General features: G+C 71.8%; 42 protein-coding genes (1 of these 42 cut by a window edge). 29 read left to right on the top strand and 13 right to left on the bottom strand.

Going from position 1 to position 57,671, the window contains the following annotated elements:
* The 4 genes from MANAM107_RS02770 to MANAM107_RS02755 form a co-directional block, all read right to left on the bottom strand.
* A protein-coding gene (locus MANAM107_RS02770) for a DUF368 domain-containing protein (RefSeq protein WP_223910824.1) crosses the window boundary here: on the bottom strand, nt 1-479 show its start. Its footprint begins 505 nt before the window's first position; only the first 479 of its 984 coding nucleotides appear in the window; the start codon lies at nt 477-479; its stop codon lies beyond the left edge, outside the window.
* Between the two features lie 123 nt (nt 480-602).
* Nucleotides 603-1,415 (bottom strand): VTT domain-containing protein, encoded by an 813-nt coding sequence (locus tag MANAM107_RS02765; protein WP_223910821.1) that lies wholly within the window; start codon nt 1,413-1,415, stop codon nt 603-605.
* Nucleotides 1,416-1,588: 173 nt separating this feature from the next.
* Nucleotides 1,589-2,062: a GtrA family protein gene (locus MANAM107_RS02760; RefSeq protein WP_223910818.1), complete on the bottom strand. Its 474-nt coding sequence runs from the start codon at nt 2,060-2,062 to the stop codon at nt 1,589-1,591.
* A gap of 54 nt (nt 2,063-2,116) precedes the next feature.
* Nucleotides 2,117-3,448, bottom strand: coding sequence for a hypothetical protein (locus tag MANAM107_RS02755; RefSeq protein WP_223910815.1), 1,332 nt, complete (start codon nt 3,446-3,448; stop codon nt 2,117-2,119).
* Nucleotides 3,449-3,802: 354 nt separating this feature from the next.
* Here MANAM107_RS02755 and MANAM107_RS02750 point away from each other — a divergent pair, with 354 nt between their 5' ends.
* The 4 genes from MANAM107_RS02750 to MANAM107_RS02735 all read left to right on the top strand — a co-directional run bounded on the left by MANAM107_RS02750 (nt 3,803) and on the right by MANAM107_RS02735 (nt 8,304).
* Nucleotides 3,803-5,149 carry a 5-(carboxyamino)imidazole ribonucleotide synthase gene (locus MANAM107_RS02750; RefSeq protein ID WP_223910812.1) on the top strand — a complete coding sequence of 449 codons (1,347 nt, stop codon included), beginning with the start codon at nt 3,803-3,805 and terminating at the stop codon, nt 5,147-5,149.
* 56 nt (nt 5,150-5,205) lie between these two features.
* Entirely contained in the window at nt 5,206-5,736 is a 531-nt protein-coding gene (gene purE / locus MANAM107_RS02745) for a 5-(carboxyamino)imidazole ribonucleotide mutase (RefSeq protein ID WP_223912792.1), read from the top strand.
* A gap of 280 nt (nt 5,737-6,016) precedes the next feature.
* The gene (gene galE, locus MANAM107_RS02740; RefSeq protein ID WP_223910809.1) at nt 6,017-7,006 is read left to right on the top strand and encodes a UDP-glucose 4-epimerase GalE; all 990 of its coding nucleotides are present in this window, start codon (nt 6,017-6,019) and stop codon (nt 7,004-7,006) included.
* Nucleotides 7,007-7,191: 185 nt separating this feature from the next.
* The gene (locus MANAM107_RS02735; RefSeq protein WP_223910805.1) at nt 7,192-8,304 is read left to right on the top strand and encodes a putative endonuclease domain-containing protein; all 1,113 of its coding nucleotides are present in this window, start codon (nt 7,192-7,194) and stop codon (nt 8,302-8,304) included.
* A 60-nt stretch (nt 8,305-8,364) separates the two neighbouring features.
* Here the strand turns inward: MANAM107_RS02735 and MANAM107_RS13035 are convergent, their stop codons facing one another.
* Nucleotides 8,365-10,323 carry an LCP family protein gene (locus MANAM107_RS13035; protein ID WP_263421917.1) on the bottom strand — a complete coding sequence of 653 codons (1,959 nt, stop codon included), beginning with the start codon at nt 10,321-10,323 and terminating at the stop codon, nt 8,365-8,367.
* A gap of 89 nt (nt 10,324-10,412) precedes the next feature.
* The gene (locus tag MANAM107_RS02725) at nt 10,413-11,687 is read right to left on the bottom strand and encodes an LCP family protein (protein ID WP_223910801.1); all 1,275 of its coding nucleotides are present in this window, start codon (nt 11,685-11,687) and stop codon (nt 10,413-10,415) included.
* Nucleotides 11,688-11,805: 118 nt separating this feature from the next.
* Between MANAM107_RS02725 and MANAM107_RS02720 the strand changes: the two genes are divergently transcribed.
* Nucleotides 11,806-12,720 (top strand): glycosyltransferase family 2 protein, encoded by a 915-nt coding sequence (locus tag MANAM107_RS02720; RefSeq protein ID WP_223910797.1) that lies wholly within the window; start codon nt 11,806-11,808, stop codon nt 12,718-12,720.
* 70 nt (nt 12,721-12,790) lie between these two features.
* Here MANAM107_RS02720 and MANAM107_RS02715 read toward each other — a convergent pair whose 3' ends face one another.
* Nucleotides 12,791-13,192, bottom strand: a complete 402-nt coding sequence (locus MANAM107_RS02715; protein ID WP_223910795.1) for a DUF2304 domain-containing protein — start codon at nt 13,190-13,192, stop codon at nt 12,791-12,793.
* Between the two features lie 28 nt (nt 13,193-13,220).
* Complete coding sequence (locus tag MANAM107_RS02710) at nt 13,221-13,871, bottom strand: glycosyltransferase family 2 protein (protein ID WP_223912786.1); 651 nt, start codon at nt 13,869-13,871, stop codon at nt 13,221-13,223.
* A 263-nt stretch (nt 13,872-14,134) separates the two neighbouring features.
* Here MANAM107_RS02710 and MANAM107_RS02705 point away from each other — a divergent pair, with 263 nt between their 5' ends.
* From MANAM107_RS02705 to MANAM107_RS02685, 5 genes are all read left to right on the top strand, one after another.
* Nucleotides 14,135-14,746: an acyltransferase gene (locus tag MANAM107_RS02705; protein ID WP_223910793.1), complete on the top strand. Its 612-nt coding sequence runs from the start codon at nt 14,135-14,137 to the stop codon at nt 14,744-14,746.
* Nucleotides 14,746-15,867, top strand: a complete 1,122-nt coding sequence (locus MANAM107_RS02700; protein WP_223910791.1) for a DegT/DnrJ/EryC1/StrS family aminotransferase — start codon at nt 14,746-14,748, stop codon at nt 15,865-15,867. Before MANAM107_RS02705 ends, MANAM107_RS02700 begins: the two co-directional genes overlap by 1 nt.
* Before the next feature lies 1 nt (nt 15,868).
* Complete coding sequence (locus MANAM107_RS02695; RefSeq protein WP_223910789.1) at nt 15,869-16,966, top strand: Gfo/Idh/MocA family protein; 1,098 nt, start codon at nt 15,869-15,871, stop codon at nt 16,964-16,966.
* Nucleotides 16,967-17,129: 163 nt separating this feature from the next.
* Nucleotides 17,130-18,422: a lipopolysaccharide biosynthesis protein gene (locus MANAM107_RS02690; protein WP_223912781.1), complete on the top strand. Its 1,293-nt coding sequence runs from the start codon at nt 17,130-17,132 to the stop codon at nt 18,420-18,422.
* 207 nt (nt 18,423-18,629) lie between these two features.
* A complete protein-coding gene (locus MANAM107_RS02685; protein ID WP_223910787.1) occupies nt 18,630-19,964 on the top strand; it encodes a glycosyltransferase in 1,335 nt (444 codons plus the stop codon).
* A 261-nt stretch (nt 19,965-20,225) separates the two neighbouring features.
* Here the strand turns inward: MANAM107_RS02685 and wecB are convergent, their stop codons facing one another.
* Nucleotides 20,226-21,320, bottom strand: a complete 1,095-nt coding sequence (gene wecB, locus MANAM107_RS02680; RefSeq protein ID WP_223910785.1) for a non-hydrolyzing UDP-N-acetylglucosamine 2-epimerase — start codon at nt 21,318-21,320, stop codon at nt 20,226-20,228.
* Nucleotides 21,321-21,385: 65 nt separating this feature from the next.
* On the opposite strand from wecB, the gene MANAM107_RS02675 reads away from it, so the two are divergent.
* On the top strand, nt 21,386-22,507 hold the full coding sequence (locus MANAM107_RS02675) for a glycosyltransferase family 4 protein (RefSeq protein ID WP_223910782.1): 1,122 nt from the start codon (nt 21,386-21,388) through the stop codon (nt 22,505-22,507).
* A gap of 53 nt (nt 22,508-22,560) precedes the next feature.
* On the opposite strand, the gene MANAM107_RS02670 is transcribed toward MANAM107_RS02675, so the two are convergent.
* Nucleotides 22,561-24,249: an asparagine synthetase B family protein gene (locus MANAM107_RS02670; RefSeq protein ID WP_223910779.1), complete on the bottom strand. Its 1,689-nt coding sequence runs from the start codon at nt 24,247-24,249 to the stop codon at nt 22,561-22,563.
* A 475-nt stretch (nt 24,250-24,724) separates the two neighbouring features.
* Here MANAM107_RS02670 and MANAM107_RS02665 point away from each other — a divergent pair, with 475 nt between their 5' ends.
* The 6 genes from MANAM107_RS02665 to MANAM107_RS02640 all read left to right on the top strand — a co-directional run bounded on the left by MANAM107_RS02665 (nt 24,725) and on the right by MANAM107_RS02640 (nt 35,031).
* Entirely contained in the window at nt 24,725-25,900 is a 1,176-nt protein-coding gene (locus MANAM107_RS02665; RefSeq protein WP_223910776.1) for a glycosyltransferase, read from the top strand.
* Nucleotides 25,897-27,141, top strand: a complete 1,245-nt coding sequence (locus tag MANAM107_RS02660; protein WP_223910773.1) for a glycosyltransferase — start codon at nt 25,897-25,899, stop codon at nt 27,139-27,141. The genes MANAM107_RS02665 and MANAM107_RS02660 overlap by 4 nt, the downstream gene beginning before the upstream one ends.
* Nucleotides 27,138-29,342 (top strand): DUF6541 family protein, encoded by a 2,205-nt coding sequence (locus MANAM107_RS02655; protein WP_223910770.1) that lies wholly within the window; start codon nt 27,138-27,140, stop codon nt 29,340-29,342. Before MANAM107_RS02660 ends, MANAM107_RS02655 begins: the two co-directional genes overlap by 4 nt.
* Before the next feature lie 134 nt (nt 29,343-29,476).
* Nucleotides 29,477-30,781 carry a nucleotide sugar dehydrogenase gene (locus MANAM107_RS02650; protein WP_179900340.1) on the top strand — a complete coding sequence of 435 codons (1,305 nt, stop codon included), beginning with the start codon at nt 29,477-29,479 and terminating at the stop codon, nt 30,779-30,781.
* The gene (locus tag MANAM107_RS02645) at nt 30,778-32,799 is read left to right on the top strand and encodes a DUF6541 family protein (protein WP_223910766.1); all 2,022 of its coding nucleotides are present in this window, start codon (nt 30,778-30,780) and stop codon (nt 32,797-32,799) included. Before MANAM107_RS02650 ends, MANAM107_RS02645 begins: the two co-directional genes overlap by 4 nt.
* Before the next feature lie 204 nt (nt 32,800-33,003).
* Nucleotides 33,004-35,031: a DUF6541 family protein gene (locus MANAM107_RS02640; protein WP_223910762.1), complete on the top strand. Its 2,028-nt coding sequence runs from the start codon at nt 33,004-33,006 to the stop codon at nt 35,029-35,031.
* Between the two features lie 36 nt (nt 35,032-35,067).
* Here MANAM107_RS02640 and rfbB read toward each other — a convergent pair whose 3' ends face one another.
* Nucleotides 35,068-36,063: a dTDP-glucose 4,6-dehydratase gene (gene rfbB / locus MANAM107_RS02635; RefSeq protein WP_223910759.1), complete on the bottom strand. Its 996-nt coding sequence runs from the start codon at nt 36,061-36,063 to the stop codon at nt 35,068-35,070.
* 410 nt (nt 36,064-36,473) lie between these two features.
* On the opposite strand from rfbB, the gene MANAM107_RS13155 reads away from it, so the two are divergent.
* The 8 genes from MANAM107_RS13155 (at nt 36,474) to MANAM107_RS02585 (ending at nt 47,441) form a co-directional block, all read left to right on the top strand.
* On the top strand, nt 36,474-39,308 hold the full coding sequence (locus MANAM107_RS13155) for an N-acetylmuramoyl-L-alanine amidase (protein WP_308443635.1): 2,835 nt from the start codon (nt 36,474-36,476) through the stop codon (nt 39,306-39,308).
* Nucleotides 39,309-39,520: 212 nt separating this feature from the next.
* The gene (locus MANAM107_RS02615) at nt 39,521-39,853 is read left to right on the top strand and encodes a hypothetical protein (RefSeq protein ID WP_179900335.1); all 333 of its coding nucleotides are present in this window, start codon (nt 39,521-39,523) and stop codon (nt 39,851-39,853) included.
* Between the two features lie 50 nt (nt 39,854-39,903).
* Nucleotides 39,904-42,009 (top strand): DUF6571 family protein, encoded by a 2,106-nt coding sequence (locus MANAM107_RS02610; protein WP_223910756.1) that lies wholly within the window; start codon nt 39,904-39,906, stop codon nt 42,007-42,009.
* A gap of 154 nt (nt 42,010-42,163) precedes the next feature.
* Nucleotides 42,164-42,628, top strand: coding sequence for a hypothetical protein (locus MANAM107_RS02605; RefSeq protein ID WP_223910753.1), 465 nt, complete (start codon nt 42,164-42,166; stop codon nt 42,626-42,628).
* Nucleotides 42,629-42,971: 343 nt separating this feature from the next.
* Nucleotides 42,972-43,802: an ABC transporter permease gene (locus MANAM107_RS02600; RefSeq protein WP_223910750.1), complete on the top strand. Its 831-nt coding sequence runs from the start codon at nt 42,972-42,974 to the stop codon at nt 43,800-43,802.
* Nucleotides 43,802-45,052 carry an ABC transporter ATP-binding protein gene (locus tag MANAM107_RS02595; protein ID WP_223910747.1) on the top strand — a complete coding sequence of 417 codons (1,251 nt, stop codon included), beginning with the start codon at nt 43,802-43,804 and terminating at the stop codon, nt 45,050-45,052. The genes MANAM107_RS02600 and MANAM107_RS02595 overlap by 1 nt, the downstream gene beginning before the upstream one ends.
* Nucleotides 45,049-46,488: a glycosyltransferase family 4 protein gene (locus tag MANAM107_RS02590; RefSeq protein ID WP_223910744.1), complete on the top strand. Its 1,440-nt coding sequence runs from the start codon at nt 45,049-45,051 to the stop codon at nt 46,486-46,488. The genes MANAM107_RS02595 and MANAM107_RS02590 overlap by 4 nt, the downstream gene beginning before the upstream one ends.
* The gene (locus MANAM107_RS02585) at nt 46,485-47,441 is read left to right on the top strand and encodes a glycosyltransferase family 2 protein (protein WP_223910740.1); all 957 of its coding nucleotides are present in this window, start codon (nt 46,485-46,487) and stop codon (nt 47,439-47,441) included. Before MANAM107_RS02590 ends, MANAM107_RS02585 begins: the two co-directional genes overlap by 4 nt.
* Before the next feature lie 112 nt (nt 47,442-47,553).
* Here the strand turns inward: MANAM107_RS02585 and MANAM107_RS02580 are convergent, their stop codons facing one another.
* Nucleotides 47,554-50,241: a glycosyltransferase gene (locus tag MANAM107_RS02580; protein ID WP_223910737.1), complete on the bottom strand. Its 2,688-nt coding sequence runs from the start codon at nt 50,239-50,241 to the stop codon at nt 47,554-47,556.
* Between the two features lie 56 nt (nt 50,242-50,297).
* Here MANAM107_RS02580 and MANAM107_RS02575 point away from each other — a divergent pair, with 56 nt between their 5' ends.
* The 4 genes from MANAM107_RS02575 (at nt 50,298) to MANAM107_RS02560 (ending at nt 56,144) form a co-directional block, all read left to right on the top strand.
* The gene (locus MANAM107_RS02575; RefSeq protein WP_223910735.1) at nt 50,298-50,774 is read left to right on the top strand and encodes a hypothetical protein; all 477 of its coding nucleotides are present in this window, start codon (nt 50,298-50,300) and stop codon (nt 50,772-50,774) included.
* Complete coding sequence (locus tag MANAM107_RS13030) at nt 50,771-52,393, top strand: glycosyltransferase family 2 protein (protein ID WP_263421916.1); 1,623 nt, start codon at nt 50,771-50,773, stop codon at nt 52,391-52,393. Before MANAM107_RS02575 ends, MANAM107_RS13030 begins: the two co-directional genes overlap by 4 nt.
* 138 nt (nt 52,394-52,531) lie before the next feature.
* The gene (locus tag MANAM107_RS02565; protein ID WP_223910732.1) at nt 52,532-54,013 is read left to right on the top strand and encodes a sugar nucleotide-binding protein; all 1,482 of its coding nucleotides are present in this window, start codon (nt 52,532-52,534) and stop codon (nt 54,011-54,013) included.
* Complete coding sequence (locus MANAM107_RS02560) at nt 54,006-56,144, top strand: DUF2142 domain-containing protein (RefSeq protein WP_223910729.1); 2,139 nt, start codon at nt 54,006-54,008, stop codon at nt 56,142-56,144. The genes MANAM107_RS02565 and MANAM107_RS02560 overlap by 8 nt, the downstream gene beginning before the upstream one ends.
* Before the next feature lie 164 nt (nt 56,145-56,308).
* Here MANAM107_RS02560 and MANAM107_RS02555 read toward each other — a convergent pair whose 3' ends face one another.
* Nucleotides 56,309-57,421: a glycosyltransferase family 4 protein gene (locus MANAM107_RS02555; RefSeq protein ID WP_223910727.1), complete on the bottom strand. Its 1,113-nt coding sequence runs from the start codon at nt 57,419-57,421 to the stop codon at nt 56,309-56,311.
* Between the last annotated feature and the right edge of the window lie 250 nt (nt 57,422-57,671).

Genomic DNA, 57,671 nt, shown 5'->3' with positions numbered 1-57,671 from the left:
CCGATGCCCAGCAGTCGGGCCGCCAGCCACCGGGGGCGCGCCCCGGAGCCCAGGGGCCGGCTGTTGAGGGAGTCGCGCACCATGCGCACCGGCACACTGATCGAGGCCAGCACCATGCCGAAGAACAGCCCGCGCATCTGCACCGGGTAGTGCTCGACGGCGTCGGCCATGGGGCCGGCCACCGCAAGCACCACCGTCGCCATCCCCACCGCCACGGGGATGAGCAGGCGCCAGCGGGTGGCGCGCAGGTGCGCCCTGGCCGAGGCCAGGCGGTCGGGGCCGGTGACCAGGGCCTTGATGGCCGAGACCAGGTGGGAGGCCGAGCCGATGAGCTCGTCATAGATGCCCACCACCAGGGCCACGGTCCCCCCGGAGACACCCGGGACCGTCTCGGCCAGGCCGATGAGGCCACCGCGCAGGAGATTGCCCGGGATGGAGGTGCGCCGCCCGGGCGCGGTCGGGGGCGTGTGGGGGCTCATGGCTGGGTCTCCTTCACCAGGGGCACGGGTAGGGCGCACCGGCGCCCGCCGGCCGGGCGCGCCTGAGGACTGGCGTCACCGTCGTGGAGCCCCGCCGGACTCGGTCCCGTCGTCCTCATGGCCTCACCGGGTCTCCGCGCGCTCCGATGAGCGGGTCAGCGCGGGCTCGTTGGTCAGCGGGGCGGCCTGGGTGTCGTCGGAGGGCCCGGTGCGGCGCGCAACCAGGCGGGAGCGCAGCCAGGCGTAGAGCATTGGCGCCACGGAGACGAAGACGATGCCCAGGATCACGTAGTCGATGTTGTGCCGGATCCACTCGATGCCGCCCAGGAAGTAGCCCAGCCACACCAGGGCGAAGGCCCAGACGGTGGCGCCCAGGACGTTGTAGAACACGAAGTGCCGGTAGCCCATCTGGCCCACGCCGGCCATCACCGGGGTGAAGGTGCGCACGATGGGCACGAAGCGGGCCAGGGTCACGGCCTTGCCGCCGTGGCGCTCGAAGAAGACCCTGGTCTCATCGACGTACTTCTGCTTGAACAGGCGGGAGTCGGGCTTGTTGAAGATGGCCGGGCCGGCCTTCTTGCCGATGACATAGCCGGTCTGGTCGCCGACGATGGCGGCCACCCACATGAGGATCGAGACGATCCAGATATTGACCGGCACGCCGTCGGCGGGGCTCTTCTCCCCGATGTGGACGAACATCCCCAGGGTGAACAGGAGGGAGTCGCCGGGCAGGAAGAAGCCGACGAGCAGCCCGGTCTCGGCGAAGATGACCAGCATGACGGCCAGGACCGACCAGGGTCCCACCCATCCGACGAAGGTCATGATCATGGTGGCCGGGTCGAGCCACTCCGGCCCCAGGGCCGGTGCCGGACCGGGGCCGAGAGCGGGTAGCGTGGCGGGGAGGGCAGTGGTCAGCGCGGTCGATAGGGCGGTCACCCGGCTAGGCTAAAGGGCAGGCATGGGAGGGGGCCGTGAGAGTGGTCCCCTCCGGTGTGTGGGATCGGGCACCACCGGCCCCGGTGAGTCCTCTATCCGTGCCGAGGCGCGGTGCCCGGCGTGGGGCGGGCCGCGTCCGCGCCGTCGTCGAGCGGCGGAGCCGGCGGGCAGCCTCAGCGGTGACCGGTGAAGACGACGTAGTGGTAGAACAGGAAGCGGAAGGCGGTGCCCAGGCCGAATCCCACGACGTAGGCGGCGATGTTGTCCGCCAGGGGCGAGGCCATCCCCAGGATGTGGTGGGTGAACAGCAGGCAGAACTGGGTGATGAGGATGCCCCCGAGGTTGGCGAAGGCGAAGAGGAAGGCCTCACGGGCGGCGTTCTCCTGGGTGCGGCCGCGGTAGGTCCACGTCCGGTTGGCCACCCAGGAGAAGAAGGTGGCCGTGACCGCTGCCACCGCATTGGCGGTGTTGGGGTGGCCCGCGAGGATGCCCGTCGGACCGTGCTGGAGCAGGTTGAACAGGCTGATATCGATGACGAAGGCCGCCGCCCCCACCGCTCCGAACTGCATGAACTCCTTGATGATGGCCACCAGTCGAGCCGACAGGGAGCGGGGCTGGGCGCCGGGAGAATCGGTCATGTCCGGCATCCTAGGGAAGCCCCCACCAGGGGAGCCGCATTGAGGTGCGCGGCGGTCGCGTGTTCAGGGCACCCACTGGATGTGGACCGTGCCCAGGTCCCACACCCAGGCCACCCACCACAGCTGGCCCCCCAGGCAGGCCACGAGCAGTGCCGCGCGCCCGCGCATGCCCAGCGCCGAGGCGGCCCCCCAGGCCAGGGGCGCCAGGGGGAGCAGGAGGCGGATGAGGGAGGTCGTGGGGTCGAAGAAGGCCAGCAGGTAGACGACGTAGCCCAGGCACCAGAACCAGGCCGGCGCCCCCAGCCGGCGCGCCGCCCGGGCCGAGAGGACCAGCGCGGCGGCCAGGAGGACCACCAGCACCAGCATCCAACCCAGGTGGTCGCCCACCCACCATCCCGCGCGGATGAGCCAGGGCGTGAAGGGCACCAGATGATCGCCCCGCCAGGAGGTCTCGGTGGCCGTGTAGGCATCCGCCCTGCCCGTGAGCGCCCAGGCGATCGCCGGCCAGGCCAGGGCCGCCGCGCAGGTGGTCAGCGCCGCCATCAGCAGGCGGAGCCGGGAGCGGGCGGTCAGCGGCTCCTGGGTGGGCAGGAGCCGCCGGTACCAGTCGCGGGGCACCAGCCCCCGGGCGTGCGCCACCTCCCAGGCCCACCACAGGCCCAGGGCCGCCCCCAGGGGCACCCCCACCGGGCGCGCGAAGGAGGCCAGCACCGCGAAGGGGATGGCACTCAGGGCGTGCCCGCGCGCCAGGCGCAGCAGGGTCAGGCCCACCAGGAGCAGGCCCAGGGACTCGGCATAGGGGACCTGGAGGATCGCCGCGCAGGGGGAGGACCACACCAGGCCCACCGCCCACAGTGACGCCGTCGGCCCGGTGCGTGGCGCCAGCCACCTGTCGGCCACGACGGCGGCGCCCGCCGAGGCCGCCACCGAGACCACCGCTGCGCAGGCGTAGAAGGACCAGCCGGTCCATCCCAGCAGCCCCGCCAGGAGGGGCAGGAGCGGCATGAAGGCCCAGGAGTTCTGGGTGACCCGGCCATTGCCGTCCACGGGGAGGGTGTCGGGGTAGCCCTCGCGCGAGATGCGCTCGTACCAGCCCGCATCCCAGAAGGCCATGTGCTCCACCCAGCTGGGGGCGGCCCCGCCCCAGGGCGTGGCAGGTGTGTCCTGGGCCCCCAGGCGCAGGATGATGAAGGTCGTCAGGCTCGCCGCCGCCCAGACCGCCAGGACCTGGAGGGCACGCGGCAGGCGGGTGAGGGCCTGGTCCCGGCTCGGCGTGGCCCCGGGGCCGGAGGTGTCGGGGGGAGCGGCGCCGTTGGGGGCAGTCCGTGCCTCGGGGGCGGGAGGGGCGCCGGCCTGCGACGGGGAGGCCGCGGGCGCCGTGGCTGGAGTCGTCACGGGCTCACCCTACGGGCAGGGCGGATCGGTGCCGATGATCCCGGGCGCCCGCCGCGTCCCCGCTGCACATCTTCGGCGCCCCGGGCCCCATGCGCGGATCGCGGAACCGCATGATGGCGCGGGCCGGGCCGGGCCGGCGGCGCGGCGCTGAAGATGTGCCACAGGACCGGCGCTGCACATCTTCGGGGGATGACAGGCGGATTCTGGATCCGGGATCCGCGGGATTCCAAGGCCCGGGCCTGAGGAGGCGCGCTGAAGATGTGCAGCGGGCGTGGGGGCGGCACTGGGCGGCGCAGGATGCGGCAGGCGCCGAGGTGCCCGGCCCGGGCCGGCGGGGCCGGGTAGCCTGGGCGCGTGAATGCACCGATCGTGGCCGTCATCGGGGGCGGGCAGCTGGCCCGCATGATGCAGGAGGAGGCCAGCGCCCTGGGCATCGACCTGCGGGTCCTGGTGGAGAGCCCACGGGGTTCGGCCGGCCAGGTCGTCGTCGACGCCCCCGTGGGCACCGCCGATGATGAGACCGCGGTGCGCGCCCTGGTGGCCGGGAGCGGCCGGTCAGCAGGGGCCGATGCGGCCGGCACGACCGGCGCGGCCGAGGGGGGCGGTGCCCTCGGCCCGGACGGGGGGAGCGGCGGCCCGAGGGCCGCAGTCCTCACCTTCGAGCACGAGCACCAGGACTCCGCCCTCCTGGAGGCGCTCCAGGCCGAGGGCCTCAGCGTCCAGCCCGCGCCCCGGGCCCTGGAGCTCGCCCGTGACAAGCTCGCCATGCGCCGGGCCATGGACGAGGCCGGCCTGCCCCAGCCCGCCTGGGCCGAGGCCGCGGGCAGCGCCGAGGAGATGATCAGCGCCGTCGAGGACTTCGCCTCCGAGCACGGCTGGCCCGTGGTCCTCAAGACCCCCCGAGGCGGCTACGACGGGCACGGCGTCCTGCTCGTGCGCGACGCCGAGGAGCTGCGCGACGGCCGGGCCGCCCAGTGGATCGACTCGGCCGCCCGTACCCGGGCCGGCGAGTCCGGGCAGGGCGCGGGCGGCGGCGGGAGTCTGGGGGGCAGCGCCGTCGCCAGCCTCCTGGTGGAGCAGGCCATCGCCTTCACACGTGAGCTGGCCGTGCTGCTGGCCCGCAGCCCCAGCGGCGAGATCGCCGTGTGGCCCGTGGCCCACACCCTCCAGGAGGGTGGGATGTGCGCCGAGGTCATCGCCCCCGCCCCCGGGCTGGACTCCGCCGCCGCCCAGGAGGCCGAGGGGATCGGGCGGGCGGTGGCCGAGCGCTTCGGCGTCACCGGGGTGCTCGCCGTCGAGCTCTTCGCCATCGAGGTCTTCGGGGAGCCGACCCGCCTGTATGTCAACGAGCTGGCCATGCGCCCCCACAACTCCGGGCACTGGACCCAGGACGGGGCCGTGACCAGCCAGTTCGCCCAGCACCTGCGCGCCGTGCTCGACCTGCCGCTGGGCGCGGCCCAGGCGGTGGCGCCCGTGACCGTCATGGTCAACCTCATCGGGGGCCAGGACCTGCCGGGGCCCGGTGCGCTGGCCCGTGCCATGGCCGCCGAGCCCGAGGCGCGCATCCACCTCTACGGCAAGCAGTGGCGCCCGGGGCGCAAACTGGGGCACGTGAACATGACCGTGGGGCCGGACCAGGAGGTCGCCGATGCCCTGTCCCGGGCGCGCGACGTCGTGGCCATCCTGCGCGGCGACCGGTAAGAATAGTGACGGCGCGGTACGGGCACGACAGGAGGAAAGACACGATGGGGGCAGGGATGAACCAGGAGCAGCCGGTGGTCGGGATCGTCATGGGCTCGGACTCCGATTGGCCGGTGATGCGCGCCGCCGCCGGGGCGCTGGAGGAGTTCGGCGTGCCCTATGAGGCCGACGTCGTCTCGGCCCACCGCATGCCCACCGAGATGATCGACTACGGCCGCACCGCCGCCTCCCGGGGCCTGAGGGCCATCATCGCCGGCGCCGGGGGAGCCGCGCACCTGCCGGGTATGCTGGCCGCGGTCACCGAGCTGCCGGTCATCGGCGTGCCGGTGCCGCTCAAGCACCTCGACGGCATGGACTCCCTGCTGTCCATCGTGCAGATGCCCGCGGGCGTGCCCGTGGCCACGGTCTCCATCGGCGGGGCCCGCAACGCCGGGCTGCTGGCGGTGCGCATCCTGGCCGCCGGCGAGGGGCGGGAGGCGGCGCGGCTGCGCGAGGCCATGCGCGCCTTCCAGGCCGACCTGGCCCAGCTCGCCCACGCCAAGGGCGCCGCCCTGCGCGAGCAGGTCGGGGCAGCGGCGTCGGACTGATAGGAAAGACCCCCCGATTTGGGCGTGATCCAGAGGCCTGGGGGTGTGGTGGCTCGAGTGTAGCCCGCCGGAGGGCTGTTGCGTGCCCGATCGGGGCGGGAGTCGGGAGGCCTGTGGCACATGGGCGCATGTCGGGTGGCTTGCCTTCGGGGCAGGGGAGGGCGTGGTGGCTCGTGATGGCCGGCGTCGCGCGACCGTCCGCAGAGCCTTCCGCGAGGACGGAGCCCCAGTGTGATTCTGTGCTCTTCTGGTCGCTAATGTTCGGTGTTACGATTCCGACATGAGTATTCTCGTTGCTGGAGGCGCCGGCTACATCGGCGCCCACGTGGTCAGGCTCCTTCTTCAGCGCGGGGAGGAGGTCGTCGTCGTCGATGACCTCTCCTACGGCACCCTGGACCGGGTCGAGGGCGCCACGCTCGTCGAGCTCGACGTCGCCTCCGGGCAGGCCGTTGAGGTGCTCACCGGGCTCATGCGCCAGCGCGAGGTCACCGCCGTCATCCACTTCGCCGCCCGCAAGCAGGTGGGGGAGTCCGTCGAGCGCCCCGCCTGGTACTACCAGCAGAACGTCGGGGGCCTGGCCAACATGCTCCTGGCCATGGAGGACGCCGGGGTCGACCAGATGATCTTCTCCTCCTCCGCCGCCGTCTACGGGATGCCGCCCGTCGAGGTCGTCCAGGAGGACATCGAGTGCCGCCCCATCAACCCCTACGGCGAGACCAAGCTCATCGGGGAGTGGATGATGGCCGACGCCGAGCGCGCCTGGGGCCTGCGCTGGGCCGGCCTGCGCTACTTCAACGTCGCCGGCGCCGGATGGGATGACCTGGGGGACATGGCCACCCTCAACCTCATCCCCATGGTCCTGGACCGCCTCTCGCGCGGCGAGAGCCCCAAGATCTTCGGCACCGACTACCCCACCCCCGACGGCACCTGCGTGCGCGACTACATCCACGTGCGCGACCTGGCCACCGCTCACATCGCCGCCCTGGACTACCTGGCCGGCGGCGGGCAGATGAGCGAGCACATCTTCAATGTGGGCACCGGCGAGGGGTCCTCGGTGCGCGAGGTCGTTGACCGCGTCATCGCCGCCACGGGCCTGGACCTGCGCCCCGAGGAGCTCGAGCGCCGTGCCGGAGACCCGCCCCAGCTCATCGGGGACGCCACCCGGATCGGGCAGGTGCTGGGCTGGAGGGCCGAGCATGATCTCGACGATATCGTCACCTCCTCCTACACCTCCTGGCAGGCCGACCCCGCCCGCCCCCACTTCTCCTAACCTCCCCTTCCTTTCGACAATTTGCATGAGATCGTCCTTTTCCGGGCCCGGAAAAGGACGATCTCATGCAAATTGTCGAAAAGACGGGAGGGGCCGGGCTCCACAGGCGGGTTTCGTGCAGGTGCTCTCCACAGGGCCGATCACTCCCGTGGCGCGAGGCGAGCCCGGTGCCGCACAGTGCCGGCATGGACACCACACCAGTCTCCTTCTCCTCGGCCTACCTCGGCTCCCACCAGCCCACCCCCTCGGCCAAGCTCAAGATCCGCGACGGCGCCTACATCGAGCCCCTCGACCTCTCCGAGCCCCCATGGCGGCTCAAGGCCCAGGTTACCCGCGCCCGCTGCCAGGCCGCCCTGCACTGCTCGCGCACCGACGCCGTCCTGGCCCACGAGTCGGCCGCCTTCGTCCACGGTCTGCCACTGTGGGAGGCCGAGCCCGACATCACCACGATCCAGCGCACTGCTCCTCGCCGGGTCATCTACCGCTACCCCGTCGTCGACTACCCCCACCCCAGCGGGCCGGCTGACGGAGGCAGCACGCACCCCGGCCCGACGCACCCCGGCTCAACCCGCCCGCGCCCCACACGCCCCGGCCGGCGCACCGTCCACCGGCGCCGGGTGCAGGTCCTGCCCGAGGAGGACGTCGTCTACGTCGAGGGCCTGCGAGTCACCAGCCTGGAGCGCACGGTCCTGGACTGCGCCCGCGAGCTCCACCCGCGCGATGCTCTGGTGGTCGTGGACGGCCACCTACGCGGCTGCGCCCTGGCCAGCGGGAGCGACGACGTCGACGATCCCGGCTACAAGGGCGCCGAGCAGGAGGCGCGAGCCTCGCTCCTGGCGCGCCTGGAAGGGCTCAAGCGCGGCGGGGCCCGCCGCGGGATCAAGCGCGCCCGGGCGATTGTGGAGCAGGCCTCGGCCCGTGCCGAGAGCCCCCTGGAGTCCGCGCTGCGCTGGGTGATCCTGCAAGCCGGTTTCCCGGAGCCGGTGCTGCAGATGCCCGTGAGCGGCCCTCATGGCCGCTACCGGGTTGACCTGGCCTGGCCGAGGCACCGGATCCTCGTGGAGGCCGACGGGCTGCTGAAGTACACCGGGCAGGACGGGCGGGCCCTGGCCCAGGAGAAGATCCGGGAGGACGACCTGCGCCGGCTCGGTACCGTCCTGCGCTTCATCTGGGTCGACGTCGCCTCCCTGACCCCGGTGGTCGAGGAGCTCGTGCGGGCCTTCCCCGATGACGTCGTCGCCAATCTCCATCCCGTCCCGGGCCTCCAACCCCCGCCCAACCTTCGACAATTTGCATGAGATCGTACTTTTCCAGGCCCGGAGAAGTACGATCTCATGCAAATTGTCGAAAAGAAGGGGTTAGGTGGGCTGGTTGAAGTCGGCGGGGGTCAGCTCGCCGTCGCGCAGCCTGGTGAAGAAGCCCGGCGCGGTGGTGTCCTGGAGGAGCACCGACTGGCCGATGCCCCCCGGCTCGTAGGCCAGGTCCTCGATCGGCGGCGCCCCGGTCATCTGCGCCCCGGAGGCCGCGCGGAAGGCCAGCACCATCTGGGCCAGGTCGATCACGCCGGCGCTCTCATCGACGGTGAGCACCTGGGTGCCGGCATCCACCAGCGCGTCCTGCTGGGAGAAATTGGTGATCGTCGAGGGCGAGGCGGCCTTGCTCACCACCGCCGAGATGACGGCGCGCTGGCGCAGCCCCCGACCGATGTCCCCGGTGGGGTCGGCCTTGCGCATGCGCGCGTAGGCCAGGGCCTTGGTCCCGTCCACGCTCTGGCAGGTCCCCTGCGAGGTGTCCCACACCAGCCCCGAGTCGGGGTCGTCGACGTCGTAGTCCAGGCAGACCTCCACGCCCCCCACCGCATCGACCATCTGGGAGACCCCGCCCATGCCGACCTCCACATAATGGTCCACGGTCAGCCCGGAGAGGGACTCCACCGTCCGCACCAGCAGCTGGGGCCCGCCCAGGGAGTAGGCGGCATTGATCTTCTCGCCCCCGTAGTCGGGGATCTCCGCGTAGGTGTCGCGCGGCAGCGTGGTCAGGCTCGCCTGGCCGTTGTCCGCCCGGTGCAGGAGCATGACGGAATCGGCGCGCGCGCCCTCGGTGCCGTCCTGGATCGGCCCATCGGCCCGCGCGTCTGAGCCCACGATGAGCCAGGTCTCCCCGGGGGTGTCCTGCGCCCCCGAGAGCGCCTCGACGCGCTGGAGCTGGGAGGACACCGAGTGCCACAGCCAGGCCACCCGCGCCCCCACCAGCACCAGGAGGACCACCAGGGTGATGGCCACCCAGCGCAGCACCTTCCGCCCGCGCCGCCCGCCGTCCCGGGAGGCGGGGGCCTCGGGCTGGTCCGGTGAGGACCCCGCGGGCACGACGGCGGGGCGCGGGTCGGGTCGGGAGGCTCGGGCGCCCGCGGGCATCACTCGGGTGCCCTCGTAGGCCCGGGGGCGGGTCGGGAAGGTGCCGCGGCGGGCCGAGGCCGGCGCCCCACCGCGAGGGGCCTGCGAACCCGAGGAGGCGGGGGTGCCCGGGGCGGCGTCGGCATCCAGGGGCACGGCCGAGGAGCCTGCCCGGGCCCGGCTCTGCCCCGAGGGCACCCGGGGACGGCGGGGGCCGGCGAAGCCGTTCCCACCGGCGCCGTTCCCACCGGCCTCGTCACGGCCGGAGGCGGCGCCTGCTGCGGCGCGGCCGGGCTGGGCCTGCCCGGACCTCGTGGAACCGGCGGTGGGGCGCGAGGCGGGGGAGTGGGCCTCCTCCCGCCCCGCCCCGCGCGAGGCGGCCGGTGGCTGGGGGCGCCGGGGGCGTGCCCCGGAGGTCCCGGAGGCCCCGGTCCCTACCGCGGGCCCGTGCGGACCGGGCCCACCCGGACGCGGGGGATCCCCCGCACGCCCGGAGCCCGCGGCGGCGGCCGACCGGGCGGTCCCGGACGCGCCGGGTCCCTGGGGGCCGCCGGCTCCCCTGGTCCCACCGGGCCCGACGGCGCTCCCGGCGCGCCGGGCGGAGGGCGGGATCGATCGTGGGGGCTGGGCCGGGCCCGACTGGCCGGACGCTCCGGCCGAGGAGCGCGGCGCCCGGGCGGGCGGCACCGCCGGGGGCATCGTGGGACTGCCTGCGGGGCCACGGGAGGACCCCCGGGAGCCGGAGGCCGAGCCGGCGGACACCGGGCGGCCGGGGCCGTCCCCCGACTGCCCGGGGCCCGGGACCGCCCCCCGGCCGCCCCGGCCCGCGCCGGCCGGATCACCGTTGGCGCTGCGACGACGACGCCAGTCCGCCCCTCCGGATCCCGGAGAGATGGAGGGGGGAAGCTGATCGTCAGAGCTCACGCTATGGGGTCCTTCCTCGCCGGCGTCACCGGCATTCCATGGTACGGGCCGGCCCGGCGCCGGTACGCGGGTGATGTGTCATCGCTGGCTCACCGGCACTGCTGGATGGCGGCTGCCTTGGCTGCCGCCGCGCTCGCGTCCTCGCTGGGGGTGGCGCTGCCGTCCTGGCTCTCCTCGGCGGTGGGCTCCTCCGGCGTGGGCTCGGCGGACTCGGTCTGCTCGCCGTCGGTGGGCTCCTGGCTGGGGACGCTGCCGTCGGCCTGGGAGGTCACGGAGGCCTCGGCCACCGGCTTGTCTGCCCGCAGCGCCTTCCACACCGCATCGGCCTCCGCGGTGGGCTCGACCCGATCCGGGTCCCACTCGGCCTCCTGGTGGGGCATGGTGATGAAGCTGATGTTCTCCATCCCCACGCTCTGGACGCTGGAGGCCAGGCCCATGAGGGTCTGGAGCTTGCCGATGCGCTCGGAGGTGGTCAGGGTCTCCAGGGCGGAGGCGGAGAAGGTGTAGAGCTGGTCGGCGTTGGTCAGCAGGTTCTTGGACTGGGCGGTGCGCATCATGGCGCCCACGAGGTTCTGCTGGCGGGGGATGCGGGAGATGTCCGATCCGTTGCCCACCCCGTGGCGCACGCGGGAGTACTGCAGGGCGGTGGCGCCGTTCATGGTGTGGCAGCCCTCGTCCAGGACCAGGCCGGTGTACTCGGGGTCGTCGATCGGCTCATCGACGTAGACCTTGACCCCGCCCAGGGAGTCGACCATCGTGGACAGGCCGTTGAAGTCCACCACGACGAAGTCGTCGATGCGGATGCCCGTCATCTGCTCCACGGTGCGCTGGGTGCAGGCCGCCCCGGAGGCCACGTCCTTGGTCTCGTTGCCGCCGTTGGAGCCGTTGGAGAAGGCGAAGTTGAACTGCGTGTCGGTGGAGGACTCGGTGGTCTCGCCGTCCAGGGTGGTGCACTCCGGGATGTCCACCAGGGTGTCGCGGGGCACGGAGACGACCTCGATGCGCTTGCGGTCGGCCGAGATGTGCATGATCATCGCCGTGTCCGAGCGGGCCCCGGCCCCCTCCTCGGTGCCCTCGGAGTTGTCGACGTTGTTGGCGCCGCTGCGCGAGTCCGTGCCCAGGACCAGGAGGTTGACGGCGCGGCCCTCGTAGCTGTCGGGGAGGTCCTCGCCGGGGCGGTCCCCGCCCAGGATGTCGCCGACGTCCACGGAGTTGATGCGGGACTGCAGGTCGTGCCAGGCGAAGCCGACGCCGGAGGCCGCGAAGAGCGCCACCGCCAGGACGCACAGCATGACGCGCCGCCCGGCGTGGCGGCCCAGATCCTTCACGGAGTGCCGCGCGTGCGGCAAGGCTGTCTTTGGCACGTTGGTGATCATAGGGAACTCTGCGGAGAATCCCCATGGGTTCTTCTCCTCCCCCCGGATGAGATTCGCCTATAAGCGGTGAAGCCCCTCACGTTGGTCACGGCGCTAGGCTCCCCCCGTGACCAGAACTGTGGATCCGGCGGCCCCCGACCGCCCCGTGGACGACGAGCGTGTGCGCGTCGTCACTGTCGCCTACAACCCCGGTGCCGAGCTCGACCGCTTCCTGGGAACCCTGGCCGGGGCGACCCGGCGCCCGCTGAGCGTCGTCATCGCCGACAACGGCACGCAGCACGACGTCGTCGAGGCCGCCGCCCAGGCCCACGGCGCCCGCGTGGTGGGCGACGGGCGCAACCGGGGGTATGGGGCCGGAGCCAACCTGGCGGCCGCGGACCTGGAGGAGGAGTGGCTGGTGGTGGCCAACCCCGACCTGGTGTGGGAGCCCGGCAGCCTGGACCGTCTCCTGGACGCGGCCCTGGCCGCCCCCCGCGCCGGGGCCCTGGGGCCGCGCCTGCTCAACACCGACGGCAGCATCTACCCCTCGGGGCGCGCCCTGCCCTCCCTGTTCAAGGGGGGCGGCCACGCGCTGCTGGGCCGCATCTGGCCATCCAACCCCTTCTCCAGCGCCTACCACACGGCGGTGGACTCCCAGGAGGGCGTGCGCGAGGTGGGCTGGCTCTCGGGGGCCTGCCTGCTGCTGCCGGCCGCCGTGTGGCGCCGCCTGGGTGGCTTCGATGAGAACTACTTCATGTTCTTCGAGGATGTGGACCTGGGGGAGCGCGTGGGCCGGGCCGGGTGGCTCAACGTCCAGGTGCTCGACGCCGTCGTCGTCCACGAGCAGGGGGCGAGCTGGAAGGCCCGCCCCGAGAGGATGATCCGGGCCCACCACGCCTCAGCGCGCCGCTACCTGCGCGGCGTCTACAGCGCCACCTGGCAGGCGCCGGTGCGCTGGGCGGTGGGCCTGGGGCTGTGGCTGCGCGAGGAGGTCACCGTCCTGGCCGCCCGGCGCAGCCAGCGCCGGGGCGAGGAGCAGTAGGGGCGCTGCGGGCAGGCCTGCAGTCGGGTCTGCAATCGGGCGCGGTCCCGCAGGGCCGGGTCGACGGCGCTCAGGTGCCGGCGGGCCGCTCGGTGCCAGCGGACCCTGTGGTGCCGGTGCCGGCGGTGCTGGGCGGCGGGGGAGCGGCGTCCAGGGCGATGCGGCGCGCCAGGCGAGTGATCTGCCTCTCCCTGGCGGCATTGCGCCGGAAGGAGGACAGGACCTGGGCCAGGAAGGCGACCACCAGTGCGTAGAGCAGCAGGTCGGCCCCGCGGCCCACGCCCACCATGTGGGCCACGGTGGTGGTCAGGGAGGGGGTGAGGATGGCGATGATGGCGAACAGGGCGAAGGCCAGGGTGGCCACCCGGCGCGCGGCCTGGTGGCGGGCCCCGCCGGGGCTGCGCATCATCATCCACCCCACGGCGGCGACGGCGGTGATGAGAAGGACTTGGATGATGATCTGGGAGCTCATGGCGACTCTCCTTGTGCGTGGGCGGTGCTCAGGAGAAGAGCAGGTCGACGAGGATGTTCACGGAGTTCCACAGGGACTGGCCCTTGGCCTTGGAGTACTCGGTGTAGGTGATGGTCACCGGGAACTCCCGCCAGGGCAGGCCCATGGCCCCGATCTGGCGGACGATCTCACTGGCGTGCGCCATGCGGTTCTGGCGCAGGTCCAGGCGCTCGAGCGCATCGCGGCGCAGGACCCGCAGGCCGTTGTGGGCGTCGGTCAGGCGCATGCCGGAGGTGCGCGAGCTCACCGCCGCCGCGGTGCGCAGCACCAGGCGCTTGAGCCAGCCCACGGGGGAGGGGCCCTTGAGGAAGCGCGAGCCCAGGACGACGGCCAGGTCCTCCTGGCGGGCGGCGCGCACCATGTCGGCGGCGTCCTGGGCCGAGTGCTGCCCGTCGGCGTCGAAGGTGACCGCGTAGGCGGCCTCGGTGCGCTCCAGCAGGTAGCGGAATCCGGTCTGCAGGGCGGCGCCCTGGCCCAGGTTGACGGGGTGGCGCACGACGACGGCCCCCGCCAGCTCGGCCTGGCGCGCCGAGTCGTCGGTCGAGCCGTCGTCGACCACGACGACCAGGGGGAAGATCTGCCGGGCCTGCTCGATGACCCCGCGGATGACGGTGGCCTCATTGAACAGGGGGATGACCAGCCAGGCGTCGGTGACCGTGGCGGCCGGGGAGCGCGGCGGCGCTGGTGAGGTGCCGGTGCCGGGGGCGGGGTCAGGAGAAATCACCCCCGCATTCTCGCACGGCGCGCCGCCCAGGCTGTCGAAGGCGGTTAGGATAACTGCGTTCGTCAGAGCCTCAGGCGGCCTGCTGGTCCGTCTCGCTCCGCTGCGAGGGCGCCGCCGCTCCCCCGGGCGGCAGGGGCCTCCGTCGGCCATGACCCCGTCGTCCACCCCCAGGAGCCGCTGTGCCCACCCGTATCGCCCCCACCGCCGATGTCTCCCCCGAGGCCGCCATCGGCGAGGGAACGAGCATCTGGCACCTCGCCCAGGTGCGCGAGAGAGCCGTGCTCGGTGAGAACTGCGTCGTGGGCCGTGGCGCCTACATCGGTGAGGGGGTGCGCATGGGCGACAACTGCAAGGTGCAGAACTACGCCCTGGTCTACGAGCCCGCGGTCCTGGCCGACGGGGTCTTCATCGGCCCGGCGGTGACCCTGACCAACGACCACTTCCCCCGCGCCGTCAATCCCGACGGCACCCTGAAGTCCGCCAGCGATTGGGAGCCGGTGGGGGTGAGCATCGAGCAGGGCGCCTCCATCGGGGCGCGCGCCGTGTGCGTGGCCCCGGTGCGCATCGGGGCGTGGGCCACGGTGGCCGCCGGCGCCGTGGTCACCAAGGATGTGCCCGCCCACGCCCTGGTCGCGGGCGTTCCGGCCCGCCGCATCGGCTGGGTGGGGCGCGCCGGCGAGCCCCTGGTCCCCATCGAGGGCGGCAGTGAGGGGGCGGCGCGCTGGCGCTGCCCCGTCACCGGCGCCCTGTACGAAGAGTCCGACACCACCATCCGAGAGGTCACCCACTGATGTCACGCGAGTTCATCCCCGCCGCCAAGCCCATCATCGGCCAGGAGGAGCGCGAGGCCGTCGATGCGGTCATCGCCTCGGGCATGGTGGTCCAGGGCCCCCAGGTCAAGGCCTTCGAGGAGGAGTTCAGCGCCCAGGTGGTGGCCGGGGCCGAGTCCGTGGCCGTCAACTCCGGCACCTCCGCCCAGCACGTGGCCACCCTGGCCAGCCGGCTGCCCGAGGGCGCCGAGGTCATCGTCCCCTCCTTCACCTTCGCGGCCACCGGCAACTCGGTGGCCGTCTCGGGCGCCCGGCCGGTCTTCGCCGACATCGACCCGGTCACCTTCACCCTGGACCCGGCCAGTGTCGAGGCCGCCATCACCGAGCGCACGGCCGCCATCGAGGTGGTCCACCTCTACGGACTGCCCGCGAACATGCCCGCGATCCTGCAGATCGCCGAGCGCCACGGCCTGGCGGTCTTCGAGGACGCCGCCCAGGCCCACGCCGCAGCCATCGACGGCAGGCCCGTGGGCACCTTCGGGGCCTGGGGCTCCTTCTCCTTCTACCCCACCAAGAACATGACCAGCCTCGAGGGCGGCATGATCACCACCTCCGACCCCGAGCTGGCGCGCCGCTGCCGCCTCATCCGCAACCAGGGCATGGACAAGCAGTACGCCAACGAGCTGGTGGGCCTCAACAACCGCATGACCGACGTGGGTGCCGCCGTCGGCCGCGTCCAGCTGACCAGGCTGGCCGGCTGGACCTCGGCCCGCCAGGCCAACGCCGCCGCCCTGGACGAGGGCCTGGCCGGGGTCGCGGGCGTGGTCACCCCCGCCGTGCCCGAGGGGTACACACACGTCTACCACCAGTACACGATCCGCCTGGAGGGGGCCAGTGCCGCCGAGCGCGACGCCGTTCAGGCCGCCCTGCGCGAGGAGTGGCAGGTGGGCACCGGCGTGTACTACCCCATCCCCAACCACCGCCTGGAGTCCCTGGCCCCCTACGCCCCGGGCCTGGAGCTGCCCGGCACGGAGAAGGCCGCCCGCGAGTGCCTCTCCCTGCCCGTCCACCCCAGCCTGAGCCGCGAGGACCTCGAGCGCATCGTCGAGGCCGTGGCCGCGACCGTGAAGGCGGGTGCCTGAGATGAGCGAGCACATCACCCCCGATGGCCTGGCCGCCGCACCGGCGAGCACCGATGGCGCCGACGGCGCCCCGCAGGCGCCCATGAGGCACCTGCCCGACAAGGGCACCGCCGAGGCCCCCCTGCGCGTGGGCCTCATCGGCCTGGGCTCCATGGGGCGCCACCACGCCCGCGTCATCCGCACCACCGAGGGCATGGAGTTGGTGGCCGTGGCCGACCCGGGCGGGGACCGCTTCGGGGTGGCCGGGGACCTGCCGGTGCTGGGCGGCATCGAGGAGCTCATCGACGCCGGGCTGGACGCCGCCATGGTGGCCGTGCCCACCGTCTACCACGAGCAGGTGGCCCTGGCCCTGGCCGAGGCGGGCGTGCACACCATGGTGGAGAAGCCCATCGCGCACGACGCCGCCGCGGGCCGCCGCGTGGCCCAGGCCTTCGCCTCCCAGGGCCTGGTGGGCGCCGTGGGCTACGTCGAGCGCTGCAACCCCGCCCTGCGGGCCCTGCGCGAGCGCCTGGACCGGGGCGACCTGGGGGAGGTCTACCAGGTCATCACCCGCCGCCAGGGGCCCTTCCCGGCGCGCATCAGCGACGTGGGCGTGGTCAAGGACCTGGCCACCCACGACATCGACCTGACCGCCTGGGTGGCCGGCGCCCCCTACGCCACCATCAGCGCCCAGGTGGCCCACCGCTCCGGCCGGCAGACCGAGGACCTCATGGTGGCCAACGGGCGCCTGGCCAACGGCGTCATCGCCTGCCACGAGGTCAACTGGCTCACCCCCTTCAAGGAGCGGGTGACCATCGCCCTGGGGGAGAAGGGCGCCTTCGTGGCCGACACCCTCACCGGGGACCTGACCTTCCACGCCAATGGGACGGTGGCCTCCACCTGGGACCAGGTGGCCAACTTCCGGGGGGTCAGCGAGGGCGACGTCATCCGCTACGCCATCGCCAAGCGCGAGCCCCTGGCCCTGGAGCAGGAGCACTTCCGCGACGCCGTGCGCGGGGTGGGCTCCCAGCACGTCACCATGGCCGAGGGCGTGGCCACGCTCGACGTCGTCGAGGCGGTGCTGGTCTCGGCGGCCGAGTCGCGGACCATCACCCTGTGACGCACCCCGTGACGCCGCCCGTGGGGACCATTGCCACTGGCGCGCCCGTGCGGGCCAGTGCCCGCAGGCCCGGCGGGGCGCCCGGTTGCGCGCGGGGCGCCGTCGTCGGGGCGGCGCGGTGAGGGGGGCCGTGGGGCGGCTGCGCGAGCACGCGGCCTCGGTCCTGCGCTCCTCGCCCTTCCTGGGCCATGTGCTCACCCTCATGACGGGCACGGCCGTGGCCCAGGTCATCACCTTCCTCATGACGATGGTCCTGGCGCGCATCTACACCCCCGAGGACATGGGGCACCTGGCCGCCTATATCGCGGTGGCCTCCATCGTGGTGGCGGTGGCGGCCCTGCGCTACGACATGGCGATCATGCTGCCCAAGACCGATGCCCAGGCGCTGAGCGTGGCCAGGCTGGGCATGTGGTGCATCGTCGTGGTCTCCGCGCTGGCCACGGTGCTGTCCTTCCCGCTGCGGGGCCTGGCCGCCCGCTACTGGGGCGGGGAGCTGGCGGCCTGGCTGCCGCTGCTGGGCCTGACCACGCTGCTCATGGCGGGGGTCGAGCTGCTGAAGTACTGGTTCAACCGCCACAGCGACTACCGTGTCATCGCGGTCAACCAGGCCGAGCAGCAGATCGGCCTGACCGGGGGGCAGCTCCTCCTGGGGCTGACCTGGCTGGGGGGCCTGCCGGGTCTCATCCTGGGGCATACGGCCGGGCAGCTCTTCGCCTTCCTCAACCTGGGGCGCCAGGCGCCGGCCCTGCGGCGAGCCCTGCCCGCCGACGCCCCGCCGCTGCGCTGGGCGGCCCGCCGCTACCGGCGGATGCCACTGCTCAACGCCCCCAACGCCCTGGTGGACGCCGTGCGGCTCAATGGCATCCAGTTGCTCATCGGCGGGTACTCCGCGGCCGCCCTGGGCCAGTTCCAGCTGGCCTGGCGGGTGCTGGACGCGCCCCTCATCCTCATCAACGGCGCGGTGGCCCGCGTGTTCTTCCAGAAGCTCTCGGCCATCGAGCCGGGCCAGATGCGGCCCCTGGTGCGCGCCACCATCAGGCGGGCGGTGCTGGTGGGCGCGGTGCCCTTCGCCCTCATCTACCTGCTGTCCCCCTGGTTCTTCCCCCTGTTCTTCGGGGGCCAGTGGGATCAGGCCGGCGACTTCGGCCGGGCGCTGACCCCCTGGCTGTTCATGCTGCTCATCACCTCCCCGATCTCGAACCTGTTCGTGGTCACCGAGCACCAGGACTGGCTGCTGGGCTTCTCCATCCTCTATGCCGCCGCGCCCCTGGCCTGGCTGGCGCTCTCCCCGCTGGACCTGCTGGCCACCAGCTACATCCTGGGGGCGATCATGGGCGGGCTGCTGGTCCTCATGACCCTCATGGCCGACCTGGCCGCCGGCCACTTCGACCGCACGCCCCGGCCCGGGGCCGGTCGGCCCGAGACCGGGCAGGAGGGCCAGGAGGCCGGGCACTGAGGCCGGGCGAGGCCGGAGGGGGCCGCGCCGACACCGGGCTGGGGCTGGACTGACGTGGCGGTACGGCGGACGGGCTGAGGCTGGTTGGACGGAGAGCGGGCGTCACGGATGTGCCTGGCGATCCGCGGGCCTGCCGCCCGGGCCCCGGGGCGGTGCGTGCCCTATCCTGGGGCGACGTCCGCCTTGTTGATGTGAAGGGACCGCACCATGACGCAGGCACCACGGGCTGGGGGCGAGCGCGCCGAAGCCGCCAGCGGGGCAGGCCGCCGCAGCCTGCTGCTGCTCACCGACTTCTACCCCTACGAGGTGGGCGAGGAGTTCCTGGAGCAGGAGATCGAGACCCTGTGCGCCGCCTTCGATGAGGTGGTCATCGTGCCGGTGCGCCTGAGCGAGGGGGCCCGCCAGACCCGCCCCCTGCCGCCCAATGCCCGCTGCGCCCTCCTGCCGGCCTCGCGCCTGCCCGACTGGCGGGCCCAGGCGCTCCTGCGCGCCCCCCAGATCCTCCTGGGGCGCGAGCGCATGGTCGAGACGCCCCCGTGGCGCAGCCCGGGGCGCTTCGGCATGGATGTGCGCTTCGCCGCGATCGCCCTGAGCGCCTACAGCCGGATGCGCCGCCTCCTGCCCTCTCTGGGCCTGGAGGGTTCGAGCAGCCTGGTCATCTACTCCTACTGGTTCTTCACCGGGGCGGCCCTGGGCGGCATGCTGCGCCGCCGCGAGCTGGCGGGCCGCAGGGTGCGGGTGGTGGCCCGGGCCCACGCCTACGACGTCGATGAGAAGGATGCGCCGCGCGGGTACGTGCCGGCGCGCCGCTTCGTCATGAGGGCGGTGGACCGGGTGTACCCGATCTCCCAGTACGCGGCCGGCTTCCTGCTCCGCCGCTTCCCGGGGGTCACTGACAGGATCGAGGTGCGGCGCCTGGGCGTGCCGGCCGCGAAGGCGACCCGGCGCCGCCCCACCGAGCCCTTCGCCCTGGTCTCCTGCTCCCACATGGCCCCCTATAAGCGGGTGGACCTCATCGTGGAGGCCGTCGCCGAGCTGGAGCGGCGCGGGCGGCGTGTGGCCTGGACCCATATCGGGGAGTTCGACGCCGAGCGCCTGGAGGCCATGCGCGAGCGCGCCCGGGCCGCCATCAGCCGCAGCCCGGTGACCTTCACCGGGCATATGACCAATGCCGAGGTGCGAGAGCTCTATGCCTCGCAGGACTTCTCCTGCTTCCTCAACTGCTCTGACGGCGAGGGGGTGCCGGTCTCGGTCATGGAGGCCCAGGCCACGGGCCTGCCGGTGGTGGCCACCGCCGCCGGGGGCACGGGCGAGATCGTGCACGACGGCGTCAACGGCCGTCTCATCCCGGTGGAGGTCAGCCCCGCGCAGATCGCCGACGCCGTGGAGTCCGTCATGGACCTGGACGAGCAGGCCTATGAGGCGATGAGCCGGGAGGCGCACGCCACCTGGGCGCGCATGTCCGACGCCGAGCGCCAGTACCGCGAGTTCACCGAGGGCCTGGTGGCCCTGGAAGGGGTCGAGGGGGCCGAGCAGGCCTGAACGTGCCTGAGCGGGCTGTCGCCATCGGTGAGCCGCTCTGTTGTTGGGGTCGGGGAGGGGCGTGGATCGCCGCGTTGTCCGCAAATCGCGGGGTTGTCTGCGGATTGGCAGGGTTGTCTGCAGATCGGAGGGGTCCCAGGGGTGCGGAGTACCGACATCCCCTGCAGTGTGCCGACAACTCTGCGATATACGGCTAACCCCGGCGGCATGGGGCCAGGCCCGGAGGAGCAGGGCCGCGGCGGCCGGAGACTGGCGGCCCGCTCAGGCCTGCGAGCGCCTGTGGGCGGCCAGCTCCTCGACGACGCGCTCGGCGGCGTGGCCATCCCCGTAGGGGTGGGCGTCCTCCTGGGCGGGCTCGGCCGGGCGCGGGCGGCCGGCGGCCTCCACTAGGGCCGGGCCGGGCTCGACCAGCACATTCCACCCCAGCTCGACGGTCTCCACCCACTCGGTCTGGGGGCGCACCGTGGTGGTGGGCACGCGCAGTAGGAAGGCCTCCTTCTGCAGGCCGCCGGAATCGGTGATGACGCCGCGTGCATGCAGGGCCGAGGCGATGAGCTCGGGGTAGGCCAGGGGCGGGTGGACCAGCAGCGAGCCGCGCCCGGAGGCCGGCAGTTCCAGGCCGTGCTCGGCGCACTTGGCCACCAGGCGCGGGTGGGCCAGCAGCACCACCGGGTGGTCCACCGCCGCCAGGGAGTCCAGGACCGCGGCCAGGCGCGCGGCGTCGTCGGTGTTCTCCGCGCGGTGGATGGTGGCCAGGGAGTAGCCGCCCTCGTCCAGGTCCAGCTCGGCCATGACCGGGGAGGGCTGACCGGCCACGCGATCGCGCACCTGGAGCAGCACGTCGGTCATGACATCGCCCACCACCACGGTGCGCCCGCTCAGGCCCTCATCGGCCAGGTGCCCGGCGCCCACCGCCGTGGGGGTCAGGAGCAGGTCGGCGGCGTGGTCGGTCAGGACCCGGTTGATCTCCTCGGGCATGGCGCGGTTGAAGGAGCGCAGCCCCGCCTCCAGGTGGGCCACCGGCAGGTGCAGCTTGACTGCGGCCAGGGCCGCGGCCAGTGTGGAGTTGGTATCCCCGTAGACCAGCACCCAGTCGGGGGACAGGCCCGGCAGTGCCTCGTCGAGGGCCGCGAGCATCGCCCCGGTCTGGGCGCCGTGGCCCCCCGAGCCCACCCCCAGGTGCAGGTCCGGGGCGGGGATGCCCAGGTCGGAGAAGAAGACATCGGAGAGCATCGGGTCGTAGTGCTGCCCGGTGTGGATGATGACGTGCTCCACCCCGGCGGCATCCATGGCGTGGGCCACGGGGGCGAGCTTGACGAACTGGGGCCGGGCCCCGACAACGGAAACGACGCGCATGCCCCGATCCTACGGGGCCCGCGCGCATCCAGGCGGCACGCATGGAGGGCGCATAGAGTGGCCCCATGCGTGTGACCGTCGTGACCACCTGGCTGCCCACCGCCCTCGCCCCCAGCTCCGGCTCCTTCGTCCTGCGCGACTGCGCCGCCATGGCCCAGGCCGGCCAGGAGGTGCGCATCATCCACCTGGCCCCGCCCCACCAGGACGACGGGCGGCGCCACCACTACCTGGAGGGTATGCGGGTCCTGACCATCCCCATGGCCCCCGCCAACCCCCTGTCCGTGGCCCGGGCCGCGCGCGCCCTGGCCCCCGCCCTGGAGGGCACCGACGTCCTGCACTCCATGGCCATGAGCTCCCTGCTGCCCCTGACCGCTCTGGACCACGCCCACCGGATCACCCACCCCTGGGTCCACACCGAGCACTGGTCGGGCCTGACCAACCCCGACACCCTGGGGCCCGCCCTGAGCGCCGCCGTGCCGGTGGTCGGCCACGGACTGACCCGCCCCGACGTCGTCACCGCCGTCTGCGAGTACCTGGCCACCCCCATCCGCGCCATGCGCCACGGCCTGTCCACCCTCGTCGTGCCCTGCATCGTCGAGCCCCAGGAGCACCTGGAGCCCGCCCCCCGGAACGCCTCCATCGACATGGTCACCGTCGGCGGCCTCATCGAGCGCAAGGACCCCCTGGCCTGCCTCGACATCCTTGCCGAGCTGCTCGCCGCCGGGCAGCGGTCCACCATGACCTTCGTGGGGGAGGGGCCGCTGCGCCAGGACATCGAGGCGCGCCTGGCCACCTCCCCGGCCCTGGCCCAGCACACCCGCCTGACCGGCGGCCTGGACGCCGCGGGCGTGCGCGCCGAGCTCGCCCGCGCCGACGTCTTCATCGGCCCCACCCGGGGCGACAACTTCTTCGTCTCCGCCGCCGAGGCCATCACCAGCGGCCGTCCCGTCGTCGTCTCCGACGCCGGGGGTCAGAGCGAGTACGTCACCGAGGCCAACGGCACCGTCCTGCCCCTGGCATCCGACCCCGCCCAGTGGGCGGCGGCCGTCGTGGAGACCCACGAGCGCCTGGCCGACGCCGGTCCCGCCGCCATCGCCGCCACCATCGGCGACCGCTTCTCCTCAGCCAGCGTGGGCGCCGCCTACCGGCGCGTCCACGAGGAGTGCGCTGGCGGCATCAGCCGCTGACCGGCCGGCGCCCGCCCCGACGACGCTCCGCACGTCCCCCGACGGCGACCGGCTCAGAGACGCGGCAGGTCGGAGAAGAGCCGGGAGGCCGGGCACCACGTGTCGGCCAGGAAGGCGCTGGTCCAGAAGCCCAGCAGCTTGCGGCCCGCCATCAGCTGGGCGGCCGCCACCGGCCGCGGTACATCGGTGATGAACGCGTCGAAGGCCATGGAGTCATGCAGCGTCGACCAGGTCGAGAAGCTGCGCTCGGCCAGCGGCAGCAGGCCCGTGGCCGCCAGGGCCGACTTCAGGCGCGAGCGCGTCGCCTCATCGACCTGGGTGACCGCGAAGTAGGGCAGGTCCTCCGGCCCGTCCTGCCCTGAGCCCGTGGCCCTGGCCCACAGCCGCCCGATGAACACGCCGTAGAAGTCGCGCGTGGCCGTCAGCCCCACCGCCCCGCGGTGCCAGGCCTCCCAGAACTCCACATCCAGCATCGGCAGGGCCCACTCCAGGCCCAGGTGCTCATAGGCGCGCACCGAGTTGTTGATGTACTTCGTCTGGCGTTCGCGCAGGTTGTAGGACTCCAGGATGCTCTGCACATCGCGGGTATCCCCCGTGAAGGGCCACAGGGCCAGGAAGTCCTTGAGCTTCGCGGCCCGGTAGGGGTCGGCCCAGGCCTGGGCCTGACGGCCCTGGAGCTCCTGGTGGTGCCAGATGATGGCTCGGGCCACCTGGCCGCGGGAGACCGGGGCGGCCTCCAGCAGGTGCTCGTCATGCATATTGCCCACCACCGTGTGGCCGGGCAGCACCACGTCCCCGGGGCCGATGACCCCGCGCTCCAGCAGCTCGCGCAGCGCGTACCAGTCCTGCACATGGGGCAGGGCGCTGAGCGCGTAGCTGCTCGCCAGGAAGTCGGCGGCCTCCTGGGTGCGCCAGGCCTCGCGCAGGGTCCGGGGCACATAGTCCACCGCGTGCCACGGCATGCCCACCGCCTGGGCCACCGCCCGCGAGACCTCCATCTCGCGCGATCCCGGGCGCCCATAGGTGAAGGACACCACGCGGTCGCTCAGCCCGTGGATGGCCAGCCAGGCCACCAGCAGCCGCGAGTCCAGGCCCCCGGAGAGGGGCAGGACGATCCGGGCATCCCCCAGCCCGTCCACCAGGCGCCCCATGACGGCGTCCAGGGCCTCCTCCAGCATCTCGGAGAAGACCTGCGGATCCTCGACCTGCTCCTGGGGCTGGCTGAACCTGCCCAGGCTGTGAGTGGTGGTGCGCGCGGTGCCCGAGCCCAGGTCGATGCGCACCATCGAGCCCTGCTCCACCTGGAACACGCCCCGCAGGAGGGTGTCGGAGCCCGAGACGAATCCGGCGTCGACCAGCTCGCGGCAGGCGCGCTCATCGAGGGCGGGGCTCTCCAGGGCCCCGCGCATGGCCGCGGCGTCATCACTGATGACCAGGCGCGGGCGGGCCTGTGGGGAGGCGGGGGGCTGGATCGACCAGAACAGCGGCCAGGAGCGCAGGCGGTCCTGCGTCAGCACCACCTCGCCGGCCCCCACCTCGACGGCCGCCAGGCGGCCGGGGTGGGAGCGCAGCGCGGCAGGATCCGTGGGCGCGGGGCAGGGCAGGTCGCTGCGCACCCACAGGCCCGGGACGCTGGTCGGGGCGCCGCCCGGGGCGACGGCGGACTCACCGGTGGTCGCGCCGGCCGCCTCCCGGCGCCAGTGGGGGCTGATGAGCCGCAGGTCCACCTCAAGGTCGTTCACGTCGCGCTCTCCCATATCCGGCAATGAACCCGTCAAACCGATCCTCCGGGCGCTCGCGGTCGGGCCGCCATCGGGGCGGGCCAGCAGCGGCGCGACGCCGAGTGATCAGGCACAGTGTGCCACACGCCGGTCAAGGGACCGGCCCGGCCCAACCCCCGGAATCGCGCATCATGGCGCCGTCCCGCCCCCGTCGTGTGCCCCCACCGCGCCCCCACCGCGACGCGGAGCGCGGCCCGGCTGGTCGCGCATCTGTGCGCATCATCTGTGCGCATCGCCGCCCCGCATGCATCAACGGTGAGTGGTGGAGCGATTTATGATGGGTAGGCTGATGGCAGGAATCAGCCGGGGTACGGCGTGGGCCCGGCGGAGCCCCGGCCCGGACGTGCGCACCACCCACGTCCATGCCGCTCGATGCCCTTTGCCCACCCATGAACCACAACGCCAGAGCACATGTGCAGTAAACGGAGGTGACGGCGTGACCCAGCACGTCGCGGAGCGGGAGCTCATGGTCTTCCACGCCCCCTTTCCGCTCCAGCCGGACCGGGTGGCCGCCTCGATGCTGCGCCCGCTGGCCATGCGCCGGGCCTTCATGGAGCTGGGCTATGAGGTCATGGAGGTCACCGGCTATGCGGCCCAGCGGCGCCGGGCCATGGAGCGGGTGCGCCGGGCCATGCGGGACGGGCGGCGCCCCGCCTTCGTCTACTCCGAGAACGCCACCATCCCCAGCGCCCTGACCGAGCCGCGCCACCTGCCCCCCCACCCCCTGCTCGACACCGCCTTCCTGGCCCACTGCCGCTCCCGCGGGGCCGGGACCGGGGTCTTCTACCGGGACGTGTACTGGCGCTTCCCCCGCTTCCGCGAGGGCATCCACCCGGTGCTGGAGGCCGGGCTCCAAGCCGCCTACCGCGGTGAGCTGCTGGGCCTGCGCGCCGCCGGGGCCCACCTCTTCCTGCCCAGCCAGGCCATGGCCCGCCACGTCCCCCTCTTCCCCGTCCAGCGCATGAGCGCACTGCCCCCCGGGGCGCCGCAGGCCACCAGCGTCTCGCGGCCCACGGGGCAGGGCCTGGAGCTGCTCTTCGTGGGCGTCCTGCAGGACAACTACCGTCTCGACGCCTGCCTGGAGGCGGTGCGCCAGGTCGATGAGGCCCGCCTGACCCTGTGCGTGCGCCAGGAGACCTGGGAGGAGTCGCGCGACCACTACGCCCCCCTCCTGCCCCCGGGGCGCTGCCAGGTCATCCACCGCTCCGGGTCCGAGCTGGAGCCCCTCTACGCCCGGGCGGCCCTGGGGGTGCTCTTCACCGAGCCCAACCCCTACTGGGACTTCGCGGTGCCCTACAAGCTCTACGAGTACCTGGCCCACGAGCTGCCCGTCATCGCCGTGCGCGGCACCCAGACCGGCCGCCTGGTCGAGCAGATGGGGATCGGCTGGGCGCTCGACTACGACCCGGCGGCCCTGGCCGCCCTCCTGCGCCGACTCGCCCACGCCCCCGAGGAGCTGGCCGCCGTGCGGGAGCGCATGCGCCAGGTCCTGCCCACCCAGACCTGGCAGGCCCGGGCCCGCACCGTCGCCGAGGTCCTCAGCGGCCCGGCCCCGACCGCCAGCACCACCCCGGCAGGATGCATGACCGACACGACCGAGAGGACGCCATGACCAGGTTCAGACGTGGAGGGGCGCTCCTGGCCACCCGCATCCACCTGCCCGAGGCCGCCGCCGCCTCCTTCCGCCTCGACGGCGTCGAGCGCGCCCTGGCCCGCCACGGCGTGCCCGTGCGGGTCCTGACCACCACGGTCCCCGGCCGCGACGGCGTCCCCGCGCCCCAGGTCCAGGACCCCCCGGGGGTGTCGGTCTCGCGCTGGCCCGCCCTGCGCGACGAGTCGGGCTACCTGCGCGGCTACCTGCCCTACCTGTCCTTCGACGCCCCCCTGGCGCTGCGCCTGGGGCTGGCACCGCGCCCCGACGTCGTCCTGGTCGAGCCCCCGCCCACCACCGGGGTGGTGGCCCGCACCATCTGCGCCCTGCGGCGCACCCCCTACGTGTGGTACGCCCCGGACGTGTGGTCCGAGGCCGTGGCCTCCACCGGCGCCCCCGGCTTCGTGGCGCGCGCCGTGCGCGCCGCCGAGGCCTACGCCGTGCGGGGCGCCCAGGCCGTCATCGCCGTCAACGAGGAGGTCGCCGAGCGGGTGCGCGCCCTGGGCGCCCGCAAGGTCGTGGTCATCCCCAACGGGATCGACACCTCCGTGTTCGAGCCCACCGGCCCCACGCCCACGCCTGCCGAGCGCGAGGCCCTGGGCATCACCGGCCCCTACCTGGTCTACGCCGGGACCGCCTCGGAGTGGCAGGGGGCCGGCATCTTCGTCCAGGCCCTGGCCCAGGTGCGCCGCACCCACCCCGGCGCGCAGGCCCTGTTCATCGGGCAGGGCTCGGACTGGGATGCCATCGCCCGGGCCGCCGCCGCCCTGCCCCCCGGCCCCGACGGCGCCCCCGCCGTCGTCATGCACGACCTCATGGCCCCCCAGGACGCCGCCCGCTGGCAGCGCGGCGCCGCCGCCTGCCTGGTCTCCATCCGCCCCGGCCAGGGCTACGACTTCGCCTACCCCACCAAGGTCCTGGCGGCCCTGGCCTGCGGCACCCCCGTGGTCTACGCGGGCCTCGGCCCGGTGCGCGCCGACCTGGAGGACGGCTCCCTGGGGTGGGCGGCCGCCTACGAGGCCGACGACGTCGCCCGCGCCCTGGGCCTGGCCCTGGACCAGGACGCCGCCCTGGAGGCGCAGGGCGGCCAGGGGCGCCGGGAGCGGGCCGAGCGCCTGCACGCCTGGGTCCGGGTGCACCGCTCCCTGGAGGCCACCGGGGAGTCCGTGGCCCGCCGGCTGCGGGAGGTGGTGCGCGGGTGAGCCCGTGGATCACGGCCCTGCCCATCCTGGGCCTGCTCGTCATCACCACCTTCGCCCCCGGATGGCTCATCCTGGTGGCCGGGGGAGCGCGCTACCGGCTGGCCGCCATCGCCTGCGCCCCCGCCATGACCTTCCTGCTCATGGGAGTCGGAGGCCTGCTCTTCCGCCTCCTGGGGGTGCGCTGGCACGCCCCCACCGTCATCGCCTACATCATCGTGTGCGCCCTGGCCGTGGCCGCCACCCGCTGGGGGTGGCTGCGCCTGCGCGGGGAGCACCCGGGCCTGCGCACCTGGTTGGGCCCCGCGCCTGATGATGGGCCCGGGGCCACCAGCTCCATGGGCGCCCCGGGGGAGCCGCCCATGGCCGATGCCCGCGCCACCCTGGGATCGCCGGCCCTGGTGTGGGGGGCCATCGTGGTGACCTGGGTGATCATGACCCTGCCGGTGCTCCCGGGCACGGGCCCGGGCATCCCCATCCAGTCGGCCGACTCGATCTACCACTACAATCAGGCCTGGCTCATCGAGCACACCGGCAACGCCTCCATGCTCGACGGCAATGCGGGCATGTTCGGCCTGGACGGCAAGTACAGCTTCTACCCGATGGTCTGGCACGAGATCGTCACCATCGTGGCCGTGGGCTGGACCCAGGTGGTGCCGGTCACCAATGTCATGCTCCTGGTGGTGCCCCTGGTGTGGCTGGTGGGGATGGTCTACCTCGCCCAGGTCATCCTGCCCGAGATCCGGGGGTCGGTGCTCCTGACCCTGGGGGCGGCGGGCCTGACCCCCATCTTCCCCATGCGCCTGCTCATGGACACCGCGGTCTGGCCCTACTGCCTGGCCCTGGCCGCCAGCCCCGCCGTCGTGGCCTGGATGGTGGCGGCCTGGCGGCGCTGCATGTGGCTGTGGGCCGTGGGGCGGCGGCGCCGCACCCCCCTGGTGCTCCTGGCGCCCATGGCGGGACTGCTGGGCGTCATCCTGGCCCACCCCTCGGCCAGCGTCATCATCGGCTGGCCCCTGGCCGTCGTCGCCTGGACGGGCATCCTGCTGGCCGGCACCCGGCACCTGCGCTCGGGTGAGGCCCGCCGCCGGCGGCGGGGGATGATGCTGCTGGGCCTGGCCGCCATGGTGGTCGTGGCGGGCATCGTCTTCGTCCTGGCCCCCGGCCCCCAGCAGGAGCACTTCAGTCGCAGTCCCGACCGCAACTGGGACAACCCCATCATCAAGCTGGCCATCCCGGTGCTGCTGTTCTACGGGGGCGGGGGATGGATGACCAAGACCGTCTACATCACCCTGGCGCTCCTGTGCTTCCTGGGCGTGGCGGTGTCCTATGTGCGCCACCGCCACCGGGGGGTGGCCGTGGCCTGGGTGGCCTGCCTGCCCCTGACCCTGGCGGCCACGGCCCCGGTGCCGATCCTGTCCTCCCTGACCGGCACCTTCTACAACAACCCCCACCGGCTCAAGGCCATGACTGCCGTGCCCGCCATCCTGCTGGCCGTCATCGCCATGGCGGCCCTGGGCCCCTGGCTGGTGGAGCTGTGGGACTGGCGGCGCGGGCGCAGCCGGGCAGGCAGGGCCACCGGGGCCGAGGCCGGCCGCCCGCCGACCCATGGGGGTGTGCAGCAGGCGCCCGACGGCGCCCTGCCCGACACCCTGCCCCGGCCCGCCGGGGGCCCGATGAGGCGCTGGAGCCCTGCAGTGGCCGCCCTCGTCGTCCTGGTCGCCGGGACGGTGGGGAGCCTGCCGGCACTGCGCCTCGACGTCGCCGGGGCCTTCGCCCCGCGCCTGGGGCACACCCGCATGGTCGTCTCCTCCGCCGAGCTGGCGATGATCGAGCGCCTGAGCAGCGAGCTGCCGCCCGACGCCCTGGTCGTGGGCGACCCCGTGGCGGGCACCGCCATGCTGCCCTTCACCTCCGGGCGGCGCAGCGTGTGGATGTTCGCCGGCCAGGCCGACTCCGACGCCGACGGGCTCTACCTGCGCTACCACTTCCGCGACATCCACCGCGACCCGCGGGTGTGCGAGATCGTGCGCAAGCACGGCATCACCCACTTCTACCGGGACGTCTCCCAGCCCTTCAACGGCGTCCCCACGCCGATGCTCCGCCCCGGCCTGTACGGGGTGGGGGTGGCCCAGGGCTTCACCCTGGTCGACCGCGGCGGCCAGGCCGCCGTCTACCGCATCGATATGTGCTACACCGGCTGAGACCCGCCCCGCCTGGCCGAGCCGTCCCACGCCTGCACTATCCTGGGCCGGTGCCCGGTGGGCGCAAGACATAGGACCCCAAGGAACCTCATCCCCTCGGCGCGGTGCCGGGCGGGACGAAAGAAGGGACAAGCATGCGTATCGCCGTCGTCGCCCTGGGCAAGATCGGGCTCCCCCTGGCCGTCCAGTACGCCGAGAAGGGCCACGAGGTCATCGGGGTGGACGTCAACCCGGCCACCGTCGAGGCCGTCAACGCCGGGATCGAGCCCTTCCCCGGGGAGGCCCACCTGGCCGAGAAGCTCGCCGCCCTGAGCCCCGCCACCGGCAACGGCTCCCTGCGCGCCACCACCGACTACTCCCAGGCCATCCCGGGCGCCGAGGCGATCGTGCTGGTGGTGCCGCTGTTCGTCGACGACGCCACCTGGGAGCCCGACTTCGCCTGGATGGACGCCGCCACCGCCTCCCTGGCCGAGCACCTGAGCCCCGGCACCCTCATCTCCTATGAGACCACCCTGCCCGTGGGCACCCTGCGGGGCCGCTGGAAGCCCATGATCGAGAGGATCTCGGGCCTGGAGGAGGGCAAGGACTTCCACCTGGTCTTCAGCCCCGAGCGCGTGCTCACCGGCCGGGTCTTCGCCGACCTGCGCCGCTACCCCAAGCTCGTGGGGGGCCTGAGCGAGGCCGGCACCCGGGCCGGCATCGAGTTCTACGAGCAGGTCCTGGACTTCGATGAGCGCGAGGACCTGCCCCGCCCCAACGGCGTGTGGGACATGGGCACCGCCGAGGCCGCCGAGATGGCCAAGCTCGCCGAGACCACCTACCGGGACGTCAACATCGGGCTGGCCAACCAGTTCGCCGTCTACGCCGACAAGGCCGGCTTCGACGTCGAGCGCGTCATCGAGGCCTGCAACTCCCAGCCCTACTCCCACATCCACAAGCCCGGGATCGCCGTGGGCGGCCACTGCATCCCCGTCTACCCGCGCCTGTACCTGTCCACCGACCCCGACGCCTCGGTGGTGCGCACCGCGCGCACCTTCAACGCCACCATGCCCGGCTACGTGGTGGACCGGGCCCAGGAGGTCCTCGGCTCCCTGGAGGGCCTGCACGTGGTGGTCCTGGGAGCCTCCTACCGGGGCGGGGTCAAGGAGACCGCCTTCTCCGGGGTCTTCCCCGCCGTCGAGGCACTGGAGGCCGCCGGCGCCAGGGTCAGCGTCCACGACCCCATGTACACCGACGAGGAGCTGGCCTCCTTCGGCTGGACCCCCTACCACCTGGGCGAGCAGGTCGATGTGGCCATCGTCCAGGCCGACCACGCCGAGTACCGCGAGCTGGCGCCCACCGACCTGCCCGGCCTGCGCCTGCTGCTCGACGGGCGCCGCGCCACCGATCCCGCCGCCTGGAGCGGCGTACCGCGCCTGACCATCGGCGGAGGCCAGTGACCAACGCTCCTGCCCTTGTCCTGGCGGCAACCGCCGCCCTGATCCTCACGCCCGGCTGGCTCCTGGCCCGGGCCTGGGGAGCTCGGGGCACCACGGCTCTAGGGGCTGCCCCAGCCCTGAGCCTGGCGATCCTCGGTCCGGCGACCCTGCTGGCCCAGCGCTCCTCACAGCGCTGGGCCCCCGCGATCCTCCTGACGGGCTGGCCAATGGTTCTGCTTGTGAGCGGAATCGTCACGGGCCTGGTGTGCACCTGGCTGGGGCGCCGTGCCGCAGCCGGGCGGGGGGAGGGCCTGGATCGCCCCGCCATGGGGCGCCGCGACGCCCTGGAGTTTGCTGGAGCCCTGGTACTGGCCGTCGTCCTGACCGCCATCCCGGTGGCGGTCGGCACCAATGGCTGGGACAGCCCCGCACAGGCCTCCGACGGCGTCTTCCACCTGTCCGCCACAGCCTTCGTCCGCCTTACGGGGGACGCATCCTTCCTTGGCGGCCTGGCCCCCATGTACGACGGTATGAGCGTCTACTACCCCACAGGCTGGCACGCCCTGGCCTCCCTGCTGCCCGGGGACGTGGTGACAGGTGCCAATGCGATGGTGGCTGTGTTGGGCGCACTGGTGTGGCCGCTGAGCATGGCGGCCCTCCTGCGCGAGGTGCTGCGGGATACCGGCAGGTCACTGGCCGTGGGCGGCGCGCTGGCCGGCTCGGTCATTGCGCCGCTGCTCATGCTCACCAGCGTGTGGCCCTACGGGCTGTCTGTCGTTGTGCTGCCCGGTGCGCTGGCGCTGCTCGTGCGTGCGGTGCGCCGGGGGAGCGTGGGCGCGGTGCGCCGAGGCTCGGCCTGGATGCTGGCCGGTCTCGGGGCGCTGGGCGTCGTCATGGCCCACGGCACTGGGGTCTTCAACCTCGTCGTCCTGGGGCTTCCCGTCGTGATCATGGGGGGACTCCCGGCTGTGCGCCGTATCTGGGTGCGCGGCGGCCTGGCGCGCGCCGCTCTGGTGCTGGCCCTGGCCGGCTGTCTGGCGGTGGTGGTCGGCGGGGCCTGGTTCATGCGCCGCTCGCTCATCTCGGTCTTCAGCTTCCAGCGGGGGTCTGCCACGATCTGGGAGACGCTGTTCGCCGTCGTTGTCGACCATCCCCTGCTGGCGACCTTCTTCCCCTGGATCCCGGGCAATATCGTGGTGCTCGTCCTGGCTGTCCTGGGTGCCGGGGCCTGGAAGCGCGTGCCGCAGGTGCGCGCCTGGGCGGTGGGCGCCGGTGCATCACTGCTCCTGCTCCTCCTGGCCACCGGGCCGGCCTGGCCCCTGCGGCTACTGGCGGGCCCCTGGTACACCCAGCGCGCCCGCATTATGCCGCTGCTGACCGTGGCGATGCTCGTTCTGGCAGCCATCGGCATCCAGGAGGCGACACGTCGATGGGGTACTAGGGGTGCTGGCGGCCAGGATGACGATGACAAGGCCCGTCGCCTGCCCGCCGCTATGCGCCCACTGCTGGTGCGGGCCCGCAGGGATGTGCCCGTCGCAATCCTGCTGGCGTCCCTTCTGCTGGCGCCGGCCTGGAGGTGGGGGCTGCGCGAGGATCTCCTGGCGGCCATCCACGATCCGGACAGCGTCTCCTACGGCGCCATGCTCTCCGACGGCGAGCTGGAGCTCATCCGCCGCGCCCCGCAGGTGCTGCCCGAGGACGCCGTGGTCCTGGGGGATCCCTCCAACGGAAGCCCCTATCTGTGGAGCGTGTCCGGGGTGCGCGTCATCTACCCCTCCCGGCCCGGGCCGGTCAGCGAGGAGCTGACCTGGTTGGGCAATAACGCCAACCGGATCGAGACCGAGCCGAGGGTCTGCGAGATCCTGCGCCGGCACGGGGCCGCCTACTACTACTCCGACGACGCCCCTGCAGACGGCGTCGTCGGAGGAGCCCGCAAGCCGCTGTGGGGACAGGCGCTGGCAGAGGTGCCGCGCAGTGCGCTCGAGCCCATTGACAGTCAGGGCACGGCGGTCCTGTGGCGCATCACCGCCTGCACCTGACCCCGAGCCCCATCCCTCCCCGCCGAGCCCGACACTTCTCACTGAAGCAGGCGGTAGCACCGTCGGTCTCGGTGAGAACCGTCGGGCTCGGCGGAGGCAGAGAGGCGGAGGAGGACGGGGAGGATTGCAAAAGGATCACCGGCGGTGTCCAGCGCCTCAGCGCCGGGGCCATGGGATAGCCTTCCTATTGTGACCGAATGGGCGATGGCATTGGCACTGGCGGCCCTGCTCCTTATCGCCCTCGTGGCCCCCGGGGCCCTCCTCCTGCGCGCCCTGGGTACCGGCCGCCTTGCCGCCCTGGCCGGAGCGCCGGGGCTCGGCGTCATCGCCATCACCGCCTCCACCGTCCTGCTGGACCGGGCGGGGGTGGACTGGACTCTGGGCACGGCCACCGCCCTGCTCCTGGGTGCCTGCATCCTCGGCGCCGCCGGCGTCCTGCGGCGCCAGGGCCGCCCCCGGCTGGCCGCCGTCGCCGAGCTCTGGGACAACCGGGGGGAGTGGAGGCACTGGGCGCGCCGGGCGCTCAGGGAGCAGTCGATGAACCCCGGGCGGTGGGGGCCCCGTGAGTACTGGCCGGGGATCATCGGCGTGCTGGTGGTGGCCATCCCCCAGACCGTCGTGCTCATCGAGGCCATGGACCGGCCCTCGGCGATCTTCCAGAACCACGACGCGATGTTCCACCTCAACCTCATCGCCGAGATCAGGGCCAACGGCAACGCCTCCCTCCTGACCTCCGCCCACCCGGTCAACGGCGGGGGCTACTACCCCAACCTGTGGCACGCCGTGGCCGCCATCCTGCCCGGCGTCCCCGTCACCACCGGCTTCAACATCGTGCTCATCATGGTCTCCGCGCTCCTGACGCCCCTGGGGTGCATCGCCCTGGTGCGGGCCCTGGGAGGCGGGGCGGTGGCGATGGCCCTCGCGCCCTTCACTGCCACGGTCACCATGTGGTTCCCCGGCCTCATGCTCTACTTCCACGGGCAGGCTCCCACCGCCCTGTCGGTGGCGCTCATCCCCTTCGCCCTGGCCGCCGTCGTGGAGTGGTTCGGCGACCGAGCGCGCCTGGGCACCCTGTGCGCGGCCCTGGCGGCAGTGGCGGGGGTCGGGCTTGCGCATGCGGGCGCCGGGCAGATCCTCATCGTCGTCGGCGCCGTGCTGGGGCTGGTGTGGAGCGGCCAGCTCCTCGCCGCCTGGCGGCGCCTGGGGCTCTGGGCGCGCCTGGCCTCGCCCCTGCCGGCCCTGGCCGGCCTGCTCCTCCTGGCGGTCATGGGCGCCTCGTCGACCCTTCGGTTCATGGGCACCTACTACCGCACCGAGGTGCCCGCGGGCCGGGCCCTGCTCAACGCCCTGACCCTGGCGCCCTTCGCCGAGGTCGGCACTGTCTGGCACCACCTCGTGCTGGCGCTGGCCTCCCTGGTCGGCCTGGGACTGCTCATTGCCAGGCGGCAGTGGACCTTCGTCCTGTGCTGGAGCGTCATCCTCATCCTCGACCTCATCGCCGTGCTGCCCGCGGGCTGGTGGAGCGCCTACGTGGGGGGCTGGTGGCGTGATGAGGCCCGCTTCCGGGCCGTCCTGGCCGTCCTGGCCGGGGTCCTGGCCGCCTACGCCCTGGGCCGCCTGGGCACCTGGTGCCTGGAGGCCCTGCGCCGCGGGAGTCGATCGACGGCGGTGGCAGGGCTCCTGGTGCTCGCGCTCGCGGTGGGCGCCATCGGCCACGGCTCCCTGGAGGATGACTCGCTATGGGCGCGCCGGGCCTACGACGTGGATGACATGATCCACGTCCCCTGGGTGGGTCCGGGGGAGGAGCAGTTCATGGCCTACCTGGAGCGGTCTCTTCCGGATGACGCGGTGGTCTACGGCTACCCCGCCTCCGGCGCCGGGCTGCTGCCCGTCCTCACCGACGTCGAGTCCTTCCACCGGATCAACAGCGTCGGGGGGGACCGCCCGGACAAGCGCTACGTGGGCAGGGCCTTCGACGAGCTGCGCACCGACCCGAAGGTCTGCGCCATCATCAACGAGGTCGGGGGCACGCCCCTGTACTACGAGGACCGCACCGTGGACCCGCGGGAGGTCCGGGGGGAGTTCCCCGGGTACCTCGATGTCGATACCTCGCAGGGCTTCACGCTCCTGGCCACCAACGGGCAGGTGGCCGTCTGGCGCGTCACCGCCTGCGACCCGCTGGCCCAGGCGAGTCAGGCGGGCCTGCTGGACCAGCAGCGGGACGGCTCCTGAGTCGAGGACCGGCTCAGGAGGCGGGGCGGCTCCGGCCTACTGGCCCTGGGCGGCGTACTTGGCCTCGACCTCGGCCTTGAGCGGCCGCCACCAGTCCTCGTTGTCCCGGTACCAGGCGATGGTGGCCTCCAGGCCCGAGCGGAAGTCGGTGTAGCGCGGTGTCCAGCCCAGCTCCTGGACCAGCTTGGAGTTGTCGATGGCGTAGCGCAGGTCGTGGCCGGGGCGGTCGGCCACGTGCTCGTAGTCGTCGGGCTCGCGGCCCATGAGCTCGCAGATGAGCTCGACGACCTCCTTGTTGCTCTTCTCCCCCTCGGCCCCGATGAGGTAGGTCTCCCCGATGCGGCCCTTGTCGATGATCTCCCACACCGCGTCGTTGTGGTCCAGGACGTGGATCCAGTCGCGCACGTTCTGCCCGGCGCCGTAGAGCTTGGGGCGCACGCCGTCGATGAGGTTGGTGATCTGGCGGGGGATGAACTTCTCGATGTGCTGGTAGGGGCCGTAGTTGTTCGAGCAGTTGGAGATGGTGGCCTCCACCCCGAAGGAGCGCACCCAGGCGCGCACCAGCAGGTCCGAGCCGGCCTTGGAGGCGGAGTAGGGGGAGGAGGGGTTGTAGGGGGTGGTGGGGGTGAACTTCGCGGGGTCGTCCAGCTCCAGGTCCCCGTAGACCTCGTCGGTGGACACGTGGTGGAAGCGGACCCCGTGGCGGCGCACGGCCTCTAAGAGGGTGAAGGTGCCCACAAGGTTGGTCTGGATGAAGGGGGAGGGGTCTCGCAGGGAGTTGTCGTTGTGGGACTCCGCGGCGAAGTGGACGACGACGTCGGCCTGGGCCACCAGCGGGTCGACGGTGTCGGCGTCGGCGATATCGCCCACGACCAGCGTCGCACGATCCCCGAGGTCCGCCAGCGATCCCTGGTTGCCCGCGTAGGTGAGCTTGTCCAGGACGGTGACGGTGGCGTCCGGGAGGCGGCGCAGGGTCTGGTGGACGAAGTTGGCGCCGATGAAGCCGGCGCCGCCGGTGATGAGGACGTGCATAGGAGCTGCTCCGATACTGACGAGGTGCGGGCCCGACGAGGCCACTGGCAGACGGCGTCATCATGCCACACGGCCGGCGGCGTGGCCGGGCCCGAGGCGGTCCGCCGCGGGCCCGAGGACGGCGGCGGGGATCGATCCGTGACCATGGGCCCAGGATCGTGACGATTCTGTTGTGCCACCGGAAAAAGTCCGGGATTCCGGGAGAAAGGGGCGGTGGGAGGGTGTGGGGCCCGCGGCGTTCGCTGTCGCGGGGCAGCTCTGGAGTCGATTCTGGTGTTGCGTTCAGGAACTTCTCGGTAATGTGTCACTTACGCCCCAGCGTTCACACACGACACTCTCTGCGCGTGGGACTCATGATCGCGGGGCGCTTCTTCTCCGTATCACTCTTAACCCCTGCCGAAAGGAAACCTATGTCGGCACGACGCTTCCTCGGCGTCGCGGTAGCGATGCCCCTCCTCCTGGTGGGAGCACCACCAGCGGCGATCGCTGAGCCGCAGAGCGCCCAGGACCCCGCACCCGTCCAGATCCTGCCCCTGACGACCCCCTCGGGGGCCGGCACGGAGCTGGGCCGGGGAGGGCTCGACTCCCCCGATGTCGCCTCGCCCGGACCGCAAGACACGCCCTCCCCGCAGGACCGGGGCGATGAGGCTCCGGCGGGCACCTCCGGCGGCATGTCCGTGCGCCCGGGCCTGCCCTCACTGCTGGCCGCCGAGGTGGGGGCCGGGGTGGACCCCGAGGCCGACGCCGTGCTGCTCACCGACCCCCTGGAGGTCGACGACTTCTATGTCGCGGGCTTCACCTGGAGCGGCGGGTCGGGCCCGGCCGAGGACGTCCAGATCTACCTGCGCGTGCGCGAGGGCGGCGCCTGGTCCCCGTGGTTCCTCAATGAGCTGGTCGACGGCGGCCCGGATGAGAGCACCTTCAACGGCACCGCCGAGTTCATCACCGGTGGGGCTGAGGCCGTCCAGGCCTCCGTGGTCGGCAGTGCCGAGTCCCTGCCCGCCGACCTCAAGCTGACCCTCGTGCCCGGCCGGCCCCAGGGCGAGGAGGTACTGGAGGCCTCGCAGCTGGCCACCTCCCAGGCGGAGCCCACGGCCGTGGCCTCCCAGAGCGCCCAGCCCGTCGGCCCTGCGGCCAGTCCCGTGGAGCCGACGACGGCGCCGCAGGCCGCCGAGGCGCCCGAGCAGGCGGCGCCCTCCCCGGCGCCCCAGCACTCCCCGTCGTCTGCGGCCGTCCACGGCTCGGCCTCGCCGGCGGGCGGAATGGGGATCGGCCCGGGGGTGAGCACCGCTCTGGCGGCTACGGTCAGTGGCCTGCCGGTGTCGGTGACCACCCGAGAGCAGTGGGGGGCCAACCCCGCGTACATGTCCTGGAGCCCCACCTATGCCAGCGCCAGCCACGTGGTGGTCCACCACACCGCCGGCACGAACAACTACACCGCCTCCCAGTCGCCCTCCATCGTGCGGGGCATCTACCACTACCACGCCGTCACCCTGGACTGGGGCGACATCGGCTACAACTTCCTCATCGACAAGTACGGCCAGGTCTTCGAGGGCCGCTACGGCTCCACCAGGGCCGCCGCCGGCAAGATGGCGGTGGGCGCGCACGCCCGCGGGGCGAATACGGGCACGATGGGCCTGTCGATGATGGGCGACTACAGCACGGTGGCACCCTCCGCCTCCCAGCTCGATGCGGTGGGGCGGATGGCCGGCTGGTTCCTGGGGCGCGCCGGCGTGAGCGACGCCACCGGGTCGGCGCCCTTCACCATCAAGACCACTGAGAAGTACGCGGCGGGCAGTACGGTGACCCTGCCCCGCATCCTGGGGCACCGGGACGTGGGCTATACCGCCTGCCCCGGCAATGTCGGCTACTCGCGCCTGGGGCAGATCCGCTCCATCGCCCAGTCCCAGATGCATGACGGCTCCCGGTGGGTCAAGGAGGGCGGCGTGTGGCGCCACTACAGCGCCGACGGAGCCAAGTCCACCGGCTGGGTGTCCTACAAGGGGCAGTGGTACTACCTCAATCCCCCCGGTGGGGCGATGGCCACGGGCTGGCAGAAGGTGGGGGGCTCCTGGTACTTCCTGGGCTCTGACGGCGCCATGGCCACGGGCTGGCTGAAGTCCGGCGGGTCGTGGTACTACCTGTCCTCCAGTGGGGCGATGGCCACGGGCTGGCAGAAGATCGGCGGGGCCTGGTACTACCTCCATCCCTCCAGCGGTGCCATGGCCGCGGGCTGGCAGAAGATCGGCGGGTCCTGGTACCTCCTGGGCTCCAGCGGTGCGATGGCCACGGGCTGGCAGAAGGTCGGTGGGGCCTGGTACTACCTGGCCTCCAGTGGGGCGATGACCACGGGCTGGCAGAAGATCAGCGGCACCTGGTACTACCTGAACCCCTCCAATGGTGCGATGGCCACGGGCTGGGCGAAGGTGGGCGGCTCCTGGTACTACCTGTCCTCCAGTGGGGCGATGGCCACCGGCTGGCAGAAGATCAGCGGCACCTGGTACTACCTGAACCCCTCCAGCGGCGCCATGGCCACCGGCACGGTGCGGATCGACGGCGCCTCCCACAGCTTCTCCGGCTCGGGCGCCTGGATCGGTGAGGCCTCGGCGGCCAGGGAGGTCAAGGACGGGTGGAGCCTCGAGGGATCGACCTACACCCTCTACCGGGGCGGCCGGGCCGTGGAGTCCCAGCCTCTGCGCCCGGTGATGGCTGCCCCCACCGCCAGCAAGGACCGGCTCGTCTCGACGATGACCTCGGCCTACGCCGGCTCGGGGCGCTCCTATCCGGCTACTGCTCTGGGGCGGGGAGGTGCCCCGACCGCCAAGGACTTCTTCACCATCGTCTATGAGGAGGCCGTGGCCGAGGGGGTGAGCCCCGAGCTGCTCTTCGCCCAGGTGGTCAAGGAGACCGGCTGGCTGCAGTTCGGCGGGGATGTGAAGGTCAGCCAGTTCAACTTCGGCGGCCTGGGCGCCACCGGGGGAGGTGTGGCGGGCAATCGCTTCCCGAGTGTGCGCGTGGGCCTGCGGGCCCAGGCCCAGCACTTGAGGGCCTACGCGGAGGCCGGGGTGAGTGCCGGCTCCCTGGCGAACCCGGTGGTGGACCCGCGCTTCCAGTACGTGCGCAAGGGGTCGGCCCCCTACATCCAGTACCTCGGTATCCAGGAGAACCCGAACGGTGGTGGCTGGGCGGCATCGCGCCACTACGGCATCGAGCTGGTCAAGCTCATGGACCAGTACTTCGGCTGAGGTGAGGCCGATGTGAGGCCCTCCTTGGTGCGTATGTGATTGCCCCTTGGTTCCCGGAAATCCTCCGGGACCAAGGGGCAATCACCTCGTTGCCCTGGCAGTAGTTGGGGCGCCGGAGGACCATGTGGAGATCTACCCATATGGGTGCCTTGAGCGTCAGATAAGGGGACAGTACTCTTCTCATTGATCATTCGATTACGAGGAGGGGCTCGATGGGGGACATGATCAGCAATCCGCGGAAGAGGGCTCTAGCGCTACTGCGGGCCACTGTGGAGAAAGAGATGGATCCGATGGGGGTTGAGGGTAACTTCGTGGAAATCCCGTCTGGGCCCGTGGTGGATCTGACATCAGCGAGTGGTGGGGTCAATAGTCCTGATACGTGGACCAGCAATCTGGCGGACGCACAGAATGATGCAATGAAGGCGGAAGTGGGTTCGTTGGCAAATGCGTTCTTGGACATTATTTCCGCTATCGACTCTGAACGTTCGGGGATGGAGGATATGGTGGACTCGGAGTCCGATGAGGGTCGGTGGCCGAACGCCTGACCTGCTACTGGTTCTGCTAGAATATTAAACGTATCGATAAAGGTGGCATGATGACGAAGTTGTACATGAACCCCGAGAAGCTGGCTGGGAAGATCGAAGCGATGTGGGCCTTGGCTATGTCGGCGACGGTGGCTAAGAGCCGGATCGATGATCAGAGTGAGCAGTTGCATGATCCAATGAAGGCGGTATCGATCGATGTGCACTTGACGAGCATCCAGACGGCGATCGATGCCGTCAATGCTAGGGCTAGTGACATAGCGAAGTGCAAGAATGTGATCGAGGATCTCAATAGCAATGGAGTGACTGTCGCTGATAGTAGTGGCGGGATCACGGTGGAGATTCCTACTGAGGCAAATGTGACTTCTTCGGAGACCCTGAGCCAGTGGGCTCAGGGTGCGACGGATGCACATGATCTGAAGAACCTTGACAACGGTGGGCGACTTCCGAGTGGCCGCAGTTACGATGACTTGGTGAAGTCGATCGAGGCGAACAAGGAGAACACTACCTATGCGAATGGCCTCGTCGACACTATAGGTCCGGAGAACCTGATCAGGATTTCCCTAGATGTGCGGGAGACTTTTGGTGCGAATATGAGGTATTTTCGGAAGGCTAGTGTTCGCCCAGGGTCGGGGAGCGAGATAGACAAGCTTCTTGGAGTCGCTCTGTCCACTGCGTCTGGAACCTGGAGTGCGGAGAAGTCAGAGATAGTAGCGAATAAGATTGTTAGTTCCGTGGATGAAGAAGGGGAATGGGATAGAATCACCATCCTCAATGCCATACTCGGCGATCATGATGCCAACGGTGATCATGTGAACGATCTGAAGTTCGGCAAGGACTTCCTCGTTTCCCTTGGGAACGGTCTTGAAGAGTTGCCATGGGAAACTATGGCAACTTACTCTAATATTGGCGTTAAGTCTCTGGCGGGAAAAGGAAATTCTGATGTAGTGATCGGCCCTCATCATTTGTCTGGAGTACTCGATGCAATGGGGAATAACCCTGATGCCGCGCTTGATTTCTTGGCTCCGGAAGGATCGATCCCCGACGGAAGCCGTGCAGGCGGGAATATGAATCGGATGCATGAGTTATCGGAGCGGCGTTGGGATAAGAAGGGTTTTGCGGCGCTCACCGCTGCGATCGCTTCAGCCTCGGCTCATCGAGCTAGTGATGATTCGACAATGGCGGCAAGAGCTGATGACTTGGCGGGACACGCCGTTCACTATCTGGTGAAGAATACGGAGGAGGGTCTCTATAGCGACGCGGCGAAGGCAAGGCTCGGTGTTCTTCTTGCGAACTGCGCACCTGAGGTGGAGTCCGTTCTTTGCGGCGCGACAGCTTCGGGAGTGGGTCCACATCCAGAGCAAATTCCGGCGGCATCTTCAGATGATTTCAATACCTTGATCTACCGGGTGATCGACAATGAGGATGCCGCGGGGACGATCAGTGCCGGAATCGCGCAGCATGCGCGATCCGTTGCGAACGCTGATATCGCTGCCAATGCAGGCAATAGGGCGGAGCAGATCGATGGAATCAATGATGCGTATGTTCCGGCCGCTGAGGCTATCGGTGCGCTTGGTGGCATGGCGGACGCCAAGGCAGGAGAAGCCAGGGATGATCATGCTGCGCGGACGGCATCCGCTCAGACGGCGATAGGTGTGTTCACGACGGTGGTTACCGCGGGACTCACTTCCGCAGGCGGATCGGCCGCTACGTTTATGAGATCGCCTGCAGGTGGGGCCGCGACCTCGGTGGCGACAACGCTCCTGTCACCTGTCATTGCGGATATAATGGTCCCTAAAACAGAGTCACCGGAGTCGAAGATGATGAAGTCTGATGCCGATTCTGCTCTCTGGGCGATGGCGGTTCAGAGTGCTGCTAACTCGGGGGACGTTACTGGTGATGACGGTCTGATCAGCCAGGAGGATCTGAAGAAATTCTCTGGTGAGTACTCCTGGATCGTTCGGGATGCGGATGGTACGTATCGCATGGATCTTTCCAGTGCCGACAGTGATGCCTACAACAAGGTGAGGACGTGGACGAGAAGCATGGACGGAACTCCTAACGAGGATATCCATGAGGGGTTGTCAAACGACTTTAATGGCAGTTATTCGCGAGGTGAACAACGGGGATACGAAATTTCCAAGGAGATCGAGAGGTGATGCCTATTAGTTATAGTGCGGCTCAATGGGCCGGGCTCGTACTATTGCTTTCTATTCCTGTGTTGTCCGGTTGTTCGGTGCCCTCATTGGATTCCAGTAACGGGGATGTTGTAGGCGGGGAGTCGGTGTGTGTGAACTGACTTCGGCTAGCGTGGTGGAGGATGTGGTGGGGCGGCAGATAGATTCTTTCGTGTTCTGGGTGAGGAGTCCCGACAGTCATCGTGAGTTAAAATGTTCCGTTACGTTCACACTATCTGATGGCCTGTTCCAGGAAATAGTGTTGACCTATGATTATGACCATTTTGGTGATATCGATGTTGGGGAGCAGGGTACGTTTTCCAGTATTGCGGAGCATCGTAGTGCGGTGCCTGTGTCGGTGGAGGGTGTTGAGGGTCAGGGGGTGACGGTGGATAATAAGGGCAGGGCTGCCTTTGTGTGGTCCTATCCTGATGGTTATGGGGCGTCGGTGGTGGGTGGTCGCCCAGATCCTGATGCTCCGATCAAGCAGGAGGAGCTGGACGTGCTGATCGCCTTGTTTGAGCGTATTGGGCAGAAGATTCCTCAAGTGGCCTCCGGCCCTGATCATCCTGTCACCTCGTACCCCGCCCGTGAGGCCTAGCCGACTGGCTCATAAGTCCGGCTGCCGACCACCCGGGGACCGCCGCCTACGGGCCGGCTGACCACCCGCGGGTCTCCCGGCGCGGTGGCCGGCCGGCGCATGGTGGTAGCGTAGGGCGGGCGCGCCAGACCCCTACTGCGGGGGACGGCGCCGCTCGTCCTGTCCGTCGTCCTCCCGAGCGCCCCGGTCCCTTCACAGCCCCGGCCCGCCCGTCCGGTGTCCGAGCCGGGCGGCTGTCGCGGTGGGCCCCGCTGGGCCTCTCGACCCTCGCGGGCCCCGGGCCCGCTGCGGCACGAGCGCGGTGGTGGGACTGGACCGGCTCCACTCAATCGAAGGATGCGTCTTGGCGATCATCACTGATCTGCGGGAGTCCCGCGAGCTCCTCTACAACCTCACCATGCGCGAGGTCAAGGGCAAGTACAAGCGCACGGCGCTGGGCCAACTGTGGTCCCTGGCCAACCCCATCGCCCTGATGATCGTCTACTCCTTCGTCTTCCGCTTTATCATCAGGGTCCAGCCCGACCCCGGCGACCCCTCGGGGCTCAACGTCTTCGCCCTGTGGCTCATGTGCGCCCTGCTGCCCTGGTCCTTCTTCGCCAACGTCGTCAACGGCGGCATGGGAACCCTCGTGGGCAACGAGAACCTCATCAAGAAGGTCTACTTCCCCCGCTCCGCCCTCCTGGTGTCCAACTCCCTGTCCTGGCTCTACTCCTGGAGCATCGAGATGATCGTGCTCGTCCTGGTGGTGGCGCTGCTGGGCGGGGTGCCCTACCTCTACATCCTGCCGGCCATGGCCCTCATGATCCTGCTGACCCTCTTCGCCACCGGGGTCGCCATGATGCTGTCCATCGCCAACGTCTACTTCCGCGACACCCAGTACCTCGTGGGCATCCTCTTCCAGATCTGGTTCTACGCCAACCCGATCGTCTACCCCGCCTCCATGGTGCGCAAGGTCTCGGACTCCCTGGGCTCCTTCCACGGCATCACCGTCATCCGCCTCTACGAGCTCAACCCCTTCTACCACTTCATCGAGGCCTTCAGGAACCTGCTCTACGACAACCGGCTCCCCGACGCCAGCACCAGCCTCATCGTGCTGGCCCTGTCCCTGGGGGCCTTCCTCATCGGCTGGCGGGTCTTCGACCGCCACCAGTCGCGACTCGCGGAGGTGCTGTGATGACCCAGCCGGCGATCACCATCAGGGGCGTGGCCAAGACCTTCCGCGTCAACAAGGAGCGCAACAACACCCTGAAATCCGCGCTGCTGCGGCGCGGGCGTTCACGGCACACCGAGTTCCAGGCCCTCAAGGGCATTGACCTGGACATCCCCCAGGGCTCCACCTTCGCCCTCGTGGGGGACAACGGCTCGGGCAAGTCCACCCTGCTCAAGTGCCTGGCGCGGATCCTCGTGCCCGACGCCGGCACCATCACCCGCCACGGCCGCATCGCCGCCATGCTCGAGGTCGGCTCCGGCTTCCACCCCGAGCTCTCCGGGCGCGACAACGTCTACCTCAACGGCTCCATCCTGGGCATGTCCCGCCGCGAGGTCGACGCCAAGTTCGACCAGATCGTCGACTTCTCCGGCGTGGAGGACTTCATCGACCAGCCCGTGAAGAACTACTCCTCGGGCATGTACGTGCGCCTGGGCTTCTCCGTGGCCATCCACACCGAGCCCGAGATCATGCTCGTCGACGAGATCCTCGCCGTGGGCGACGCCTCCTTCCAGGACAAGTGCGCCCAGAAGTTCGCCGAGTTCCGCCGCGACGGGCGCACCGTCGTCGTCGTGTCCCACTCCCTGCCCCAGCTGCGCGAGATGGCCGACCACGCCGCCTACCTCGACCACGGCGAGCTGCGCGCCTACGGGGCCGCCGAGGTCGTCCTGGAGCAGTACGCCGACGCCGCCCGCACCAACATCCGCACCGACGACAGCGGGCGGGTGCGCTGGGGCACCGGCGAGGCCCTGGTCGAGCAGGTGGAGATCCTCGGCCCCCACGGGCCGGTGGGCGAGGAGGGCCTGCGCAGCGGCGAGCCCACCACCCTGCGCATCCACTACAGCGCCCGCTCGCCGATCCCCGACCCCAACCTCGGCATCACCCTGGACACCTCCGAGGGGGAGAACCTGTGGGCCTGCTTCTCCCGGGACCAGGGGGCGCGCCTGGAGGCCCTGGAGGGCCGCGGGCACGTGGACATCACCATCCCCGCCCTGCCCCTCCAGCGCGGCCTCTACCGGATCCACGCCGGCATCGTGGGCACCGGGGCCGACGACGTCGTCGACTTCGTGCGCGACATCGCCTGGCTCCACGTGGGCCACGGCACCGGCCTGGACTCCGGGGGGCCGGTGGCCATGTCCGGGCAGTGGCAGGCGCCGGAGCCCGCCCGGGCGCAGGCACCCCAGCAGGAGCAGGTACAGGAGGGCACACAGTCATGACCGAGCACAGCAGCGCCGCAGCGGCGCCCCAGGAGGGCTCCGCGCCCGCCGCCACCAGCGCAGCCCCGGCCGGCGCCGCCCCCCGGCGCATCCTCGTGGTCACCCTGGACACCCTGGGGGAGAGGATGGCGGGCCCGGCCATCCGCGCCTGGGAGATCTCCGCCCGCTTGGCCGCCGAGGGCCACCGGGTGCGCCTGGTGACCTTCGCCGAGTGCCAGCGCCGCTCCGAGAGCTTCCTGGTGGCGCGCACCAGCGTGGAGACCTTCCGCCGCGAGGTCGAGAGCGCCGACGTCGTCATCATCCAGGGCTACATCGCCGCCACCTTCCCCTGGCTGCGGGAGGTCGAGCAGAAGATCGTCGTCGACCTCTACGACCCCTTCCACCTGGAGTCCCTGGAGGTGGAGAAGTACCAGCCCCTGGAGGACCGCGACGCTGCCCTGGCCCGGGCACTGGCCGAGTTGGGCGCCCAGGTCTCGCGCGGGGACTACTTCGTCTGCGCCTCGGACAAGCAGCGCGACCTGTGGCTGGGCCACCTGGCAGCCGCCGGGCGCATCAACCCCGTCACCTACGACGCCGACCCCTCCCTGCGCAGCCTCATCGACGTCGTGCCCTTCGGCACCTCCGACGAGGCCCCCACCCAGACCCACCACCCCATCAAGGGCACCATCCCCGGCATCGCCCAGGACGACCCGGTCATCATCTGGGGCGGCGGCGTCTACAACTGGTTCGACCCGCTCAGCGTCGTGCGCGCCATCGACATCGTGCGGGCCACCGTGCCCAACGTGCGCCTGTTCTTCCTGGGTATGAAGCACCCCAACCCCGACGTGCCCGAGATGGACATGGCCCTGCGCACCCGCCAGGAGGCCGACCGCCTGGGCCTGACCGGCACCACCGTCTTCTTCCACGAGGACTGGGTGGTCTACGAGGACCGCATCAACTACCTCATGGACGCCGACATCGGCATCTCCACCCACTTCGACCACATCGAGACGGCCTTCTCCTTCCGCACCCGCATCCTGGACTACCTGTGGGCGGGCCTGCCCATCGTGTGCTCGGCCGGGGACTCCTTCGGCACCCTCGTGGAGCGCCAGGGCCTGGGCGCCACCGTCCCGGTGGAGGACACCGAGGCCCTGGCCAGCGCCATCATCGAGATCCTCACCGATGAGGCCCACGCCGAGCAGATCCGGGGCCGGGTCGCCGAGGCCGCCGAGGCCTTCCGCTGGCGCCGCAGCCTGGCGCCACTGGTGGACTACTGCGCCGACCCCCAGCGCGCCGCCGACCACGATTGCCTCGCCGAGGCGGCAGGGACGGCCGGCCTGTCCCTGGTCGCCGCCGCCCGCCGCGACCTGAGGGCCGCCGTGCGCGTCCTGCGCACCCGCGGCGTCAAGGGCGTGGCCGACAAGATCACCTGGCGCCTGGCCAGGTACCGCCGATGAGCGCCGCGCCCCCGGCCGGCCCCGCCAACGCGGTGGCCGCCGTCGTGATCACCTACCACCCCGACGCCGCCGCCCCCGCCCTCATCGAGGAGCTGGCCCGCCAGTGCCAGTGGGTGGTCGTCGTCGACAACGGCTCCACCGGCGCCGAGACGGAGCCCATCGGGCGCGCCTGTGAGCGCACCGGCGCCCAGCTGGTCGCCAACGGCGAGAACCTGGGCATCGCCGCCGCCCAGAACATCGGGATCGCCCGGGCGCGCGACCTGGGCGCACGCTGGGTCCTGCTCTCCGACGACGACTCCGAGCCCCGCCCCGGGATGGTCGTCTCCCTCCTGGAGGCCTTCGCCGCCGGCTCTCACTCCAGCCCCTCAGGGACCCCCAAGCCCCGGCCCACCGCCGCCGTGGGGCCCCTGGTGGGGGAGGAGCGCGAGGGCCGCGACCAGCTCGTCTACGTCCCCCGCCGCTGGGGGCCGCGCCGCGCCACCCCCCAGGAGCTGGACCAGCCCCTGCTGAGCGTCGCCTTCCTGGTGGCCTCGGGCTGCCTCATCTCCATGGAGGCCCTGGACCGCGTGGGGGGCATGAACGAGGACCTCTTCATCGACCACGTGGACCTGGAGTGGGGGCTGCGGGCGCGCCGCGAGGGCTACGAGCTCTACGTGGCCACGCGCACCACCATGGCCCACTCTTTGGGCGACTCCGTGGTGCGCCTGCCCGGGCGCGCCCAGCCCATCCACGTGCACGCTCCGGTGCGCAACTACTACCTGGCGCGCAACACCATCGCGCTCATCGGCTCGGGCCTGCTGCCCATGGCCTGGCGGGTGGGCTACCTGGTGTGGATGGCCAAGTACGCGGCCTTCAACGCCCTGCTGGCCCCACCGCGCCGTCAGCGCGCCCGGGCCCTGGCCCAGGGCATCGCCCACGGCCTGCGCGGCCGCCTGGGCCCCCGGCCCTCTTAAGGGCGCCCGGAATGCGAGTTCGGGGTGCAGAATGCGATGGCCCTGCAGTCGCATTCTGCACCCCGAACTCGCATTGTGGAGGAGCGGGCCCTCATATCGCCGCGGGCCGCGGCTACCCGCGCAGGCGCCGGGCCACTTTCTGGCGGGCGCGGCGCAGCACCGGTCCCGCACCCTCCGTGCGCGCCATGGCCACGGCTCGGCGCGCCAGGCGCTTGGCCCGGTCCGTGGAGGTGGGGGCCACCAGGTGGCGAGGGGCCACGTCGGGGCCGTAGGGGTCGAGCTCCACAGGGATGGGCGAGGCGGGCTCGGGGTCGGAGACAGGCTCCCAGGCAGAGTCGCCGCGGTGGCCCTCCAGGCGCACCCTGATGGCCGCCCGGGCCAGCAGCTCGCGGTAGACGCGGCCCTGGAGGAAGGGCGAGAAGCGCAGCAGCGCCTCGCGCCTGGCCATCGCGCCCATGCGGGTGCGCAGGGACACCGAGGTCACCAGCGCCTCCAGCGCCTCCTCCCACTCGGCCGTCGTGGAGGCCAGCATGCCGGTGCGGCCCGGCTCGATGACCTCCCGGAAGGGCTGGGTGGGGCTGGCGATGGTGGGGCGCGAGACCAGGGCCGCCTCCAGCCACTTGATCGCCGACTTGGCCTCATTGAAGATCGAGTCCCCGGTCAGGGGCGCCAGGCAGATGTCGGTGCGGCGCAGCAGGGTGGGCAGCTCCAGCCAGGAGGTGAAGGGCATGCGCGAGACCCGGTCCCCGAACTCGGCCAGGGCCCGGGTGGGCTTGAGGTGCCCGCCCAGGGTCAGGCGCACTCGGGGGTGGCGGCGCATGACGGCGATGACGGCCGGCTCAACGGCGGCCCAGTCGGCGTCATGGGTCGTCGTGCCCGAGAAGTAGCCGATGGTGACGCTGCCCCTCTCCTCGCTCGCCGCCGTGGCCGACGGGCCGGCGGCCTGCTGGGCGCCGTCGGCACCCTGCGCCGAGCCCTCGCCCGGGGCACTGGTGCCTGACGGCGCAGTGGGCTCGGTGCGCACCGCCGTGTCCGAGGCCCGCGCCAGGGGGATGCCCACCCCGTTGGAGAAGCGGTAGGAGGGCATGCCGGTCAGCCGGGTGGCCTCCTGGCACAGCGTCTGGGTCGAGCCCACGAAGCCGTCGCAGGCCTCCATGGTGGTGCGGTAGCGGTCCACGCCGTGCCACCACAGGTCCTGCTCGGCCGCGGACAGGGAGGCCAGGCCATCGAGGCGGCCGCGCAGGGTGGAGTCGAAGATGAGGTCGTCGACGTCGAACAGGACGGGGACCGGCTCGGGGCGGGCCTTGAGCTCCTCGATGATCCCCAGGATGCGGTCGGTGGCCGGCACGCGGTAGAGGACCACGGCGTCGGCCTCGTGGATGTCCTGGGACAGGCGCGGGTCGGAGTAGTGGCGCACCGTGACCTCGTGGCCGTGCAGGGCCAGGGCCTCGGCGGGCAGGTAGCAGCGGTAGCGCAGGGGGGCGCCGTCGATGCCCACGATGAACAGGATGCGGTGGAGCAGCTGGGCCTGCGCTGCCAGGATGTCGGGCTGCTCGCCGGCGGGCTCCAGCAGCATGGGGCTGGAGGGATCGGTGCCCCGGTCCTGGGCGAGCCCGTCATAGATCCCCAGCAGCTCGGCGCCCTGCTGGGACAGGGAGCGGATCGGGGAGGCCGAGCCCTGGCCGGTCAGGGTCCGGGCGGCGGCGGGGTCGTCGGCCAGGCACTGGAGGACCTCGGCCAGGGCGCCGGGCTCCCCGGCGGGCACCACATGCCCGTTGACGCCCTCGGCCACGGCCTCCTCAGGCCCCAGGGTGTCGGTGCACACCACGGCCAGGCCCGCGGCCAGGGCCTCGCGGGTGAGGATCGAGTGGGACTCGCGCATCACCGAGGGCAGCACCAGCACGTCATGGTCCTCCAGGACGCTCAGGAGCTCCTCGGGCTTGAAGGCCTCGCGGGCGTGGAACCACGAGGGCATGCCCTTGGCGGCCGCCGCCCCCACCCCGTAGGCATCCAGGCTCAGCCCCTCGCGCTGCCCGATGCTGCGTGCCGCCTGAGTCAGGATGTGGAAGCCCTTCATCTCCTGCTCCCCCCCGGCGTACATGAGCCGCAGGGGGCCCTGTCCGGTGCGCGCCCGGGGGGTGGTTCCCAGCCGGGCGAGCTGGTCATCGGGAAGGCCGTTCTCGTTGACGCGCAGGCGATCGGGGTCCACCCCGTTGGCCGCGAAGACCCGGGCGGCGGAGGCCGAGGGCGCCAGGACCAGGTCGGCGCTGTGCAGGGCCCGGCGCAGCCGGGCGCCGCGCCCGCGCAGCTGGGGGGCGGAGTCGCAGTCGCAGGAGCCGCACTCGCTGACCAGGGAGCAGGGCCGCATGTCGTGGTCCACCAGGAACTGGCGGGAGCCGAACCACCAGAAGTCGTGCATCGTGAGGACCACCCTCGCCCCGAAGCGGTGTGCGGCCTCCACCAGGCCCACCCCCAGGGTCTGCAGGGAGTGGATGTGCACGACGTCGGGGCGCACCTGCTCCAGCCAGGCGGCGAAGGCCTGGGCGGCCCCGGGGTTGTCGAAGTTGAGCGGGTCGCTCCAGGCCGTCCACGGCGTGGTCACCAGCCAGGTGACCTCCACCCCGTGGCCGTCGGCCTGCGTCCAGGTCTCCAGGGGGGTGCGCGAGTCGTCCAGGTATCCGGCGTAGACGTGGGACTCGTGCCCGGCGGCCGCCACGAGGCGCGCGATGCGCTGGGGCACCAGGGTCCCTCCCGAGACGAAGTTCGGCGGGTAGTGGGCAGAGACCTGGGCAATCCTCATGGGCCTCATGGTACCGATGTTCCTCCGGCCCCCAGGCAGGGCCCTATGCTGGGCACATGAGCAGCCAGGAGTCCTCCCACACCCAGTCCCGGGCGCAGGCGGCCCCCGACGCCGGTGAGGCCGGCGGGCCCCAGGCCGATGGGGAGCGCGCCCCGCAGACCGGCCTCGCCGACGGTGAGGCGCAGCCCGGCCGTGCCGCCTCCCCGCCGTCGGAGCAGCCCGGGCAGGCCGACTCCGAGCTGGCCGCCATCTCGATGAGGGCGCTGTCCCTGCGCTGCGATGAGCTCCAGGCCCAGGTGACCTCCCTGTCCTCGGCGGCGGCGATCCGGGCCGACATCATCGAGGAGCAGATCGCCCACATCGGTGATCTGGAGCGCCACCTTAAGGCCGTGGACGCCCTGGTCGCCGAGCTCCAGCGCCAGCTGGGCCAGGGCGCCGGCCCGGTGGGGCCCTCGGCCGCAAGCCTGCGTAGCCGGGCCTACTGGGGCCTGCGGCGCCGCGCGGGCGGAGCGGTACGGAGGCTCCTGCGATGAGCGCCGCCAGTCCCGCCGCCAGCACCGGCCCGGGCCGCGCCGGCAGCGAGGAGACCACCACACCGGTCACCCCCGCCACGCCGGTGACCGCGGCAACCCCCGAGGATGTGGGAGCCCCCGAGACCGCTGGAGTGCTCGAGAATGCCGGCGCCCCGGGCCCGCAGGCGCCCACCGGGCAGGAGGCCCCCCGCGGCGTCGCGGTCCTCGTCCTGGACGGGGCCCCCCAGGAGGTCGAGGCGACCACCGCCAGTACCCGCGTGGTGTCCTCGCCCGCCGACGAGCTGCATGTGTGCACCACCTGGGGGCAGGGCGCCCGGCGCACCGAGGCCCCCTACGCCCTGCTGCTGCGGGCCGGGGACCGCCTGGAGCCCGGCAGCCTGCGCGCCCTGGAGGGCTTCGCCCGGGCGCGCTCGGCCCAGGTCCTCACCGCCGACCGCATCGAGCAGGGCAGTATCCGCCGCTGCCCGCGCTTCTCCCTGCGCCTGCTGGAGCAGCTGCCCTATGCGGGGCGCGCCCTGCTGGTGAGCACCGAGCTGCTGCGCGAGGTCACCGGCTCGGGGCAGGAGCCCTCCTCCGCCCCGAGTGAGGGCGGCGCGCCCGAGGCACTGGGCGGTGCCACCGAGTGGGACCTCCAGTTGCGGCTGGTCGATGCCGCCGGCGTCGTCGAGCACTGCCCGGTGGTGGCCGTCAACCAGGCGAGCCCGGTGCGGGCCGGCACCCTGGCCGACCGCCTGGCCGCAGTCCGCCGCCACTTGGAGCGCCAGGGCCGCAGCGGCGAGACCGTGCGCCCCGGGCCCACGGGCCTGCCCCGGGTCCTTCCCCGCCGGCCGCGCGAGCACCGGGTCTCGGTGGTCGTGCCCACCGCCTTCACCCGCAGGGACCTGGCCGACGCCGGACCTCGCGTCCTGGTCGAGGCCCTGGTGGCCGCCCTGGACCAGACCACCGGGGGCGTGGACTGCGAGATCGTCCTCGTCGTCGATGAGGCCGCCCCCGAGGCGGCCATCGAGGCCTGCCGGGCCCTGTGGCACGGGCCCCTGCGCGTGGCGCGCACCCGTGGGGGGTTCAACTTCTCCCGGGCCATCAACGCCGGCGTGGCCGAGGCCCGCGGCGACGTCGTCCTGCTGCTCAACGACGATATCGAGCCCGTGCGCCCCGGCTGGATCCAGGACATGCTCGCCGCCCTCGACCTGCCGGGCGTGGGGGCCGTGGGGGCCCGCCTGCTCTTCGACGACGGGGGCATCCAGCACCTGGGCGTGGTCTGCCCGCCCACGATCCTGCCCACCCACCCCCGGCTCCACGAGCCCGACGACCCCACCGACCCCCTGGCGCAGGCCGATGTGGAGTACCTGGCGGTCACGGGCGCCTGCCTCATGTACCGTCGCGCCGACCACGAGGCCGTGGACGGGTGGAACGAGGACCTCCCGCTGAACTTCAACGACACCGACTTCTGCCTGCGCCTGGCCGGCCGGGGGACGGCCATCGTCTGCGTCAACAGCGTGCGCCTGGTGCACCGGGAGTCCTCCACCCGCCAGGCCCGGACCCTGGACTCCGAGGCCGCCGCGCTGGCCCCCTGGGTGGATTTCATGGCCACCGACCCCCACATCGAGTACTGGGGGTGAGCGGGGCCCGGTGGTGGCCGCGCGGGGTGGCGATCGTGTCCCGGACAGGCGCTATGATCGCCGGGCCGCGTCAGTTCCCGCCACGACCCCCGTGACAAACATGTCGGGAAATCCTGAAGATCCTCGATAGGAGCGCCCATGACCGTCCAGACCGCCAAGCCCCTGGGCATCGAGACCACACCGATCCCGGGGTTCCTGCGGATCGACCTGACCGTCCATGGGGACAACCGGGGCTGGTTCAAGGAGAACTGGCAGCGCGAGAAGATGCTCGCCCTGGGCCTGCCCGACTTCGGCCCGGTGCAGAACAACATCTCCTTCAACGATGAGACGGGCGTGACCCGCGGTATCCACGCCGAGCCCTGGGACAAGTACGTCTCGGTGGCCACCGGCCGGGTTTTCGGGGCCTGGGTGGACCTGCGCGAGGGGGAGACCTTCGGGGCGGTCTACACCTGTGAGATCGACCCCTCCGTGGCCGTCTACGTGCCCAAGGGCGTGGGCAACGCCTACCAGACCCTGGAGCCGGGCACCGCCTACACCTACCTGGTCAATGACCACTGGTCCCCCGAGGCCCAGTACACCTTCCTCAACCTGGCCGACGAGACCGTGGCCGTGCCCTGGCCCATCCCGTTGAGCGAGGCGATCCTGTCCGACAAGGACCGCGCCCACCCGCGTCTGGAGGCGGTCACCCCCTTCCCCGCGGCCCCGACGTCGTCTGCTGCCCCTGATGCCCCGACGGCGCCCGCGGGCCGCAGGGTGCTGGTCACCGGAGCCAACGGCCAGCTGGGCCGCGAGCTCATGACCCGCCTGCCCCAGGCGGGCTTCACGGCCACCGGTGTGGACCTGCCCGAGGTGGACATCTCGGATGCCGCCGCCATGGAGGCCACCGACTGGGGCGCCTACGACATCATCATCAACGCCGCCGCCTGGACCAATGTCGACGGCGCCGAGACCCCCGAGGGGCGGCGCCTGTCCTGGCGGGCCAACGCCACCGGCCCGGCCAACCTCGCCCGCGCCGCCGCCCGCCACAGCCTGACCCTGGTGCACATCTCCAGCGAGTACACCTTCGACGGCACCGCCGAGATCCACACCGAGGACGAGGACCCCAGCCCGCTGGGCGTCTACGGCCAGTCCAAGGCCGGGGGCGACGCCGCCGTGGCCTCGGCCCCCCGCCACTACCTCGTGCGCACCTCCTGGGTGGTGGGCGAGGGCAAGAACTTCGTGCGCACCATGGCCTCCCTGGCCGAGCGTGGGGTGGAGCCCAAGGTCGTGGCCGACCAGGTCGGGCGCCTGACCTTCACCGCGGACCTCGCCGAGGGCATCGTCCACCTGCTGAGCACCGGCGCCCCCTGGGGCACCTACAACCTCTCCGGCGAGGGCGAGGTGGTCTCCTGGGCCGATGTGGCCAAGCGCGTCTACGAGCTGACCGGGCACAGCCCCGAGTCGGTCACCCCGATCACCACCGAGGAGTACTTCGCCGGCCAGGAGGTGGCCCCCCGCCCCCTGTGCTCCACCCTGGACCTGTCCAAGATCAAGGCCACCGGCTTCACCCCCGCCGACTCCATGCGCCGACTGGAGGACTACGTCTCCTCCCTCGTCCAGAAGGCCGGGGACCGTGACTGAGAGCCCTGAGAACCCCGAGACCACCGAGAGTCCTGAGAGCACTGTGCACGATTCCGCCACCGCCACCGCAGAGCCGTCCTCCACGGCCGATTCCCCCGGGCCCGCCCGCACCGCGCTGCGCCGGCTCGCCGCCACGCACGGCCCTCAGCACCGCTCCGGCCGGCGCTCCGACCGCCGTCGGGCGGGCTCCCGGTGGGCCCTGGGACTGGTGCTGGCCGCCGCGGTCCTGGCCACGGGCCTGAGCTGGGTGGTGGCCTCCCCGGTGGGCGGGTCCCCCGACGACGACTTCCACCTGGGGAGCATCTGGTGCCCGCGGCCGGTGTCCTCCTCGGGCTGCGCCACGCGCGAGCACAACGGGGAGGTCCAGGTACTGGTGCCCTCGCGCGTCTCGGAGACCGCCCGCTGCTACGCCTTCCACGACGACGTTCCCGCCTCCTGCCAGGGCGCGGTGCCCGAGGACAGCGAGATCTACTCGCGCCGCTACGACGACGGCAACTACCCCAAGGGCTACTACCGCTTCCACCACCTGCTCATCGGCGACGACGTCGATACCTCGGCGCTGACGATGCGGGCGGTCAACCTGCTCATCGCCGTGGGCCTGCTGGGCGCCATCGGTGGCGCCATGCCCGCGCGGCTGCGCGAGCAGTACAGCCTGGCGATCATCCTGGCCTGGATGCCCATGGGCCTCTACCTCGTGGCCTCGAACAACCCCAGTTCCTGGGCGCTGACCGGCGTGCTGGGCTACGCCGCGGGCATGTACGGCTCGCTGCGCAGCCGGGGCCGACGGCGCTGGGTGCTGCTGGGCCTGGCCCTGGTGGGCGCCCTCCTGGCCTGCGCCTGCCGTGGTGATTCCGCCTTCTACCTGCTCGTGGTCTCCCTGGCGCTGTTCATCGGCCTGAGGTGGCGCCGCCGGGTGCTCCTGCAGGCCGCGGTGGCGGCCGTGGTCAGCGCTATCGGCGCCTGGATGATGCTCGGCTCGGGGCAGTCCCAGGCGGTGGTCTCCTCCGAGCCCACCAGTGCGCTGTCGAACGGCACGCGCCTGAAGCTCATCATCCTGACCATCCCCGAGTACTTCGGGGGCTTCTACGGGGGCGACCGCTGGGGCGCGGGCTGGTTCGACGTGCCCTTCGACGGGCCGATCGCCGTCATGGCCCTGGGCCTGGCGGGCATCGCCCTGTTCATCGGTGCCCGCACCGTGGGCTGGAGGAAGCTGCTGTCGGCTGGGGTCCTGGCCGGCGCGCTGGTCTGCCTGCCCGCCGCGCTGTCCTACACGCAGGGCTTCGAGTCGAACTACGAGCTCCAGCCCCGCTACCTCCTGCCGCTGCTGGCCCCCTTCCTCCTTGTGTGGCTGCGCCAGCGCAGCGGGGAGCGGATCCTGTCCACCCCGCAGGCGGTGCTCATCGTGGGCCTGTCCTGCCTGGCTCACGCCTACGCCCTGCACCGCATCCTGCTGCGCTACACCCACGGCCTGGTGAACCTGGGCAAGGATGCCGCCGGATGGCTGCCCATCAACCTGGACTTCCAGCCCCAGTGGTGGTGGGACATCCCGATCTCGCCCATGGGAGTCTGGGCGATCGGCTCCCTCATGTACGCGGTGGCGCTCATCTGCGCCCTCCTGCTCGCCCGCGGCCTCGACGCCCATGGCCAGGAGGAGCCGGTGGAGCCCGCCGACCCGCGCGGTGGCGGCGGTGAGGGCCGGCAGGCCGGGGCGCGGGCAGTGGACGCCTCGGCTGCGGGCGACCCGGTGGTGGGCGGCGGTGCCGCGGCTGCGGTTGCCGCTGGAACCCAGGACCCCGGCTCCCGTGAGGAGGGGGCGGAGGAGGCCGGTGCCGGTGGCAGCGTGTCTGGTCCGATCACCTCGTCTGAAGGTGCCGAGGGCAGTCCTGATCCTGGTACCGGGGCCGCTCCGGCAGCCTCATCCGAGCCGGTTGAGTTCTCCGAGGGCGCACCGGGGCAGGACTCGCCGCCCCAGGGCGGCCGCCTGGCGGAGGACGAGGCCCGCCCGGTGGAGCCGGGGGAGTGGGCGGATATCGAGCCGCAATGGGACCCGATGGTCATCGACCCCACGACCGCCGACTCGGGGCCCGCCTCCGTCAGCTCGGCGGCCTGCGCGGCCGGCGCCGCCGGGTAGGCCGCGCGCCGAATCGTCCCGATATCCCCGAGCGACGCGATGTCGCCCCTCCAGACGCGGATTGACCGGCTCTGGAGGGGCGAATCCGCGTCTTGAAGGGCGAATCCGCGAGGCAGGGGTCAGGATGAAGCGTCGGGTCCGGGCCCGGCGGGGCTCATCCGGGCTCAGCGGGCGCCGTCGAGGACCTCCTGGGCGATCCGGCTGTACTGCTGGGCCCGTACCGGCCAGGTCCAGGGGGTGATGAGATCGGGGACGGCGGAAGGGGGCGGGGCGGCCAGGAACTCGCGCAGGGTGGCCACCAGTGAGGTCGTCGTGCGCTCGGGGCAGATCGCCACCGGCGCCCCCGACTCGCGCAGCAGCTGCGCACCGGGCACCTCGAAGGTCACCACCCGGCCGCCCTCGGCGATCGCCTCCAGCAGCGTGGTCTGGAAGCCCTCGGACAGGACCGTCGGGTTGACCAGGGTCGCCCCGTCCAGGCGCTCGCGCACCTGGGCGGCGGGCACCCTCCCGGGGATATCGACAACGCCCTCCAGCCCCAGGTCCTTCGCCCGCCGGCGCGCCAGGGCCAGATCGGCGCCGTCGCCCAGCAGCTCCCCGTCCACCTCCAGCCCACCCCTGCGCAGCGCGGCCACCGCCTCCAGGAAGGTGTCCCAGCCCTTGCCGTCAACGACCCGCCCCACGAAGACCAGATGGGCGGGCCGGTCGCCGTGCACCACGCCCGCCACCGGCGGAGTGATCGCGTTGTAGAACACCTCCGCCCCCACCCCACTCAGGCGCGTGACGAAGTCCGCCGCCTGGGGGGAGACCGCCAGGACCCGGTCGGCGCGGCGCAGCACGTAGCGGCCCCAGGTCAGGTCCACCGTCCGCGAGCCCGCCGCGATCACCGGCGAGGTCGAGGCCACGAAGCCGCTGCCGTGCTCGGTGTGGATGACCGGGATGCCCGCTCGCCGGGCCGCCCGCAGCCCCACCAGGCTCATGGGGAAGAAGCGGGTGTGCGTGGAGACCACCTCAATGCCCTCGGCGGCCAGGTAGCCGGCCATGCGGCGGGTGGTGCCCAGGGAGGGGAAGCTGATGACATCGGCCACAGGCAGGTGGGAGCGCCCGGTCAGGACGGTCACTCGGCCATCGCGGCGAGAGGCGGGGGCGCCGTCCTGGGAGATCGTCAGGACACGGACCGTGTGGCCCTGCTCCACCAGCCCCTGGGCGAGGTTATGGACATGGAGCTCCAACCCGCCGGTCCGGGGAGGGTAGGTGTTGGTGATGATGGCGAGCTTCATCTGGTCATTCTCCTGCCGTGCCCGGTGGTGAGGGAGCCCACCAGGGCTGCGACCATGCTAGCCGAGGAGCCCGACGACGCCGCTCAGGCCCCACCGGGGCGGTGAGGTCCTGGAGCCCTTCCGGATCGAGGCCATCCCGGGTGCAGGTTACGGAACGCCCGGGCATGTGCCAGGGGCCTGCGCTGGATGGCTGCGGGGCGGCACCGGCCGGCCGGCACACCTGCACGGCACGGCCGGTGCTGGGAGTTCG

The organism is Actinomyces capricornis, from assembly GCF_019974135.1.
GTDB lineage: Bacteria > Actinomycetota > Actinomycetes > Actinomycetales > Actinomycetaceae > Actinomyces > Actinomyces capricornis.
Note: the sequence above shows the minus strand (reverse complement) of the source record. Positions and strands in the feature narration are given on the sequence as shown.

Bases quoted from the DNA above. Each gene is read 5' to 3' on its own strand.
- MANAM107_RS13030 (WP_263421916.1), top strand. From the start codon at position 50,771: ATGAGCGCCGCCAGTCCCGCCGCCAGCACCGGCCCGGGCCGCGCCGGC.
- MANAM107_RS02695 (WP_223910789.1), top strand. From the start codon at position 15,869: ATGAGCGAGCACATCACCCCCGATGGCCTGGCCGCCGCACCGGCGAGC.
- MANAM107_RS02660 (WP_223910773.1), top strand. From the start codon at position 25,897: ATGACCAGGTTCAGACGTGGAGGGGCGCTCCTGGCCACCCGCATCCAC.
- MANAM107_RS02610 (WP_223910756.1), top strand. From the start codon at position 39,904: ATGACGAAGTTGTACATGAACCCCGAGAAGCTGGCTGGGAAGATCGAA.
- wecB (WP_223910785.1), bottom strand. From the start codon at position 21,320: ATGCGCGTCGTTTCCGTTGTCGGGGCCCGGCCCCAGTTCGTCAAGCTC.
- MANAM107_RS02760 (WP_223910818.1), bottom strand. From the start codon at position 2,062: ATGCCGGACATGACCGATTCTCCCGGCGCCCAGCCCCGCTCCCTGTCG.
- MANAM107_RS02675 (WP_223910782.1), top strand. From the start codon at position 21,386: ATGCGTGTGACCGTCGTGACCACCTGGCTGCCCACCGCCCTCGCCCCC.
- MANAM107_RS02700 (WP_223910791.1), top strand. From the start codon at position 14,746: ATGTCACGCGAGTTCATCCCCGCCGCCAAGCCCATCATCGGCCAGGAG.
- MANAM107_RS02615 (WP_179900335.1), top strand. From the start codon at position 39,521: ATGGGGGACATGATCAGCAATCCGCGGAAGAGGGCTCTAGCGCTACTG.
- MANAM107_RS02555 (WP_223910727.1), bottom strand. From the start codon at position 57,421: ATGAAGCTCGCCATCATCACCAACACCTACCCTCCCCGGACCGGCGGG.
- MANAM107_RS02585 (WP_223910740.1), top strand. From the start codon at position 46,485: ATGAGCGCCGCGCCCCCGGCCGGCCCCGCCAACGCGGTGGCCGCCGTC.
- MANAM107_RS02735 (WP_223910805.1), top strand. From the start codon at position 7,192: ATGGACACCACACCAGTCTCCTTCTCCTCGGCCTACCTCGGCTCCCAC.
- purE (WP_223912792.1), top strand. From the start codon at position 5,206: ATGAACCAGGAGCAGCCGGTGGTCGGGATCGTCATGGGCTCGGACTCC.
- MANAM107_RS02715 (WP_223910795.1), bottom strand. From the start codon at position 13,192: ATGAGCTCCCAGATCATCATCCAAGTCCTTCTCATCACCGCCGTCGCC.
- MANAM107_RS02575 (WP_223910735.1), top strand. From the start codon at position 50,298: ATGAGCAGCCAGGAGTCCTCCCACACCCAGTCCCGGGCGCAGGCGGCC.
- MANAM107_RS02590 (WP_223910744.1), top strand. From the start codon at position 45,049: ATGACCGAGCACAGCAGCGCCGCAGCGGCGCCCCAGGAGGGCTCCGCG.
- MANAM107_RS02580 (WP_223910737.1), bottom strand. From the start codon at position 50,241: ATGAGGATTGCCCAGGTCTCTGCCCACTACCCGCCGAACTTCGTCTCG.
- MANAM107_RS13155 (WP_308443635.1), top strand. From the start codon at position 36,474: ATGTCGGCACGACGCTTCCTCGGCGTCGCGGTAGCGATGCCCCTCCTC.
- MANAM107_RS02650 (WP_179900340.1), top strand. From the start codon at position 29,477: ATGCGTATCGCCGTCGTCGCCCTGGGCAAGATCGGGCTCCCCCTGGCC.
- rfbB (WP_223910759.1), bottom strand. From the start codon at position 36,063: ATGCACGTCCTCATCACCGGCGGCGCCGGCTTCATCGGCGCCAACTTC.
- MANAM107_RS02685 (WP_223910787.1), top strand. From the start codon at position 18,630: ATGACGCAGGCACCACGGGCTGGGGGCGAGCGCGCCGAAGCCGCCAGC.
- galE (WP_223910809.1), top strand. From the start codon at position 6,017: ATGAGTATTCTCGTTGCTGGAGGCGCCGGCTACATCGGCGCCCACGTG.
- MANAM107_RS02595 (WP_223910747.1), top strand. From the start codon at position 43,802: ATGACCCAGCCGGCGATCACCATCAGGGGCGTGGCCAAGACCTTCCGC.
- MANAM107_RS02640 (WP_223910762.1), top strand. From the start codon at position 33,004: ATGGCATTGGCACTGGCGGCCCTGCTCCTTATCGCCCTCGTGGCCCCC.
- MANAM107_RS02565 (WP_223910732.1), top strand. From the start codon at position 52,532: ATGACCGTCCAGACCGCCAAGCCCCTGGGCATCGAGACCACACCGATC.